This is a genomic window from Sulfurimonas sp. HSL-1716 (genome assembly GCF_039645975.1).
In the GTDB taxonomy this organism is placed as follows: domain Bacteria; phylum Campylobacterota; class Campylobacteria; order Campylobacterales; family Sulfurimonadaceae; genus Hydrocurvibacter; species Hydrocurvibacter sulfurireducens.
Genome location: NZ_CP147918.1, coordinates 1,728,587 through 1,786,257, shown reverse-complemented (window position 1 = coordinate 1,786,257; position 57,671 = coordinate 1,728,587). Strand labels below are relative to the sequence as shown.

The window sequence follows — 57,671 nt, the reverse complement described above, 5'->3', positions numbered from 1 at the left end:
TTTAAAAGTGAATAAAACGGGATTTTGCTTTTTGATATCTTTTACATGTAAGCATATCTTCGGCCACTCTTTTACTGCTTTTTTCAAAAAAGATTTTTTGAATTATGGATTCTTTTAGACACAGTAGCGTAATCCTGTTCTTTCGGTGCGGAAAACTTTTTTCAAACCTCTTATCATAGTTGAGTAAAACTTCATAGGAGTATTTTTGTAGTTTTGGCATCACGAAAGAAGAAAATATAAAATGCGGGATCGTAGATACGTCTATGATTATAGACGTTTTTTGTTTTTTTATAAATGAAAGGTTTTTAGAGATAAAACTGTTTACATCGTCAGTGGTGGATCTCTCCCAAGTGATGATCAAAATATTTTTATCGGCGACCGATATCTTTTTTTCAAATTGCGACTTAAAAAGTGACGGAGAGATCGTATCCCCGACCTTTAAACTGCCGGCAAGCAGTAAAGAGTGAATCAGAATAATAGATGCAACGAACCTCTTTGTCATTACAGCAGCTTTTTAAGGAAACGTTCTTCACGTTCAAGCTCTTTGTCTATATAAGCCGAGAGCTTTTTACCTTTTAGATGATTGTACAGATAGCTAAATATCAGTACGCCGAACAAAACAACGAGGCTGCTGCCTAGCGAATCGGGAGAGTTTTTAGCGGTATACGTTATGAGAGTGATAGCTGCACCGGTACAAAACAAAGCACCTGTCAGAGGGACAAAGCGATTTGATCCGGTTTGCTTATACAGTCTGAAATTTGCCAGATTGACAAGTCCGAAAACGATAAGAAATCCCATACTTCCCGCGACAGAAATGTTGTCCAGATTAAAAAGCGTTGTGAAAATGACAGCCAATATTCCTATGATAACCATCCCTTCATATCCGTGCTTTATCTTTGTTTCAAACTCCGCAGGGAGTTCGCCGAGCTTTGCGACTATGTAGCTTATCCTTCCGCTTCCATAGATGGTAGCGTTGATGGCAGACGCCGTCGAAAGCAGGGCAGCGATAGAGATAAAGACGAATCCTGCTTGACCGAAAAAGGGTTCGGCGGCTTTTGCCAGGACGTAATCCTGTGCGCTTTTGGCTTCTGCAAAGCTCAGATTTCCGACTGCCACGGCCGAGATGACTATGTAGAGCAAGATGACAAATATGACAGATGCATAGTATGCACGCGGAAGATTTATCTGCGGATCTCTGACATCCCTTGCGGTGTTTGCTATAAGCTCAAAACCCTCATATGCAAGAAAGATCATAAATCCGCCTGCTGCAACGGAGGGAAGAGGCATCCAGTTGTGCGGTGCCATATGCGTCCAATCGACACTTAAAAGGCCGGCACCGGCAAATACAAGAAGTATGATTATCTTAATAAAAACCATAACGTCTTCCGCCCTACCTGTCAAGAGTGCGCCGAGGATGTTTATAAACACAAAAAATAAAATAATGCCCGACGAGAGTACTTTATGCACCCATAGGGAACTATGACCGGACAAAACAGCTCCGTAGCTTCCAAAAGCGTAGGCATAAAGAGCCAGCATGATGACGTAACTTATAAGCAGAAGATTATTGATGATCGATGAGAAAAGTCTGTTTCCAAAAGCCTGAACGATAAACTCGATGGTTCCGCCTTCGCTTGGATAGCGAAGAGACAGCTTTACGTAGGAATAGGCGGTGACGAGTGCCAGTATTCCGGCAATTATAAATGCTACGGGAGCTCCTCCGCGCGAAAGGTCGATGGTAAGCCCCAAAACGGCGAAGATTCCTCCGCCTACCATCCCTCCGACACCTATGCTGAATGCTTCTAAAAAACCTATTTTCTTTTCGATGACCGATCCTTTTTATTCGCCTGCATCAGCAAGAGTAAGGCAAAATAAAATCTCTTTTCCTTTATCTCTAAGAGCGTTGCAGCCTTGAGTAAGCGTCAAGCCCGTCGTAATAATATCATCGACCAAGATAACATTTTTTTCTTTAAACTCTTTTAGTTCAAAATCTCTCGGATTGTTTAGTCTGTACTCTTTTGTTTTGCCGGAATAGGTTATATCGTTGTTCGAGCGAAGCTTTGCATACCTAGGCGTTATATATCTGCTTTTTAAAGCTTTATTCAAGACTGCAGTATGCGAATAGCCGTTTTTTACTCTGTCGTCGATGCATATACCTGCTGTATTTTCATCAAAGACAAACTCGGAGGAAAATTTTTTAAAAGTGAGTTTTGCAAGAGCGGAGTAGACGTAGTATCCCAAATCGGTATGTTTGGTATGGATCAGATCTTTTATATCATTGTATTTGTAAAAGGAGAAGACTTCGATGCCGTCAAGGATTTTTCGTTTAAAAAGAGAAGGCGTTAAGAATTTTTCTTCACAGGAGAAGCAGATATGTGTGAAGGAGAGCCTCTCACACAATATGCAGCGCATTTTAATCCATTTTAAGAACTGACATAAAAGCTTCTTGCGGAAGCTGAACTTTACCGATGGCTTTCATACGTTTTTTACCCGCCTTTTGTTTTTCTAAAAGTTTGCGTTTACGGGTAATGTCTCCTCCGTAACATTTGGCGGTAACGTTTTTGCCCATACTTTTCACGGTTTCGCGGGCAATGACACGGTTGCCGATCGATGCCTGGACGGCAACTTCAAAAAGCTGGCGCGGGATGATCTCTTTCATATTTTTGACCAAAACGCGCCCACGGGATTCCGCCGAACTTCTAGGAACGATAACGGAGAGTGCATCGACTACGTCACCTGCGACCCTTACATCGAGTTTGACAAGATCCCCCTCTTTAAAACCGCTTGGATCGTAATCGAAACTCGCATACCCTTTCGAGATCGATTTGAGCTTATCGTAAAAGTCCACGACTATTTCGTTCATCGGGATCGAATACTCCAATAGTACGCGATCTTCGTTGATGTAGCTCATCTTGTCTTGAATACCGCGCTTGGAGACCAGAAGTGTGATGATATTTCCAAGATAATCCGCAGGCGTGATGACAGTCGCTTTTACATACGGTTCTTCGATATGGTCTATATAGTTCGGTTCCGGGAGTTCCGAAGGATTTTGTACTTCTACCATTTCACCGTTGGTCATATAGACGTTATAGATAACAGAGGGAGCAGTAGCGATCAGTTCGATATCAAATTCACGCTCCAGTCTCTCTTTGACGACCTCCATATGAAGCATTCCCAAAAATCCGACACGGAAACCGAATCCCAGTGCCACAGACGTCTCCGGTTCATATGAGAGAGAACTGTCATTGAGACGCAATTTGTCAAGAGCTTCGCGCAGATCTTCGAACTTGTCCGTATCTATCGGGTAGAGTCCCGCAAATACAAACGGTTTTGCAGGTTCGTATTTTAAAGCAGGTTCCTTCGTCGGATTTTTGGCATCAGTGATGGTATCGCCGACGTTGATGACGCTTACATCTTTAAGTCCCAAGACGACGATACCTATCTCTCCGCTCTCGATAGATGAAGTCTTTTGGCGTTTTAGCGGATGCGGATACATCAGGTCTAATACATGATGCTCTTCGCCGTTGCTCATGAGTTTGACGAGCTGGCCTTTTTTTATAGAACCGTCAAACACGCGAACAAGTGCCAGAGCTCCTAAATAAGAATCGAACCAAGAGTCGTAGATGATCGCTTTTGTCGTGGCATCGGGATCGCCGACCGGTTCAGGGACACGGTCGACGATAGCATCAAGAAGTGCTCGGATACCGATACCGCTTTTTGCCGATACCAAAAGTGCGTCGGTCGCATCGATGCCTATCGTAGCTTCTATCTCTTCTGCAACGCGTTCGGGTTCTGCTGCGGGGAGGTCGATTTTGTTGATGACGGGAATGATCTCAAGGTTGTTCTCAAGCGCCATATAGACGTTGGCGATAGTCTGTGCTTCGACGCCTTGTGCCGCATCGACGATAAGCAGAGCTCCGTCGCTTGATGCAAGAGACTTGCTGACTTCATAGGAGAAGTCGACGTGGCCCGGAGTGTCGATGAGATTGAGTACATAATGCTGACCGTCTTTGACATAGTCGAGTCTGACAGACTGTGCTTTTATGGTTATGCCGCGTTCTTGTTCTATGTCCATCGTGTCCATCATCTGTTTTGTCAGTTCACGTTCGCTTACAGCTCCGCACTCTTGAATAATACGGTCCGCAAGCGTGCTTTTACCATGGTCGATATGTGCGATAATAGAAAAATTTCTAATGTTTTTCATAGTATATATATTCTTTAGTTTTAAGATGGGTTATATTTATATAAACAGTGAATTTACACTTTCATTGTGATATACGCGACGGATGACTTCGGCAAAAAGCGGAGCGACCGTGAGTACTTTTATCTTGTCGTTTGGTTTTGAAACAAGAGTATTCGAGACGATAAGCTCGTCCAGTTCTCCGCCGTCAAGGTTTTCGTAGGCTTTGCCGCTCAAGACCGCGTGAGTAGCACACGCCATTACCGAAGTAGCACCGTTTTTCTTGAGTGCTGCGGCAGCTTTGACCATCGTTCCCGCCGTATCGACCATATCATCTATCATGATCACGTCTTTGCCTTTGACGTCGCCGATGATGTTCATAACCTCTGCGACGTTTGCTTTTTCACGGCGTTTATCGACGATAACCATTTCAAGACCTATCTTTTGCGCAAAATATCTGGCTCTTGCAACACCTCCGATATCAGGCGAAGCGATAACGGGGTTTTTCAGGTGTTTTGATTTGATGTACTCTTTAAAGATGATAGAACCGTAAAGGTTGTCAACAGGAATATCGAAAAAGCCCTGGATCTGTCCGGCATGAAGATCGATCGTCACGACCCTGTCTATTCCCGCAGTCTCATACATGTTGGCAACCAGACGTGCCGTGATGGGAACACGGGGAGCTGCTTTTCTGTCTTGACGGGCATATCCGAAGTAGGGTACGACAGCCGTGATACTGCTCGCGCTTGAGCGGCGAAGAGCATCCGTCATGATCAAAAGCTCCATCAGATTGTCGTTCGAAGGTGAACCCGTTGACTGGATGATAAATACATCGCGTCCGCGAACACTCTCGGATATCTGAACCGATATCTCCCCATCACTAAAACGTTTGATTTCCGCTTTTGCCAACGGAACATCAAGTGTTTCGCATACCTCCTTGGCAAATTCGACGCTAGACGTGCCAGCAAATATCTTGTAACCGCGCATTTCATTCCTTGAAAATATAATTGCGGGATTATAACAGATTGGTTCTTTGAAACTATTAAAGAATATATGAAAATAGATCGGCTTTTTGTTATAATCCTCATAAAGGATGTAAGTGGAACTGTTAGTACTCTTTTTCGTTTTTTCTATCAGCGTTTCTTTCATATGTTCCGTTTTGGAATCGGTATTGTTATCGGTAAATATTCCCTACATCGCCGTACTTGAAAAACACAGACCGCGTTCGGGCGGCCTCTTGCGTATGCATAAAGAGCACATAAACAAATCGATTGCGGCGATATTGATAATAAACACGGTTGCCAATACTTTGGGTGCCGCGGCGGTCGGAGCACAGGCTTCAAAAGTGTTCGGGAGCGACGCGGTCGTGCTGATTTCTATCTTCTTGACCTTTGCTATCCTGTTTTTTTCCGAGATCATTCCAAAGACCATAGGCGCCGTATATTACAAGCAGCTTGCACCGGCTTCCGCACATATTATAAAGTTTTTTATATTCTTGACGTATCCCGTTATATTGCTGACGCTTTTTATCACGAACAAGATATCTAAAAACAGAAAAAATCTTAATGGACTGAGTAAAGAGGAACTGCTTCAAAGTACGCTTTTGAGTGAAAATCAGGGTGTTTTGGACGAACAGGAATCGGACGCGATCGAAAATATCCTGAAGCTCGACGAGATAAAAGTAAAAGAGATACTGACACCAAGAAGCGTCGTGTTCGCACTTGATGAAGATATGCTGTTAAAAGACGTGATCGCTGCTAAAAAAGAGATATTTCAGTTCTCCAGAATACCTATATATAAAGGCAGTTTTGAAAATGTGACGGGTATTGTATTGACCAAGAACATATTCAAGCAGGTGCTTGAAGACGATAATGTAAAGATAGGTTCTATAAAAAAAGATATCTTTTCTATCAATAAAAATCTGCCCGTATCCATAGCGCTGGATCTGTTCATCTCGAAAAAAGAGCATATGTTTTTGGTAAAGGATCAGTATGACCAAAATGACGGGATCGTCACATTGGAAGACTGTATAGAGACTATTCTCGGCGTCGAAATAGTAGATGAAAGCGACTTAAACGACGATATGAGAGAATTGGCAAAAATTAAGATGAGAATAAAAAGAAAAACGGTACAATGACCCCTATTCGAGTTTTTTAAAAAGTTTGACCTAGGTCAAATATTTGAGCCGAGCGCTAATGTAAAATACCGGCCACATACATCAAGAAAAAGGCGAAATATGCGTTATGACAAAGTTCTTACTCTAATAAAAAGTTCACTGCTCCCGATTTTCATTTTGATCTCTTTTAGCTCTTATTCTTTTGCAGATGAAATACCGACGCGACCCGGTGAATTTCCTAAAAAAGAGATGATGAAGCAAAGAGAACATGTGATCAAGATGGTAGTCGCGGAAGTCTCTAAAACTTTGCCGCAGACCGTAGATAAATATACACAATTGATAAAGATCGGTAGTAAAAACTCATCGCTGGTATATACATTCGAGATAAATACCGGTGCCAAAAATGATCAGGCTGTGATAAAAGACGACAAAGCAAGAATGCAAAAAAGTATCACAAAGGGGATATGCCAATCTTCGAAAACTTTCTTAGACGCAGGAATAAACGTCTCTTACATCTATACGAGCGCGAAAACAAAAAATACTCTCTTTGAGTTCGATATCACAAAAAAAGATTGTTTGAATCTTATAAATTAGGTTTTTTGTGTCTATATTAAAAGCTATAGAATCATTGGACTTTTTTGCTGCCCTTAGCAGTGAAGATATCCAAAAATTAGCTAGCTTTTCCACCCTGCATGATTACAATAAAGGTTATCTTCTTTATTATGAAAAGGAGCAAAGCAAAGAGCTTCTTTTCTTGACCAAAGGTCTGGCTAAAGCATATAAGATAGATAAGCATGAAAACGATATATTCCTATACTATATACATGAGAATTCGCTTATATCAAGAATCTCGGATATAAAAAGCGAAACGATCCTCTCTTTTTCCAATATAACTCTTTTGGAAGATTCACAGATACTCGGCGTAGACTATAAACGCTTCAAAGAGGAGTTTTTACATAACAACGTACTATGTTTTGAGTTTATAAATGAAATGATTTCCAGGTCGAAAAAACTGGAGTTTCTAATCGACAGAGAGTTTATTTTTGATTCCGTATCAAAGGTTGCCATGATGTTAAATACGGACCTTGATATGTTTAACAAATTAAAAAGGCATGAAGTTTCTCTTGTCCTGCATATTCAGCCCGCTACGCTTTCACGCATATTAAATAGATTAAAACGCAATAAGATAATCGATATTATCCATGGAAGGGTCATTGTATTGGATTCTTCAGGTTTAGAAGCGATATATAAGGAATGATCAGATGAAAAAAATAAAAATAGTCGGTATATTGATTTTTATGTTATCGATGGCATTGGCCCTTTTGTTCAACTATATTAATTATCAAAACAATATTCAAAGCAGCATCCTGACCTCTTTAAACCAACAGAAAGATTTTATTCAAGAGATATCGAAAAATATTTTTTATATATATAAGAATGAAAACTCCTCTACCAAAGAGCTGGATAACTCGATCAAAAAAAATCTGTTTCGTATAAATACCGAGATCAAGACTTTAGACGATAAAAAACTGCCTTTGGGGAAACAGCAAAAAGCAAACATAATCCATTTAAGAAATAAGTTTTATAACCTGGCGCAAACTTTTATGGGGCAGGTGAATACCACATCGGTCTACTCAACCATGCTTTTACAGGAACTTGTAAACGACATATATAATACGAATCTGCAGCTTGTCTTTGAAATAAATAAGCTCAATAAGATGCATCAGTTGTATTTTAGCAATAAAATAAACGCCTTTAAGGCAGTACAGGATATCTTGTTCATTCTTCTGGCCCTTTCGCTTATCTACCTGTTTACACAGCTCAAAAGCGTTATCGATTTTGTACAAAAATTTCTTCTTACTTCTAAGAATATCATTACCAATTCGACCATTCAAGGGCTTAAGCCGATCAAGATATACAATAATATCGAGGATGTAACCGAAGCCACGAATAATTTTAACTTCTTGGTCAATAAAATAAACAAATCGGTAAAAAATTCTACGGAATTACTGCAGCATACGTATGAATCTTTAGAGATTGTCGAGAACAATATAGAAGATATTCTCGAGCTTCTCGCACTTATGGAAAAAGATAAAGATATCGATCACGAGTTGACGAAAAAAGAGGACAGCGTGATCAACAGTCTGGAAGAGCTGACCAATTCAACCCTCAAACTAAAGAATCTAAAAATCGATTTAGACAACTTAATTTCTACTTATAATCTTAATAAATCAAAGTAATGTAAAAATTTGACCTGGGTCAAATTTTTACCCTGTAAAATGTAATATTATTTTGCTTAATTTGAGTATATGGTTGTTTTTTGCCTATGCTTAAAGAATTTTAAGGAGTGGAAAATGGACAAGTATTTAAGTAAGCTTTCCATGCTTGTTTTAGGTACTTCGCTTGCTGCGACGGTTGCGTCTGCAAACGGTGGGGAACTTGAAAAAGTAATGAAAGCTAGAGGCTTAACGGAAAACGATGTTATTCATGCTGCTAAAACCTACAATCCAACGGGGGGCAGAGATGAATTTATGGTATTTAGTTCTGGCGGGCAGTGTGGACAAGTCATAGTCTATGGCGTACCGTCAATGAGAATCTTAAAATACATCGCTGTATTTACACCGGAACCATGGCAGGGGTATGGTTATGATGACGACAGCTTGAAAATTTTAAGAGAGGGAAATATCAGAGGCAAAGAGATCAACTGGGGAGATACACACCACCCTGCGCTTTCTGAAACAGATGGTAAATACGACGGTAAATGGTTAGCGATCAATGATAAAGCAAACCCTAGGGTCGCAATCATCGATCTTAATGATTTCGAAACAAAACAAATCGTGGTCAACCCTGTATTTAAATCTGAGCACGGTGGAGCATTCTTTACTCCAAACAGTGAATATATCCTAGAAGCGTGTCAATATGCTGCGCCGTTTGATAATAACTATCACCCGATAGAAGATTATAAAGAAACATATCGCGGCGGTGTTACACTATGGAAGTTCGATCATAAAAAAGGAAGAATCATTCCAAAAGATTCTTTTACTCTTGAACTACCTCCATATATGCAAGATCTAAGTGATGCTGGTAAAGGCGTGTCTTACGGCTGGGGCTTTACAAACTCATTTAATACTGAAATGTATACAGGTGGGATCGAAGTAGGTATGCCGCCGAACGAAGCGGGTATGAGTAGAAATGATACCGACTTTATGCATGTTTATAACTGGAAAAAACTTGCACAACTTGTAAAAAACAAGAAAAACTATAAAATGATCAACGGAATGAGAGTTATTCCTATGAGCGTAGCTGTTGCGAACAATGCTCTTTTCTTGATCCCTGAACCAAAATCACCGCACGGTGTGGATGTGTCTCCGGACGGCGAATACATCGTAGTATGTGGGAAACTAGATACTCATGCATCTGTATTCCAATGGAGCAAAATCAAAAAACTTATCGACAATAAAGAATATGCAGGAAGAGATCCTTACGGTATTCCTATCCTAGATATGAAAAAATCTTTACATGGACAAGCTGAACTAGGTCTTGGGCCATTACATAACCAATATGGTAAAGATTGGAAAGACGGTGAGATCTATACTTCTTTATATGTTGACAGCCAAATCGTAAAATGGAACTATAAAACATTAAAAGTGGTAGATAAAGTAAACGTTCACTACAACGTTGGTCACCTTTGTGGTATGGAAGGCAAATCAGCTGATCCTCAAGGTAAATACATTATCTCATTGAACAAACTGGCTATCGACAGATTCGATCCGGTAGGTCCTTTACATCCGCAAAATCACCAGTTGATTGATATCAGCGGTAAGAAAATGGATCTTTTGGTAGATATGCCGTTACCTCTTGGAGAACCTCACCAAGCAGTTGCGATCAGATTGAGTAAACTTCATCCTGAAGTAAGATACCAAATGGGTATAGATCCTAAAACAGGAAAACAACACGTTGGTAAAACTTTGGCAGGTCAAGAAAAAATCGTAAGAAAAGGCAAACATGTCTATATCTACGGAACACTTGTCAGATCTCATATCAATCCTGAGAGAGTTACTGTTAACAAAGGCGATACTGTTACTTTCTACTTGACAAACCTAGAACGTGCTGAAGATGAAACTCACGGCTTTACAGTTGATGATTACAATATCCATGCATCTTTAGAGCCGGGTGAAACGGTAGCAATGACATTTAAAGCTGACTTGGAAGGTGTATTCCCGTACTACTGTACAGAGTTCTGTTCAGCACTACACTTAGAGATGATGGGTTACATGATGGTTAAAGATCCTAACAAAAAATATGTTAGTGCTCAAAAACTAAAAATGAAAACAATGACTAAAGCACAGCTAAAAGCTGAGTATGACAAAGCAGTTGCTGTAAACAGTGCTACTGACGCTGTTATTCAAAGTGTTGTTAAATTCTTAAAAGAAAACCACTTCGAAAAACATGCAACGGTTAAAAACCTTGTGACGGATGCTCTTGATCAATACGGAAAAATTCCTGCGCAAAAGAAACAATCTGATGCAGCAGTGAAAAAAGGCGATTATGAAAAAGCGGTTCTTTTTGAAAACATGATCTGGCAATATATGGTTAAAACAGCCGATGTTGGAATCAGAGCAAAAGACCTGCTTGTAAAAGAAGTTGCTACTAAACAATCTCCTGCTGCTGCAGAAGGGGAAAGAGCATTTGGCGAAGGCGGATGTGGCGGATGTCACGTAATCGGTAAAGTTTCATCCGGTCCGGACTTAACAGGTGTTCTACAAAGACATGAAAACGGTGAAAAATGGGTTAAGGATTTCGTTATGAATCCGGCGTCTAAATATACTGATCCGTATGTAAAAAGTATGATTGATTATTTCAACTTGAAAATGCCTAATCAACATATGAACGAAAAAGAAGTCAAAAATATTATTGAATACCTAAAATGGGTAGATCAAAATGCAAACCTATTCTAATAGGTAGTCTTCAACAAAAATCCGTATGCGGGAGGGCGAAAGCCCTCCCGCATCTTAAATAATGAAATTATGTTGGCAAAAAGTCAATATGATGGTTGCAGTGTTATCCTACAATACTTTATAATATTAAAGAATTAAAAATTGAGGGTATAGGTGACTTTGAGTTTTTAATTTATACAAAGGAAAAAAAATCATGAATCCAAGTCTAAAAAAAGCAAGAATATTTGCGACGTTAGCCTTAATTATTTTAACAATATCGTTTACTTTTCCAATGATCGCATTTCATGGAACATTAAATAAAGTCGATGCAGGAAAGGGTGATCAGGTGTCATCTCTTTCTATAGCCGTATGGAATCTATACAGCAAAGGCAGATATCAAAGCCAAGCGACACCTAAAGAAGCCGATAACGACTTAGTGAAGATGATCGAAACAGAATCAGAGATAGGCGTTCCCTCTTTACCTATCTGGGCAGTTTCTCTTGAAGCACCGAACTATCCTAAAGAAGCTTTCCCGGAAGGAATCCCGGTATATTTTCACTTTGACGGATACAGCGGAGAGGTTCATGAGATGAATACGATCAACCATTATGTCGGTATGGATCCGATGTGGGTCGGCGGACATATTGAAAGAGCGATCGGTATCTATGCACTGCTGCTTGTGAGTTTGGGAATGATCTATTTCATAGCATACAACAAAAAGATACTCAGCTATATCATGCTTATACCGACCATATTGCCGATCCTTTTTGTGGCCGATTACTCATACTGGCTGTATTGGTTCGGACATAACCTGCATGACTGGGGAGCGTTTAAGATCAAACCTTTTATGCCGACGGTTTTCGGAGACGGTAAGATAGCCCAGTTTACTACCCATTCATATCCTACGATAGGTTTTTACGCATTGCTTGTTGTCGGTATATTAAGCCTGCTTGCTTTCTTTGCAAAACAAAAAGCATTAAGAGAAGCAGAGCAGTAAATCATAACGTAAAGGCTGAAGTATGTTAAAAGCGATAATCATTGTTTTCTTTTTACTGTTAAACGTATTATATGCGAACGTACTTCAAGAAGCTATTGACAATGCGCCCGCAGGTTCTATAATCAAACTTCCTGCAGGAGTATATAAGGGAAAGATTACGATCGATAAGCCGCTTAGCATTATCGGTAAGGAAGCCGGCGTCGTTATCGACGGAGGAGAGAAAGGAACGGTCATAACCGTCAAAAGCTCTTTTGTAACGCTCAAAAACCTAAACATAGTGGGCAGCGGCGACAGACATGAAAAAGTGGATGCAGCCGTTTCCGTGGTTGGCGGCAAACAGTGCGAGATCAGTCATTGTAATATAAAAGATTGTCTTTTCGGAATAGATTTTCAAATGGTTAGCAATTCGATCATATCTGATAACAACATAACTTCAAAAAACTATGAACTCGGGTTAAGAGGTGATGGTTTGAGGCTATGGTACAGTAATGACAATATAATAAAGGGCAACCGTTTGAAAAAATCTCGTGACGTAGTCGTTTGGTATTCGCATGGAAACGAGATAGAAGACAATTACAGCGAATACTGCAGATATTCTCTGCATTTTATGTATGCGGGTAAGAATATTGTAAAAAACAATCATTACCAGTATAACTCGGTGGGTATATTTTTTATGTACTCACAAGATACTATTGCAGAAGGAAACGTGATCAAAAGTTCTTTGGGTGCCACGGGCATGGGAATAGGTCTAAAAGATGTTTCGAACTTTACTCTTAAAAATAATACCGTGATCTACTGTGCTCAGGGTATATATATCGACAGATCGCCTTTTGAACCAAACACCCACAACTGGATGATAGGCAACAAGATTCTCTATAATGCCGAAGCGATACATTTTCACTCACTGAGTGAAAACAATGTCATTAAAGACAATATTATCGCCGGCAATATCGAAGATGTCGTTAACGACAGCAGAGGAAGCAGATCGAACGAAAACGAGATAGCAGGCAACTATTGGGATAAATACGAAGGATTTGATAAAAACGGCGACAATATCGGAGATACTCCGCATAAGGTCTACCAGTATGCAGATCAGCTTTGGGTCTATAATCCCAGCGTAAAATTCTTTTATGGTTCACCGGTGATTTCATTATTGAATTTCTTGGCAAAACTGGCTCCGTTTACTAAACCGCTCTTTTTGCTTGAAGATAAAAAACCAATAGTTAGAGTAGGAGGATAAATTATGCAAAAAGTACAGACGGACAGAAGAGAATTTGTAAAATATTCCACACTTGGAGTATTAGGACTTGTTCTCGGCGGCGGAATCGTATTTAGTCCGTATGTTGCACGGGCCGAGAATAGGCTAAGACCGCCGGGTGCAGTAGCTGAAAACAAATTTCTGGCTTTATGTATAAAATGCGGTCAGTGTCTACAGGTCTGCCCGTATCATGCTATAAAATTATCAGATGCCGTACAAGGGCATGGAGTCGGTACGCCTTACATCGATGCGAACGTAAGGGCCTGTTTTGCTTGTGAAGCCGTTCCTTGTGTCTTGGCTTGTCCGAGCGGCGCATTGGATCATCATTGTGAAAAACCTGAAGATATAAAGATGGGGATCGCCGTACTGGAGTTTCCCGATACCTGTTTAGGTATAAAAAAGACACCTGTTCCTAAGGGGTATAATGACGAGATCAAAGCTTTTACGGATTCTGTGAGACACAAAAATCCGTTGGAAGTAAAACTGCTCGAAAGAATAGACGGATTTGAAGGTAAAAGCTGTACGCTGTGTGCCACCATATGTCCGATTCCAAATCCGCTGACGGCAATCGCCATGGTTCCCGATAGCGGCGGCGGACAGCGTCCGGAAATCTATGACGGATGTATAGGATGCGGGGCATGTCAAGAGATCTGCCCGACGACTATTCCTTCTATAGCGGTAAAACCGAGAATGACTTATGAAGAGTATTATAAAAAAGATAAAGTAAGGAGTTAACAGTGATGTTTAAAAATTTAAAGATTCAACCCTTGTTATATGCGTCTGGTTTTTTACTTTTTACGTTTTTGACAGGATGTAACGACAGACATGAAGATAAATCCGAAAAAACGCAAACTTCGGTACAAAGTATAAAAACGGCACCGAAGATCGAGATTGTAAAAAATGAAAATGCACAAGAGATAAAAGTGCAGGAAAAAGCGTATGACAAAAATCAAAGCAAGTCATACTATTACGACTATGATACAAAGAAAAAAGCGGAAGAAAACGACGAAGAAGCAAAACCGAGAACGAATCTTGATGCGAACATGCATGTGCGAAGCCCTTACGAAAAAGTACAGATATCGATGCTCGTCGGTAAGTTGAGCAAAGACTTCATCGTAAAATGTTCTGCCTGCCATAATGATTATGCAAACGGAATAATCGGTCCGTCGCTTTTGGGAAGAGATGCCGACTATATCTATAACAAGATACAGCAGTTTAAAAGCGGCGAAAAGAAAAATGCATTGATGCATGATCTGGTGAAGATGTTGAGCGACAAAGAGATCAAAAAACTCGCAAATGAGATATATACATTCAACCAAAAAATAAAACACATAAGGAAATAAAAAATGAAAAATATAATTGTAGGAATTTTAACGATCGTAATATTTGGACTGATGCTTTTTACTTACATAGGCGGCGGAGCATATAACGGCGGTAATCGCGGAAAAGTAATTGAAAACATTGCACAAATAACCGCTCAGCAAAAAGCATCTGCGGCATCTGAGGAGATGATGAATAAAAAAGAAGACAATAAAGAGCAGGACAAATTGACGGCGTTAAGAGAAAAAGCCGGTAACAGCGGAGCGTTTAAAGTGAGCCAGGCATATAAAAGCAAATGTTCTTCTTGTCATGGGGTGAACGGTTCAGGAGAACAAAACGGCAAAAAACTTATCGGTCCTAAACTATTTGGTCTGACCACGGAACAGGTTTATAAAAATCTGAGCGATTTTAAATCCGGAAGAAGAGAGAACCTTGTAATGAGAGGTCTGCTGCTTAAACTTACGGACGACGATCTTAAAAAGTTTGCTGAAGAGATAGGTGATTTCCCAAGAAGAGCCCAAGAGCTTAACAAGTAATCTAAATATACAATATAATAGCAGGATGTCGAAATGGATAAATATAATAGCAGAGAGACGATAAGAAGAACGACTTTTTGGTCGACATTTTTTAGTACGACTAAAGATGGAAAAAAAGTTTTTAGTTATAGAATGAAAAGATGGATAGTCGTTATCGCTATTCATCTGCTGTTCTTTCTATCGTTCGCTATTGATATTCAAACATTAGAGGGAACCTTGAACGGTTCTAGATTTCTGGGATTTCACCTTATAGATATCTTTACGACGCTTGAGATGTTTTTTGCAGAACATAATCTGCATATAAATATCATAATCGGAGTGAGTACGATCACCGTTTTTTATCTTTTGGTAGGAGGAAGAACTTACTGTGCGTGGGTTTGCCCTTACGGTCTTCTTAGCGAGATAGGAGAAAAGATCCATGATAACCTTGTGGCTAAAAAGATCATAAAAAACAGAACTTTCGATCATAGGATCAGACACTTTTTCTGGGCAATATTTTTAATCTTGTCATTTACCAGCGGCTATCTGGTATTTGAGACTTTCAACGTTGTCGGGATTCTCAGCAGGGCTATCGTATACGGCTGGTCTTTGGCTTTGATCTGGGTTGTCATCGTATTTGCGTTTGAAGTCTTTTTTTCACGCCGTGCCTGGTGTACCTATATCTGTCCGATCGGGACCACATACGGCTATATCGGAAAAGCGTCGGCGCTCAGAGTAGAGTGGAACGATAACTGCGACCACTGTATGGTATGCCATGACGTATGTTTTGAAAATCAGGTCTTAGAGATAACAAAAGCGAAATACGATAAGCAAAGAGAAGAAAAAGGGATCACCAGAGAGTATATTACGGGTGCAGACTGTACATTATGCGGAAGATGTATAGATATATGCCATGTCGATGCTCTTGAGTTCGGATTTAGATTGAAAAATTTGGTATAAGGCAGTAAAGTATGATAAAAATCTCTAATCTTACTAAAAAATTCGGTTCAAACGTATCGCTTGACAATGTCAGCTGTGAGTTTAATAAAAATGATTCAATAGCCTTGATGGGCGCTAACGGTGCAGGAAAGACCACGCTTATAAGATCGATCCTTGGATATTATCATCCCGATGCGGGTGAAGTTTTGATAAACGGGCTCAATCCCGTTAAACAAAGGGTCAAGGTACTGCATGACATAAGCTTCGTTCCGCAGCTTCCACCTCCGATAAAACTGAGCCTGGCCGAACTGGTGCAGTATATCAGTGTAAGTGCGGATATCGACAAAGAGCTGATAATGCATTACGCAAACGAGATGAAGCTTGATGTCAAATCGAATATGAATAAATCTTTTTTCAAACTGAGCGGCGGGATGAAACAAAAAATGCTCATAGCTATAAGTCTGGCAAAAAAAAGTGATATCATAATATACGACGAACCTACGGCAAATCTCGATCCTCATGCCAGAGACGATTTTTACAGACTTTTGAAACAAAATGAAGAGGAAAAAGTACTTTTGTTCGTTACGCACAGAATAGAAGAGGTAAAAGAGCTGGTCAACAGACAGATATATATGGATCTTGGAAAGATCTCTTCAGATGAAAGATTTTAAGGTTTTGTCTTTAGTATTGCCCAAAGTACACAGCAAAAGAACAGGAGAGTTGTTTTGAGAAATTTATTTTTAATTGCGCAGTTGGATTTGAAAGAATCCGTCAGAGCCAAATGGTTCGTGATCTATTCGATCGTATTTGGAGGACTTATTGCTCTGTTTTTCATCGCGGGAGTAACAGATTCGCAGGTGATGGGCTTTAGCGGTCTAAGCAGGCTTTTGCTTATGTATATACAGATAACCATCGTGATCCTTCCGATATTTATATTGATCACTACGGTAAGATCGATATCAGGAGACAGGGATAATCACATATTGGAATATATGCTCTCTTTTCCTATATCTCTTACGCAATACTACTGGGGAAAAATCATAGGAAGATTTATCACCGTCTATCTGCCTGTTTTCTTTGCTATGCTTATAGCCATTGTTTACGGAGCCATAAAAGGCGCAGCGATTCCATGGAGCATCTTTTTCTTGTATACGGGACTGCTTTTTGCGCTTTCAAGCGCTTTTTTGGGGATAGCGTTTTTTATATCCTCTTTTGTAAAATCTTCCGAGGTTGCGCTGGGGATAGCATTTTTTATATGGATATTCCTGCTTGCGTTCATTGATATCGCCTTGATCTCGCTGATGATGCAGCAAAGATTCAATGAAGAGTTGATAATATTCATAGCGATGATCAATCCGATGGAGATATTCAGAGTGGCGGCGATCTCGCTTTTTGATCCCGAGCTCACCGTTATGGGTCCGGTCGCATTTTATATACTCGATTCTATGAGTCAAGCGGTATTTGTCCTCGTGTCTATCGGATATCCGTTAGTCCTGGGACTGATTTTTGCTGTTTTAGGTTTTAAGATATTTCAAAAAAAAGATCTGGTGTAAGGAGTCACAATGAAAAAATTGGTTATGGGCATATTGATACTGTCGTCTTTCGTATTTGTACCGCTTTTGTCGGCAAATGATTTATATACATTAAAATTTGATAGGAACACTATCGGTTTCATTAGAAAGGTCAAAGTGTATAAAGCACCGGAATGGGTGGCTAAGATAAACTTGAGCAGCGGAAAAGAACTTTATTTCTGTAGTCCAAAGTCTATGTTCGAGTTTTATGACAGACCGGCGAAATGGCCTTATCTTAATGTGAAAAGCGAAAGTGATTTCAAAGCCATAGTCGTTACTGATTTTGCTACTTTAAAGCCTATCGATGCAAAAAAAGCTTTTTTTGTTTACGGAAGCAATGTGATCTCACCGGCAGGAGACGATCTGCCTGCGTTCGCTTCATACGAAGATGCCCAAAAGTTTGCGAAAAAACATCATGCGGCAAGAGTGTTTAAGTTCGACAAGGTGGCTCCTGGGCTAATAAGACTTCTTAACGGAGATATTTAAAGGAGATACTATGAAACCAACGCCTATAAATGAAGAGATACAGCTGGATCCAAAAAGATATATAGTCAGTGAAACGGATGAACTGGGAACAATAACCTTCTGCAATGATTACTTTGTAGAGATCTCCGGTTACAGCAAAGAGGAACTGATGGGGAAACCTCATAATATTATCCGTCATCCCGACATGCCAAAAGTCGTGTTCAAACTATTATGGGAGTTTATATCTCAAGGTAAAAATATCAATGTCGTTATAAAAAACTTGGCAAAAGACGGCAGATACTACTGGGTGTTTACCGAGTTTGAATCAAGAAGAGATACGGATACGGGAAAAATCATAGGATATACCGCTTCAAGAAAGACCGTTTCAAAACATGTGACCGAGATAATATCGGACCTATATGCGAAGCTGTTGGAGATAGAGAAAGAAGAGGGTATCGAGGCGAGTGAAGAGTATTTGAAATCCTTTTTAAAATCAAAAGGCGATAATGTCGAGTTTCAGAACCTTATGGAAGAGATCCATAAATTTTATTAAAACCAGAATTTATCGGCAGAGATAGCGAGTTATGAAATTATTATTGCTTTTTTTTATTTTGATCTCCATCTCTTACGCAAATATTCTGCAAGAAACGATCGACAAAGCTTCTCCCGGCTCCATTTTAAAACTTTCTTCAGGAGTATATCCGGGACAGATCGTCATCGACAAGCCTTTGACGATCATAGGCAAGAGTCATGATGTGGTCATAGAAGGCGGCGGTACGGGCAGGGTCATAACGATCAACAGTTCAGGCGTCGTCTTAAAAAATCTTACCGTAACTAATAGCGGCGGCAGAATGGAAAACCTTGATTCCGCGATCAAGATGGACAAAGTCAGTGATTGTGAGATAAGCAACTGCAAGATATTAAACAGCCTGTACGGCATAGATATGGTAATGGTGCAAAACTCGATCATCCAAAATAACTATATCACGTCCAAAAAGAACGATATAGAGCTCAGAGGTGATGCGCTGAAAATTTGGTACAGTAACGGCAATATCATAAGAAACAATAGGATAGATGCTTCGCGTGACATCACTTTGACCTATTCGAATAACAACATTATCGAAGGTAACACTATCACGAATAACAGATTCGGTCTGCATATCGGATTAAGCCGCAAAAACAGGATCACGGACAATATTTTTAAATACAACTCCGTAGCGATTATCGTAATGGGTGTTATGGATACGAATGTAACGAAAAATCAGATTAAAAGTTCCAAAGGAGCCGCTGGAATAGGGATAGTCATCAAAGGATCGTCCAATTTTCATTTAGAGGGCAATACTATCAGTTACAATGCGCAGGGGATATACATAGATTCGAAAAATACCGAAGAGGGTATGCAGAGATATATAAAAAATAACGAGATCTCATACAACAAAGAAGCTATGCATTTTCATGCCATTATCAAGAACAATACTATCAGGGATAACAAGATATTCGGTAATATCGATGATGTGGTAAGGGATTCTAGAGCCAATGTCACGATCGCAAACGATATAGGACATAATTACTGGGACAGATATGCGGGATTCGATAAAAACGGAGACAATATAGGAGACACGCCGCATAGAGTCTATCAGTACGCGGATCAGCTTTGGGAGTACAACAACAAGGTCAAGTTTTTTTATGCAAGTCCGGTCATGTCTTTGATGAACTTTCTGGCTTCTTTAGCCCCGTTCATCGATCCGGTGCTGCTGCTTGAAGATAAGACTCCGATCGTCAATATCGAGGATTGAACAAGGTTCGATCCCCGAATATTTGTTTTTTAACTATTTTTCTGTTTTTAAAATAGTTTCTACGGCTTCGTTAAAGGTAAAGACCTTTTTACCTGCTTTGATGCTCTCTTTTGTTTTATGTGCGCTAAATCCATAGCCCATAGGGGTCAGGTTCCCTGCATCATAAAACGCTTTTCTTGCATTGAGCCAAGCTCCCGTATCGACATCTTTGACCCAGATAACCGCTTTGTCTTTCCAAGAGATTTTTTCGTTTTCAAACCAGATAGCCATACAGCCAAGATCGTCAAACATATATGTCTTGCCGTTTTGTGCATTTCTGACCTGAACGGCATTTTTTCTGTCGCTTATAACCATGACGCATCTCGTACATGTGTCTCTGTCCCAGTGAACTTCCGCTACGCTCGTATTGGATTTATTGTCGCATCCTGCAAACGCCAGTACCAAAAATATGGATGAAAGTACAAGTTTATATAGATTCATTTTTACTCCATTTATATAGTTTAAATCATGTCTTGTTTTATGCATAAACAAAAAGCCGCGCTACCGTAAAATTATAACAATATTTTGTTTGATTATGTAATATATTAGAAATAATAAACATTAAACGCCATAGATATGCGAAGATCGGTAATGCGGGAGCGGATGGGACCACCGCATCATATTTTGTCTTTATCTATCTCGACGCCACTGTATTCCAGCGTGTAGATCAAATCCGTAGTATATATCTTGTCAAAATTCGCCAGCATCACTTTTTTCAGATACTCTTTTTCCGCCTGTTCGGCGCGCATAAGGCTCGAAGCGAAGATCCCTTTTTTTTCTAGGACCAAGGAGGTGATGTCGTTATCCATGTTTATATGGTTCATCAGCTCTCTGATGTCCGTTTCGAAAATAGAGCTGAGCATAGAGAACATACCCGCCAAATAAGCTTTTTCTTTGTTTCTCGGATCGGCTTCGGCTTCCATCCTTTCGGCTCTTTTTATCGCTAAATCCAGCAGGGTTTTTGAAGCGGGATTTTTAGAGACTTCCGAATACAGGTATACCAGCAGCCATCTCAGCAGCTTATCCCTGCCCATCAGGGTGATCACCTGTGTCAAAGATTCTACTTTGATGCTGAATCTTTTTGAGTTATTGAAAAACTGTATGAGCTTATATGAAAGGTCGGGTTGTTTTTTTATGAAATACTCCAATTTGTCATTATTGGTATTGTCCTCTTTTATGATCTTGATCAGCTGCAGTATGATAAATTGGGCAGGCTCTTTGGAACCTATGATCTCCATTACCTCGGGTTTGTCGAGATAGTACCCCTGAAAAAGGTCAAAGCCCATATCCAGATATTTTCTAAAATCCTCTTTTGTTTCGATGTTTTGGGCCAGAAGTTTTATCCTTGTGCCTTTGAACTTGTTCATAACCTTTTGCATATTCTGCGGTTCGGAGAGAACCGTATCCATCTTGATGATATCGATGTAGTTAAAAAGCCTGCTGAATTTGCTTATCATATCGGCACTGGAATCGAAATGTTCGATAGAGAGCCGAAATCCCCTTTTTCTGTACTGTATTATCTTGTTGATAACGTTTTCGGTCAGTTTTATATCTTCGAGTATATTTAAAATAAATCTGTTTTTATCCAAGACGTCAAGAATCCCTTTTGTAAGTGTTTTGTCGTCCACGTTCACAAAAGCAAGGGTATTTTTTCCCAGCAGGTTCTCCAGCTCCGGACTGGTTATGGATCTTATTATGAGCTGTGCGGTACCTTTGACGTTATCGGAAAAACCGGCCGGATGGTTTTCGCCATCTTTAAAAACAAGCTCATACGCATATACTTCGTTTTTATTGGTAAAGATTTTCTGTTTGGAAAGATTTATAACATTCATAGGGTAACCCTCCATTTTATATATTATAGCACTAAGTCGGGATTTATAATCTTTATAATTTAAATATGTTGATTTTTACGCATGATGACAAAGCGATGACAAATATGAATTAAAATTTTTTTATGAAAGAACTAAACTTTGATAAGAATGAGATAATCGTCTCCAAAACGGACACAAAAGGGAAGATAACCTATGGGAACGAGCTTTTTTTAAAGCTTGCGGGCTATAGTGAAAAAGAGCTTCTGGGCGCACCGCACAATATAATCCGCCATCCCGATATGCCGAAAATCGTCTTTAAACTGCTGTGGGACACCGTTCATAAAGGAAAAGAGGTTTATGCATATGTCGTCAATAAAGCAAAAAACGGCGATTATTACTGGGTCTTTGCGAATGTGACCCCTTCGTACGATGCAGCCGGAAAGATCATCGGATATCATTCCGTGCGAAGAAAACCCTCAAAAAAAGCCGTCGATATCGTAAAACCGCTTTATCGGCAGCTTCTTGACGCCGAAAAAACAGGAGGAATGAGTGCGTCTGAAAAAATGCTGAATGATCTGCTTGCAAAGAACGGAGGACGTTATGACAAATTTATCCTATCTCTTTAAACTGCAGGTTATGGGATATCTTTTTTTTGCCGCTTTTGTCATCGGATATCTCGTAAAGCTCTTTTTTGACGGTTTTAGTACCGTGGACACGCTGCTTTTGTTTTTGTATATCGGTTTTGGCGTGTTGTTTAACATCTATCTCTTTGGATTAAGGTCTTGTATGAATAGATCGATCGATGTCTTAAACAGTGCTATAAAAGGGGACCTTGAGGGCCGTATAAAAGATATCTCCGACAGTGGTACGGCAGGCACGATCTGCCGGCAGATCAACAATCTTTTAGATCAGATGGAAACGTTCATGCGCGAGATAGTGACCTCGATAGAATATACGGGGAACAACGAGTTCTTCAGAAAGTTCGATACAACGGGACTGAATCCTGCATTTAGTTTTGCGGGCGGCAAAATAAACGAGAGCATCGATGTCATGAACCTTAACCATATGACGCAGATGCGCGTACAGCTGAATACGGAACTAAACACTATCAATAAGAACAATGAACAGCTCCAGTCTCTTCGTGCAAGCTTTAAGAGAAATACCGACAAGCTGGAGAAGATATCCCAGAGTGTCCAAGATGCCACGCAGATGACGATCAAACGGGCAAAAGAATCGCAAAACGTCGGAGATAAACTGAGCGGATTGCTTGAACTTCTGGGCCGTAACACCGAATCTACCGATTCATTAAAAGAGCGTACACAGGAGATCACGACCGTTATAGATCTTATAAGCGACATCTCCGATCAGACGAATCTGCTGGCACTAAACGCGGCAATCGAGGCGGCGCGCGCAGGCGAGCATGGAAGAGGCTTCGCCGTCGTCGCTGATGAAGTCAGAAAATTGGCAGAACGTACCCAAAAAGCAACGGTAGAGATAAGAACGACCGTTCAGATTCTGCAGCAAGAAAGCATGGATATGTCAAGTAGTTCTGAATCCATGCGCGGGGTCGTACATGATTTCAGTGAGCTGATGAATATCTTTAGCAGCAGTATGGCGGAACTTCGCGATATGAACGAAACGGTAGAAAGTGACATACAGAGCATAAAGAACCGTATCTTTGTAAATCTCATTATGATAGATCATATTCTTTTTAAGGCCAATGCTTACGATTCGATGAGTCTCGGAAAAAAGATCGGAGAGTTTGGTACGCATCATGACTGCCGTTTTGGAAAATGGTTCTTCGGCGAAGGCAAAAAACAGTTCGGGCATACAAAAAGCTACCAAAACATAGACCTTCCGCATGCGACGGTACACAACAAAATAATAGATGTCGTCAAATGTATCGACAGTAAAGATGAGTGTATCATCAAAAAAGAGAAAGTCTTAAAAGAGTTTCAAGAGATGGAGCGTGCCAGTGCAGAGCTATTTTCTCTTGTCGAAAACATGATAGATGAGTGAAGGTATGTGATATGATAGTGACAGACGACAACAGCAAACTTGACATCTTGATCATAGACAATGAAGAGGTCGATATACACGCCGTTGTCGATCTGCTGCAGGATGAGTATAGTGTACGTGCCGCAGGCGACAGCTTGAGCGTTATGAAGATGATAAAACAAAAACGCCCCGATATCATACTCTTTGATACAAACATACCCTACACAGACGCTCATGACATAATCAAACGGATTCATGATGATGAATTGAACAAAGAGATACCTATCATTCTTCTGAGCGGGCACAGCATCGACCATATAACGAAATGGTCCGATCTTGGAGTGGCAGATTATATCAGCAAACCGATCGAACCGAAATCTTTCATGCTTAAGCTTTCTCTCTGGGCGAAACTTGTCAAAAAAACCATGGAGAACAAAGAGAAGCAGCAACTGCTTGAACAGTATAAAAACATAGTGGACAGAAGCGCTGTCGTCTCCAAAACCGATAAGCGCGGGATCATCACATACGCCAACGACAAATTCTGCGAGATATCCGGATATACGCAGGAAGAGCTTATCGGCAAACCGCATAACATAATACGTCATCCCGATATGCCTACAAGCGCTTTTGAAAATCTTTGGGGGACCATAAAAGCCGGCAGGCCCTGGGTGGGAAAAGTAAAAAATCTCAAAAAAAACGGAGGCTATTACTATGTGGACACTATAGTCAATCCCGTTCTTGACGATCATGGAAACGTCATAGAATATATCGCTTTAAGATACGATATAACCGAACTCGAACAGTACAAAGACCTGCTCAAAGACGAACTCAGCACTACAAGTCGAAACCTCGAAGAAAATATGAACTATATGCGGCAGTATGAAGAAGCTATCAGTTTTGTTACGGCTATACTGAAAACGGATACGAACAATATCATCACCTATGCGAATGCAAGATTCTGCGAGCTTATGGGATATCAGATTCAAGATCTCATTGGTCAGGACTGCAGCCAGCTTAGAGATGAAAAACACAGACTTATGCTTGATTGCGAGAATATAAAAGAGGAGGTCAAAAACAAAAAAACGGTTACAAAACTGCTGACAAACATCACAAAAGACGGCCGTAAACTCCATATGACAACATTTTTTTATCCTATTGTCGACAGGCATTCAAACGTTACGGAGTATTTGCAGATCATGCATGACGTCACCGAGATAGTGAATCTTAACGAGGAGATCATAGATACCCAAAAAGAGGTTATCTTGACTATGGGCACTATCGGAGAGACCCGCTCGAAAGAGACGGGACTCCATGTAAAAAGAGTTGCAGAATACTCCTATATCTTGGCAAAACTTGCAGGGCTGAGCGAAAAGCAGGCAAGTACTATAAAACAGGCTTCGCCGATGCATGATATAGGTAAGATCGGTATTCCAGAGAGCATACTCAACAAACCGGGAAAACTGACAAAAGAGGAGTTCGAGATCGTCAAGACCCATAGTACGATAGGGTATGAGATGTTAAAATATTCCAAGCGTAACATATTAAAGACCGCCGCTACCATAGCCTATTCACATCATGAAAGATATGACGGAAACGGTTACCCGAACAATTTGGCGGGTGAGGATATCCCTATAGAAGGGAGATTGACGGCGATTGCTGACGTATTTGATGCGCTTGGAACAGACAGAGTCTATAAAAAAGCATGGAAGCTTGAGAAGATAATCGATTTTTTAAAAGAGGAGAAAAGCAAGCATTTCGATCCGGTGCTCGTAGATATATTTTTAAACAACATCGAGAAGTTCCTGCTTATACGAGATACCTATCGAGATGTCGAACAGGAGAGTGCTCTCACATCAAAATGAAATTAAAGAATAACCTATATTTCTTACACTCTCTATTTGCAGATCAAACCTTTTTCTCAATTTGAAGATTATGTTACGCAGTGTTCCGTCGTTTATGTCGTCGGCATGTTCCCAGAGCATCTCAAAGAAAGTTTCGCGGGGAACGATGGAACGATAATTCTTTATCAATATGGCAAAAACAATTCTTTCATAGCCCGATAATGGGATGATCTCACCCTTGTGTAAGATCATCCCGTGGGCATCGACGGAGAAAGGAAGCGCTGTCGGAGGAGGTGTGCTTGCATGATTATTTTTGGCTATCGATAAGGCAGCGATGATCTCCTCCTCCGATGCCGGTTTGATGAGGTATGAAAGAGGTTTTAGCCCTGTGGCTTCTTTGATGGTATCTTTGTCTTTGTACGCGGTTAAAAACAAGAAGTTGATCTTTTTTTCGTTGAGCATATGAGCCACGTCGATACCATGTCTGGGACCTTTAAGGTTTATATCCACAATGGCGCAGTCGACATCATTATCAAATAGAAATTCTTTGGCTTTTTGATAGCTCTCGACGATAGCAGCGACTCGGCAATGCTGGCTTATGGCGACATCTGCGATAAAGTTGGCAACGATCCATTCGTCTTCAATAATGAGCAGCCGTATCATAACGTCTCGCTTGCGGCAAAGGATATCTTTATATGATCGGAATGGATTGCGATCGAAGCGTTCATCTGTTTGATAAACTTTTTGATCATAGACCAGCCGAATTTCGGAAGACCGAAGAGTATCTCTTCCGCCTGTGAAAAATAATGACTGTGATCGATACCGTCGTTGTAGGAAAGTACCACCTCTTGATCCGTTGTCTGAGTAGTCTGTAAAATAATTGCTCGTGCAGTATTAAGATCGGCATACTTGATATGGTTGGCGATCAATTCATTTACGATAAGTCCAAGAGATACGGCATGATCGGTTTCGATAAAGATGGGAATGTCTTCGTTGAAAATGATCGTAAGATCTGGGTAGAGCTGTTGAAGCGAGGAGACCACTCTGTGAATATAGTTGTTCATCTCGATCGCATTGATGTTTGACTGCGTACACAGGGCTTCATGCACTGAAGAGATCGCCTTTACCTGTGATTCCAATGTCCTTAGACTTGCATTCATATCTTCGTTGGCTTCTTTGCGCTGTATCCATAAAAACCCCAAAATAAGCTGCAGATTGTTTTTGACTCGGTGTGTGAGTTCACGCAGCAGCAGTTCGCGCTGTGAGACAAGATTACGCAGTTTGGATGTTCTGTCGGCTATGAGTTTTTCCAAGTTTCCGGTATGTGACTCGATGAGCCGGAATGCGTCGGCATACCGCAGCAGCAAGATGACGGCTTGAGCCAAGAGATAGACGGAAAAACCATACGGCATCAGATCGCTCGATGATCTGATGATGTTCTCAAACATCAAAAGGTCATGAATGACCGCGGCGCTAAATATCAAAAATGCGCCCAATGCCAAAGATGAGCCTTTCTCTTTGGAGCGGTAAGATTGAAACAGTATCCACACGGTGTAAAAGATAAACGTGATCACGAGGATCTCATAAGTTTGTAGCGTGGAGGTAAAAAATATAGTCGGAAAGAAAAGGGCAAAGCTTAAGAACAAAGCTCCCGTCGCCAGATAAACGCGCTCGGCACTCTTTGATGTTTGTTTGGGATAAAGAGAACCGATATACAGCACAAAGAGCGGAAGCGCTATATAGCCGCTGACATACTCCAGCCGAAGCAGTGTCTCCCAGGAGATATAGGGGAAGAACTGCAATAATACCTTTTCTCCGGTCACTGCGGCCCGCAATGCAAGCGAGAAGCTTAAAAGACCAAACCATAAAGGTGCTTTATCCTGCCTCCATGCCAAAAAAAGACCTATATGATATATGGCGAAGGAACAAAGTATCGCAGTGATGACAAGCTGTATGTATATCGCCAAAAGGCGTTGTTGTTCCAGCATCCCTTTTGGTGCAATGACGGGTACTTCATAAAATCCGATGTGCTGATGCTGCGCATTTGCCAGATAAAGCATCAGCGTCGTGGTCGTTGTTTTTGGCGTGAAGCTGACGATCGGGTAGTAGGCTTGTGCCTTGTAGATATTTTGTGCAGTATTGAATTTTCCCGAAGATCCTGCGAGCTTTCCGTCTACATACAGTTTCCAGATGCTAAAGGGCTGTCTCAAGTTTATCGACAAGGGTTTGTTTGGAGTAGTTTTGAGCTTTATGGCAAAAGTAAAAGCCCCTTTGGAGCTTTTGAGGATTGATTCGACAAATTTTGGGAGGAGCATCTGCTGCTTGTTGAGACGATTATCATCACTCTTGGCTACGATAGTCGGTGTATAAGCCCAAGGCCCGTAAAGTTCCTGAGGTTTGCTAAGATTTCTGACATCGGTGATGGGAAAGGCATAAATTTTGGCGGAAAGAGAAACAAAGAGTAACAAGAAAAAGAAAAAATCAAAAGACAAGCGTTTTAGAGACATTTCATTCCATTTTCAAGACAAATAATTTTTTTTAGTTATACTTTGTGATTTTATATAGTATCATGATTTTGGTAAATAAATTATTTTCTAAGAGAATAATTATCAATTAAGGAATTAATGAGGGGTATAGACGAAGATTTTTGCAGGGTTTGTTTCCCGTAGGACAAAAGAGTTTTGCCTGCGGGGTTTATAAAGAGGGGTCTGTTATATGATACGGTCGCTCCCGCCGTCTATGGCTACTTGTGCGCCCGTAGTCTTGCCAAAGACATCGCCAGCCATGGCGCAGACGAGTCTTGCAACGTCCGCAGATCTTATTTCCGTTTTGAGAACGTTGTTCGTTTTGTATTGCTCTACCGTCATGCCGTAAGCCTCGGCTCTTTTTTGAAGGACTTCGTCCGTCCAGATAGCCGTATCAAAAACTGCATGAGGATGAAGTGTATTGACGCGCACGCCGTAATCACCGAGTTCCAGTGCCGCGATACGCGCAAGCTGTGTCTGACCGGCTTTTGCGACGGAGTATGCAGCGGCGCCTTTTCCCGGAGCCGGAAAATTCTTGCTTGCGACCATGACGATGGCAGGGTCTATGCCGAGCTTTAAGAACGGTGCGGTGACTTTCAAAAGCTTTTGATGGGCGGTAAGATTGATGCTCATGCTTTTTTCCCAGTTGCTCTCACTTAGTACGTCCAGAGTCTCACTCGGCGTAAAGATACCGGCATTGCTTACTACGATATCCAGTCCGCCGAATTTTGCTACGGTGCTGCTCACGGCATTTTGAATGTCGGCTTCGTTCGTGAGGTCGCAGACGATACCTACAGCGTCTTTAGAGTTAAATGTTTTTGCCACGTCAGGGTTGATGTCTAAAGCGACGACGGCAGCTCCTTTACTTTGGAGCATCTTTGCGCATGCAGCGCCGATACCGCTCGCAGCTCCGGTGACGATAGCGATTTTTCCGCTAAACTCCGGAGCACCGCCTCCTTTTTTGAGTTTTGCCTGTTCGAGTTCCCAGTACTCCACTTCAAAGATCTTCGCGGCATCAAGCGCTTTGTAGCCGCCGAGTTTTTCCGCTTTTAAGATCGCTTTGAAGGTATGCTGGGAGATATCGTCAATGATATCTGCTTCTTGGATGTTCTTTCCGAACGACACGGCTCCTATATCTTTGTATATAGCAAAGTTCGGAGCAGGGTTGAGACAGATCTCGTCTTTTTTGTAAGATTCGTAGTAGTTTATGTAAGATGCTACGTAATCCGCCAATTCGTTTTTAAAATTCTCTTTTAAGATAGCGGGAATCCTCTTTGTGCGGATGACATGATCTGGTGTGAGCGGGCCTCTTTGCGCGATCTTTTCTACGTCTGTCTTTGCAAAGGTGACAGCCGCTGCGGAGGTGCTTAGTTTGACTATGGTCGCATGACCTTTGAGTGAGGATATCTCTTTTCTTAAAGTGGCGATCTTGAGCGGGTCAACGTCCGGTTTCGTTTCATCGAGTGTGAGCGTGGCACCTTTTTGCTGAAGATATTGTTCCGCTTTGTCTACGAGCTCGATACTTTTTTCGTAAGAGCTTTTTGCGTCATCGGCAAAAGTGAAGAGTCCATGGTTGAAAAGTACCATGCCCTCCAGCTCGTTCCAGTCTATATCTTTTGTCATGCGGTAGACAAGCTGCGCGAGAACGAATCCCGGCATGATGTAAGGGATGACCAAGACCTTTTTACCGTAGAGTTCTTTGATGCGTGCTTCGCCATCCGCGGTATTTGTAATAGTCACTACCGCATCGGCATGGGTATGGTCCACATATTTAAACGGGATGATGGCATGCAAGATAGCCTCCACCGAAGGGTTCGGCGCGGAAGGATCGATCATAGCGGCACGCTGATACTTTACCATGTCGCTGTCGCTGAGATAGTCGAGCTTTGCCATTTTTAAGAGCATATCCATCTTTACCGGTGCAAAACCTGCAGCTTCTATGGTAGCGAGATCCCAGCCGCTTCCTTTTACATAGAGGATATCTTCCGTTTCGCCGAACAGGTTCGTGACCGCAGATTTTACCGAGGTGTTTCCTCCGCCATGTAAAACAAGCGAAGGATCGCGTCCTAAAAGACGCGACGTGTAGACACGTAAGTCGAGGTCGCTTTTAAAACTCGCTGCTTCTGATTCGTTATATAGACTTTTCAATGTTTACTCTCCGTCACTGTTAAATTTTTCTTTGATGCTTTGATAGTCCGCTTTGCAGACACCTTTGTTCGTGATGAGACCCGTGACAAGACGGCTCGGCGTGACGTCAAAACCGTAGTTTAATGCCGGACTCTGCGCAGGGGTGATGAGCACTTCGTGAAGCACGCCCTTCTTATCGACTCCGCGCATGTACTTCACTTCGTCTGCGCTTCTAGTCTCGATAGGGATCTCCTTGACCCCGTCTCTGATCTCATGATCAAAAGTAGAAGCGGGGATGGCTACGTAAAAAGGTACTTGGTTGTCAAAAGCTGCTAAGGCTTTGAGATAGGTGCCGATCTTGTTGGCCACATCGCCGTTTGCGCTTATGCGGTCTGCTCCGGTGATGACCATATCGACCATACCGTGCTGCATCAAATGACCGCCCGTATTGTCTGCGATGATGGTGTGTTTAATACCGCTTTGGGTAAGTTCCCATGCGGTAAGGCTTGCACCTTGATTGCGGGGGCGGGTCTCATCAACCCATACATGTACGTCGATGCCTCTTTTGTGTGCTTCGTAGATAGGAGCAAGGGCGGTTCCTTCATCGATAACGGCAAGCCATCCCGCATTGCAGTGGGTGAGGATGTTGATCCGGGTCTTGTTTTTCTCTTTTAGGATATCTTCGATGATCTCGCAGCCGTATTTTGCTATCTTTTGACTCTCCTGCGCTTCTTCATCGTTTAAAAGGACCGCTTCCTCTCTGGCTTTTGCGATGAGGTCTTTGGCGTCTTTTAGGCGGAGCATCATCCTGTCTACCGCCCACATGAGGTTCACTGCCGTAGGGCGAGAATCTCTGATGAGAGAGGCTTTATGTAAAAGCGCTTCATAATCGCCTTTTACCTCTTTTGCCGCCATGTAGATGCCAAAAGCGGCGACGCTTCCGATGACGCCCGCTCCGCGGACGGTCATATCTTTGATGGCGTTTACTACTTCATCGGTGGTCACAAGCTCTTTTGTCTCGTAAGAAAAGGGAAGTTTTGTCTGGTCGATCACTTCGAGGTTGTCGTTGTCGTTAAGCCAAAGAGCTTTGTATTTAGCGTTCATCTGTTATGAGATCCCTTATGTCTTTTGTTGATCCGATGTTCTCGTGCTCCATGACGAATCTTTTTGCGATACTCAGCGCCATCGCTTCGGCTTGTGCACGTTTTTCTTTGTCTTCTATGCCCCGTATCTCCGCTACGCCTGCCACGCCGAAGACGCGTCTTGCCATTTTGCATCCTGCAAACCCTACAGTGTCACGCAGGATCTGGCGGATAAAATCATTTTTGAAAGAGCTGAGCGTCGCATCGTCTAAAAAACCCGGAGTGATGAGAGCGGAACTTTCTGTCTGGTCCCATAATCTTAAAAACTTTTGTAAAAAGCCTTCCAAGAGTGCATCGATGCTCTCAAGCAGCCAGCTTTGGTAATCGGTATCGGCAGTCACGACGGTATGGTGAATGTATGCATTTACGAAGTTTGCAAGCAGAGCGCCGATGTCAAATCCAAACGGTCCTACAAAGGCGAACTCAGGGTCTATCACATAAGTTTCGTCTTGATTGACCATCAATGAGCCCGTATGCAGGTCGCCGTGTAAAAGGGCATCGTTTTGAGTCATGAACTTGTACTTGAGGCATAAGACCTTCTCTTTAAAAGGCATATCGGCAAAAAGCTCCGCTGCCAACGGGTTGTCTTTGACATTCTTGTTGTCGTTGGTCTCATGCTCCATGTACGCCGTTGTAAAAACGAAATCTTCCGTAAGTTTGCACAGCTCGGTATTACTGTTGAAGCGGTCTATGAGCTCACGCTTTTTATCGCTTTGCAGATAAAGCGAAGAGGTGTAAAAAAGCGCATTGGCAAGATAGGTAGATACGTCATCGGCGAGCTTAGGGTATCTCAGACCCCGCATAAGCCCATGACGCAGGATGATATGTTTGCCCAGATACTGCATCACGACCAGACTCATCGACTCATCGGCATAATGTATTTTGGGGATGAACTCGGGAGAGCGTTCATAAAAAGTATTTAGAGCCCGTATTTCGTAGTTCATGCGTTCTCTGCTCAGCGGAAAAGTCTCTCCTACACAGCGTAAGTACGGTACCGCCTGCTTCACTATTAGAGCTTTGGCAGCGTCTTTTTTTGATTTCAAGATATAGACATAGTTAAGGTTTCCGTCACCGATCTCATCGACACTGATGTCGTCCGTACCGAAGAAGGATCTTAAAGAATCGATCGCCAAAATATAAGAGACAATATTTTGCGGCGTCAAAATATCATAAGCCATCAACACTCCTTTTTTATAGCGTCATTGTATAATACTAACTCTTTTAATACTCTTTATTTGCCGCTTCGAAAGTTTGAGGTGTTTACGGCTTTTTTCATCAATCAAAATTTTTTTTTAATTTAATAAACTGCTTAATATATTTTATGTTATAGTGCTTTTTACTTAAAAAAGCATTAGAAGATTTCCTCTATTTAATCACAAAGCTTCAACTGCTTTATTCTCATTATTTATCTTGAAAGGTCTCAAAATGAAACGTTTACTATATAGTTTTTTATTTGTTGTTTTTCCTACTTTTTCGTATGGTTGGACTCTTTCAGAGTTATGTAATCAAACTGGTGTAACTTGTACTCAAGTTGGAACTGCTGGTGATGTTCTTTATGATAGTTATGATTCATACTTTCAAATAACTGGCAATTGGTATTTTCTTATGTATCATGGCGCATATAATACTACTGTTTTTTGTAATGGTGCGGGTGATTGTGAATCGTATAGCACTAATGGTATTTATGACGCACATTGGGTTTCTGCTATATCTTTTCATTTATATCCAAATTTTTACGATGCTGTTCATGTTTCTGGTTGTCAATCTAATTATATTCCAAATCCTTCTACTGGTGTTTGTGAAGCTCCTTCTACCTGCCAAACCCCGGACACCAAATTTCCGACACCGGCAGGTAACGAGCGTGTTATATTACAGCCGTCATTAACAGACCTAACAGATCAATGTACCCAGCTTTCAGGAATGGTGCAAACTGCTACGAAGAACTGTCAGACTACATATAGATGTGTAGGTGCGATTCAAGACCCGACGCAACAGACATGTTCAGTAAGTAGAAATCAACCTGTCGGTTCATACGTTTCTCCTACAACGGGAGTATTTAACGAAAATATAGCCCTTACAGGTACAGATGTTTCCCTGCATTACAGAAGTGATCACCTAAAAGACCTTTCAATTGCTCCGGGATGGAGTTTTAACGTATCTGCTTCTTTAGAGGGAGATTACCTCTATTTAGGTGAGGGGCAACTTCTTAACGTTAAGTCTGCTATCTCTGTGGATAATAATATAACTACGGTAAGCATCGGAGGAAAAAGTTATGTATTCGATGCAGACAACCGTCATACGTTTACCAAAGACAGCTATACGCAAAAGACACTTTATTCATTTGCATATGATGCTAACGGTAAACTTACCTCCATTACCGATGCTTTTTCAAATGTGACAACCATCAACAGAGACGGCAACGGTAACGTGATCTCTGTCACAGCACCGCATGGACAAGTCAACACTTTGGATATAGATTCCAGCGGTGACTTGGCCGATGTAACATACGCAGACGGTTCTAAATATGTGTTTGTATATGCAAACCATTTGATGACGAACGAAACAGAACCAAACGGTAACGAGTTCATTCACGCATACGATGATAAAAACGAGGTCACGAAGGTTACCGATGCAGTACAGGGTGTATGGAAGTTTTCAAACGATGACAACGGTAGCTTTTATAAAACAGTCGTAACAAAAGCTGCAGGCGATACGGTCACTTACAAAGACTACTACTTAGACGGTGACACTCTGCTTAGTGAAAAAGTATTTCCTTACGGTGATGTTTTCAGCCACTCCTCAAAACTTGACGGTACCCAGAGCGTGTTCAAGTCTTGCGGTGTCACCACTACACTGGGATTCAGCAGTACAAATGACCCGATAACGAACGAAAGAAGCCCTGCAAGCAAAGTAACCCAAATGCCAAGCGGTCTTACACAGACTCTTGAGTTCACTAAAGACTACACCTACAACGGTACTGCTCTTGCCAAACAAGAAAGTACCATAGATGACAACGGAGCCGTTACGAAACTCTCAAGAGATTATGATCTTTCTACGGCGACTCTTACATCTCCTGAGGGACGTGTACGTCAGATAACCTACGATCCAAATACACTGTTGCCTACTCAAATGCAAATAGCAAATATTGCACCTGTTACATATGCATACGACAGTGAAGGCAGACTCACAGATGCCGCACAAGGACAAAGAGAGGTGCAGTATGTTTACGATGACAAAGGGAATCTGCAAAAAGAGTTAAATGTTGCAGACAACACGGCCACAACATACACGTACGATGTTAAAGACAGAGTAACAAGTATCACTTACCCTGACGGTCATACGACCTACTTTGCCTATGATTCAAACGGTAATATGCTCAAACTTACCACTCCGACACCGGCAGATTTTACATTTACATATAACGGAGTAAATAAGCAAACAGGAATGAGCTCTCCGCTGGGTTCACAGACACAGTACCTTTACGATATGCAGCGCCGTATTACAAAAATAGTCAAGCCATCGGGTAATAGTATCACTTACAACTATGTCAACGGTCTTATAGATTCCGTCGTTCGTCCTGAGGGAGAGGCCGATTACACATATGCCTGCGGCGGTAAAGTGGCATCTGTCACAGCAGGAAGTGAGAGCATAAACTATAGTTATGACGGTGATCTGCTTACTAATGTAACGTACAGCGGTGTACTCAATCAAAGTATCGATTACACTTATAACAACGACTTTTACGTACAAGGCATTACCTATGCAGCAGCAACGCAAACACTAGGTTACGATAAAGATGGACTGCTCATTCAAAGTGGTGACGCGAGCATAACCCGTGACAGTTCTAATGGACTAACCCTCTCAGTAAAAGATGGAAGATACGAACAGAAATACGGCTATAACGAGTATGCAGAGATAAACGACCTGACTACACAGATAGGAAGACACCATATCTTCTCATATAGTATAGATAAACGTAACTCCAAAGGACAGATACTTAGTAAAACAGAACGTCTTGGACATAAAAGAACCCGTTATAGTTATACATATGACAAAGTCGGACGTCTTATAGAAGTAAAAGAGAACCATAAAACAGTAGAGCGCTACGAGTACGATGCAAACGGTAACCGCATTCTAAAAGAGGGATATGTTTTAGAACATCCGGGCAGACACCTTGGATTTAACATAGAGAAAAACCGTGAACACTCAACAGAACATTGTAAGGCACTCCAGCACAGACGTGCAAGTATAAAAAGCAGCTACACGGTAGAAGACCAGCTTGAAAAAGTGGGAGATACACTCTATGCTTATAACCAAGACGGCTATCTTTCAAGCAAAGTAAGCCCTACAGGGACAACAAGCTACGACTACGGTTCTTTGGGTGAACTCAAAAGCGTAGTGCTCGAAGACGGTACGACAGTACAGTACCTCTATAATGCTCAAAACCAAAGAGTTGCTAAAGAGGTAAACGGCACTATTACTGAGAAATACCTCTGGGCAGATCTTACAACACTGCTGGCAGTGTATGACGGTAATGACAACCTGCTAAGAAGATACGACTACGCAGACTCAAGAATGCCGTATAAGATGGAGTCTAAAGGAAAAGCATATTACCTCGCATACGACCAAGCAGGAACGCTTAAAGCCGTTGCAGATGCAAGAGGAAAAGTCGTTAAAGCCATAACATACGACAGCTTTGGTAATATACTAGAGGACACAAACCCTAAACTACATATAGAGTTCGGGTTTGCGGGAGGATTACAAGACACTGATACAGGCTTAGTACACTTCGGCTACCGTGACTATGACCCGGTAACAGGAAAATGGACTGCAAAAGACCCTATAGGTTTTAACGGTGGTGATACTAACCTTTATGGGTATGTGTTGGGTGACCCGGTTAATCTGGTGGATCCGAAAGGATTGGCTACTTTAAAAATAAATGGTCAAAAAATTCAAGTACATAAAAATGATGTAGACCCTAGACCTAGTATTCCGCATGGACATGATTATGCTAATAATCAAGTAATTGATAAAGACGGAAATATCTATAAAAATAATAAACAAATCGGAAAACTACCAAAAAAACAACTTCGAATATGGCTAGATTTTCTAAAAAATATGAAAACACCGTTAATAAATTTGATGCCCTTTAATAATCTTGAAGAATTTCAAAAATGGCAGCAATGCGGTGAATGTGGATGTCAACTATGATGATACGTATTTTAATTAAACCTAATATGAAAAGAGAAAGGCTCGCTTTTCTTTGTAATAAGTATAAGAGAGCAAATAATGCATATATACAATTCTCACTAAAAGGAAATGAATATCAAATCGTTAAACAAGCTATTTTCTTTGCGAAAATAAAAAAAGATTTAGCAATAGCACTTTTAGATTTTTATGCAGAAAAAAATTATAAGTTTGAACAAAAAGATATAGTTTCACTTTATAAAATAAATGATATAGCATTGAATGAAATACTCCATATAAATTTAAAATATGCAAGTCCATATGTAAAAGTTTTAACAAAAAACAAACATTTTATTCATCAATAAAACAAAAAGGTCGTTAAAACCATAACTTATGACAGTTTCGGTAATATAGCACTAGACACAAACTGACTTTATACCCCAAGGGCACTTCCTTCGGGGCGCATGTAGAGTTCGGGTTTGCTGGAGGATTACAAGACAGAGATACAGGTCTAATACGCTAAATCACTCTTCATTAAGAGCTTTTATTTTCATCAGAATCGTCTGCATGCCATAAAACTCTACATGTAAAATAAAGTCCCTTTTGTTTGTAGGCGATGCATATACTCTGAAACTTTTTATTTTACCAAGATTATCGATATCAAACTCACTGTCTTGCGGCAATGGGTATGTCTTAAAAGGTTTGAGGGACTCTAATCTGTAAAGTTCATGTCCCTTTACTATATATGCAATATACGGGTTAAACCTTTGATGTACAGAGTTAGTAGTCTGTAAAAAAACAACATCATTGCTTTTATCTTGGTTCAATATTTGTACACTGTCAAATAAAGAGAGGGTAAAATCTGAAAAAAAGAGTTTTTTCTTTGTTTCAAAATTCTGTATCTGTTCCATCTTTTTTTCATACACCTCATTTGAACGGTTCAAAGAGCTGTAACTTCGATACAAAAAAAGCAGCATAATCGAGAGGATAACAATAGATATCATCATCTCTATGAGTGTAAATGCTTTTCTCATTTTATACTTCTTGTAGTAAGTCTGTAAAATGAAGCAGTTTCATCTTTACTCTTAACATCCATTTTTCCCATATACAAAACAATTCCGTTTAGAGAATTTGTTTGGTTATTGTCATCAGGAGTATCTAACTGTTCATAATCAATACTCAGCTTGTTTTGTTTTAGTTGTCTTCGAAAATCATCATCTAAAGAAAACTCGCTGACAAGTTCATATGCATCTACTTTTTCTTTATTAAACCCGTAATCCGCATTACCTACAAAAAAGGAGGACAGATCTTCTTTTGTTAACTTCTCTTCTATATTTGAGAAAAGATTCGTAGAATTAGCGTGCATCTGTAAAAGTGCCATAATGACAACAGATATAATCATAACTGCCACCATGACTTCTATGAGAGTAAAACCTTTGTGTTTACTCATGTCCTAAACCAATGCGTATTGCTTCATCTAAAGATGTTTCTCCATTTATGAGCATTTGACGCAGCTGTTTTGCAAGTGTCTTCAGTCCTTGTGCTTCAAGGAGAGTTTTTATAGTATGTTCATCGGTTGTGGTTTTTAAAATCTCTTTAACATCATCATTCATTACTAAAAGTTCTCCGATAGAACGCCGTTTGCTGTAACCGCTGTAATTACACTGAGGACACCCAACTGCTTTGAATATTTTTGTTTCTTTGGAGATATCGTAATCGCTTGAGAACTCTTCGGCTAAAGAGTCTTCTTCTTTACATGTAGGACATAAAATGCGAACCAATCTTTGCGCCAAGATCCCGAGTAAAGAAGAGGATATTAAGAAAGGTTCTATTTTCATATCTGCAAGACGAGAGATTGTTGCGGCAGCTGAGTTAGTATGTAAAGTAGAAAAAACCAAATGCCCTGTTAATGCAGCACGCACGGCTATGGATGCTGTTTCTTCATCACGAATCTCCCCTATCATGATGACATCAGGGTCTTGACGTAAAATGGAACGTAAGGCAGATGCAAAGGTCAAACCGACTTTTTCATTCACCTGAATCTGAGATATCTTTTCACTTTTGTACTCAACAGGATCTTCAACGGTAATGAGATTTTTTTCAGGAGACTCGACCGCTCGTAAAAAAGAGTGTAACGAGGTAGTTTTCCCGCTTCCAGTAGGTCCCGTTACTAAAATGATCCCATGAGAAAGACGCAGCAAACGTTTCACGTCATTTATAAGACTATCATCAAACCCAAGTTCATCTATTTGCGGGATCTGTGAACTTTGCATCAAAATCCGCATAACTACGCGTTCACCATAAAATGTCGGCAGTACGGAAACCCGTACATCCAATGTCTCACCCGATATCTTGATTTGTGTTCGACCGTCCTGAGGAATACGTTTTTCGGAGATATCCAGATTGGAGATGACTTTGATACGGCTGACAATAAGTCCAAGCACTTTTTTATCTATATCTGCATTCTTAACGAGCATCCCATCTATTCTAAAACGTATTTCACCTCTATTTTCATGGACTTCGATATGGATGTCCGAAGCACGTTTTTTGATCGCTTGATAAAAGAGTGCGTTAACAAACTTAATAATAGGAGCAGATTCTTGACTTGTAAGAATGTCCGAAGTAGTACGCAGGAAGTCCGTTAGAGAGATATCGGCTTCCTCTTGCATAGTATTGGAATCTTCCTGCATCGTTTCAATCGTTTTATCGGTTCGTAACTCCAAAAAACGGTTATAGAGCCTGTCATAGGAATCTTGATCTAAAAGCATTAAGGGGTAATACTGTTTTATCTTATCGTAAAAACCGCTTGCCTCTACAATATAACGTTCACTCGTAAAGGCTGTAATCTTTTTTTGGTATTTTGCAAAAAGCAGATAGTTTTTTACCGAAAGTTCAGTATTTATGTCTTTCGGTTCAAACGGTTCTAAATCAAAAGTATGCAGTACCTGTATATCTAGTTTCATCTGCCGTTCTTTTTCCCGAAGATCGTATCGGCAGGGTTAAGTTTAGTTTCATTGTCTTCTTGCTTATTTTCCTTCTTGTTTTTCTCAATTTTCTTGAAAATTTGATCATTATAACTTTTTTGTATCTGTGCCAAAATGCCCAGATCTTTTTGCAGTTTGGAAAGTTCTTCACTCTTATCAATAACATATGGGGTCAATAAAACGACTATATTATCATTCTCAGTAGAAGTCGAAGTTGAACGAAACAACGCTCCAAGTACAGGAATGTTTCCAAGTACAGGGATTTTTGTCTTACTTGATGTATTATAGTTTTTAACGAGTCCACCGATTATGATGCTTTCTCCATGACGCAGTATTGCTTCTGTTTTCACCTCTTGTTTAGAAGTAACAGGCTGTCCTGTAGCATTATTACTTCCGTCATCCAATACATTTTCCAAGACGGCTTTTACATCTAACGTTACTTTCTCTTTTGATGAAACTCGCGGTTTTATTTTTAGAGTCAACCCTACATCTTCTCGTTTATAGCTGTCGGTAACACCTGATGTCGTAGTCCCCGTAACACTCCCTGTTTTAATTGAAATTGTTTTTCCGACATAAATAGAGGATTCTTTATTGTTCACACAAAGAATAGAAGGATTTGAAAGTGATTTTGAGGCACCATGAGTCTTTAAAAAATCTAATGTCGCACCTAAAGCAAAGGTACTTTTAGCACCGCTTCCGATATCACCCAAATATGTAAGAACACTTGTAGATGCCTGGCTTGTAAGTGTAGCATCTCCAAAATTCGCACTCATAGCATAGAGTCCGCTTGAAGAGATATCTCCCGCTGCAAAACCATATTTTAATCCTAAATTCTCAGTATTTGTCTTATTGATCTGAATTATTTCCGCTTTTACATACACTTGGTACTTCTCTTTATCAAGTTCGCCGATAATCGATTTGATATCTGCAATAGTATTCGGTTGTCCTACGACAATAACAGCATTTATTTCCTGGCTGGTAGATATATACGGTTTAGCATCCGGATCAGTATAAACTTGTTTGGACATGATTGCGTTCAAGCTGTCTGCCACATTTTTAGCATCAGAGTTTTTGAGTTCAAATATTTTTGTTAATTTACTGCCGTTAGACTCTATATCCAACTCTGCAATTAGTTTTGTAAGCTTTTCTACATTTTGTGGACTTCCTACTAAAATAAGACTATTTGTGTCATTATCTAAAAGAATCTTCACCTGTTCGCTATTGATCTTTGTATTGAAAATGCTTGCAGCAATAGTCGTAAGGTTCGCCTGAAGTTTTTTTATCTCCGCATAATTTATATGTACGACTTTAACAATATTCTGGTGACTTACATTTATTTGATCTATAACTTCTTTAATCGTTTTGATATTTCCGGGGAAATCGGTCACCAAAAGGGTATTGCTTTCCTGCATTGTAATGAGTTTTGCGTTTTGTGAAAGTAAGTGCCGTACTTTGGAAGCTACGACATCAACATTTTCACCTTTGACATCAATAGCTTGAGTGACCATTAAACTACCATAAAGACCTTTTCCTTTCTGAACCACTTGTACATTGCTTTTCGATGCATCTGCTGAACGGACAAGTTCATATAAGGAACCGTTTTGCACTAGCGTATACCCTTTGGTATTTAACACAGAAACAAGTATCCCCATTAACTCGTCTTCATATATAGGTGCGCTACTGACAAAGTTTACCTTACCGGTCAACTTGTAATTAATTAAAATATTTTTATGGATTATTTTTGAGATAAGTTCAATAAAATCGTTGATCTCGACATTGGATAGATTGACATTTACCTTCTCTCTAGCATAAAGATTGACAACTAAAAACAAAATAAGAAAAGACACTTTAATGAATCGCATATATTACTCCATATTTTTATTATTTCACCGCACTACCAGCTTTAATGATTAGATTACCTTTTTTCAGCCTTATATGAACTTATATTGAAACTTGGAACTGTATGCGGCTGTTCTAAATTGACCGTATACTCTTGACCATTCCTCATAAATTTTGCACTTTTTAAGGCTATTGAACGCAACACATAACCATGAAAGTTTTCTCCAATGGCTACAATCTTTGTTTTATTTCTTTCTGATTTTAAAGAAACAATGACAAAGCCCGTTTTCTCATTTCCGTACAGACCTTTTAAAATAATATCTGAAATAGTCATACTCTGCAGGGTTTGCATTTCATCACTTTTTACCTGCTTTGCATCGGGAAACATATTTTGAAGGTTTGTTCGAATATAAGGAATTTCATAATGATCGTTTTGCATATTGTTTACTCCCTGTACAGGTAAGTAGTAAGCCAAAAATAATGAAAACAGATCAGCCAATAAAAAGAGATATAAAAGCTTTAAGAGTATGTTAAAGTCTAAAGTATTAGATATTTTTTTCATATACATACTCTCCTTTTTGATTTTTAACGAAGTTTCTTAGCAAATCACTTCGGTTTTGCAGCAGCAGTTTTGAAGGGGTTAACAACAAAAAAAGATGACGGTTTAAAAGGGAAAACTTTCCTTCTAATGTACCAAAACTGCCATGCGCTTCTAAATGCAAAGATAGAGGATTAAAAATACTCTGATACATCTCAAGCTTTTCTATTTTTTCGGCTGCAAAAGAGAACATCATCTTATCGGATGACACCTGTTTCAAATCGACTGCGTTATAAAAGAGATAAGGACGAATAACTACACTTTCAATAGATGCATTTGGTACTCTTCGGACAAATACATTTACTCCGTTTAATTGCAATGAAAAAGCATGCTCTTGAATACTCCTCTCATTGATTATAATCTGGTGTTTTTGCAATGCCTGCTCCGCAAAAAAGTATAGTCTCTCTTTTGGAACTGTTAAAAGCAGTGCGATTATGAAAAAAAGCAGATAGAGTATAAATATAAGTATTTTTTTTACCATTTTATCTCCACATACAGTTGAGCATGAATGTCGTCGACCCGCTTGATTTCAATCTTTTGTAAATTAAAAGAATCGTTAAAAAGCTTTGAAACGACATTGTTGAGCTTCATATAATTAATATTTTGTGATGTCAGAACTGTTATATCCCCTTTTTTCTTTACCTGCAACTCTTGATTTTGTGCAATTACACGTTGCAACTCGCTTTGAAGTCTTCTATTGTCTTTGTATTCCTTTTTTAAACTATTGAGTTTTTTAGCCATCTCTAAAGTTTGCGTGTAATTGCTTCTAAGATCATGAACATTTTCTTTTTCACTATGCAGCTTCCATATAGAAAAAATAGGCAACATCCCCAGAAGAACAAACATATAGACAAGATTGACACTTCTCATAAAGCAGCCTCTACATGTAACACATTTGATTGTTTTTGCACTTGCACATTTGTGATCTTGCTTAACAGGTTTTGAAGTGCATCTATACTTTTGACATCTTCTGCTGTAAATTCTGCACTAACTGTTTTGTCTTGTGCTTTTATGGCACTTAACTTGACTCCATTAGGCAGTTTTAAAGAGATAAGTTGTGCAAATATCTGGCGCAGTTTTATCTGTCTTTTATATACCGATTCATAGTGTTTCAAAACAGAACGGTTTTGCATCATTGTAGGTAAAAGGGAGTATTGTGTAAAGAGTCGAGAATATTTCTCTTGTATCTCTTGTACCTCATGATGCACGAAAAAATACTTACCAAACGTTATAAATGTAAAGATAAGTAGAACAACTGCGAACTTATAGAGTTTGTCGGTTTTAATGATATGTCCATACTCTTTGAGGTTTATTTTGTGCTTTGAAAGAATGAAATTTGTTAAGTCGATCTCTTTGGCATCTTTTACCCACTCTCGTGGTATTGTTATAACAGTACCATCTTTTACATGTAAGACTTTTGCATCATCTAGAATGATATCCTGATCACTATTAGAAAATTCACTTTGTGCAAAATAGACACCTTCGATCTGTGTTAAAAGCAGACCTTTTTTAGCCAGTTGATCTATGATGGCTTTGTCATCATATGCAAATGCATAAAAGAACTCTCCCTCTTTATAAACACTATAGCTGTATTCTCCTGGAGGAATAAAGCTCTCAAAGAGTGAGGGTAGTAGTTTTTTAATTTTGTGTACGCTTTTTACGGGTAAGGAAAGCTTTTTGAACCAATAAAAAGAGGGAGGCAATATTATGTTTGCTTTTACATTCACCTGTAAAGGTTCAACATTGTCACCGATAAGCCGCATCTCGGCTTTTTGTTTATATTTCGTAAACAAAGTTATACCCTTTTTTATTTTTTATGTCATATTCAAAACGTACATTTGCTTCTTTTTTCTCTTGTCGTATTTTTATCTTGACCAATAGATAAGGTTCAAAAAAACTAACATTGAAATTTTGAAGATGCTGTTGCTGCATCTTGGATATTCCAAGGTCATCAAAACTCGTTAAACTTCCCTCTTTATTCTGAAGTTTTTGCGCTGTTTGTCCATCCACTCCCAGTAACATCTGCCATACTTCGGCCGTAGCATAGTTTAGATCAATACTGTCATCTCGCTTCGAGCTAAACGAGAACAGCTCTTTTGCATCTATCTTTTCAACACTTGGATCATTATAGCGTTGTTCATAATACTGCATTATTTTGTTGTAATGCTGCAATGAGGCAATAAAATCTCGAAACAGTGTAGGATTATCATCAAAAATGCTACTATTATAGAGCATAGCCTCTTTAACTTTCCCCATATTATCCAGTAACATATCTACAAAATTACTATTTACATTATGTCTGCTCATATACTCTTTTAGAATTTCTACACGTTTTACATTTATAGTCGAATTAGCATCTGTAAGATCATTTATATTAAACTTCGATCTCGCACTCGTTACGGCAATATCTATCTCTAAATCGCTTATGTTCAAAGGAAGTGACTTACTTTGAGATAAAAAAGTATGAAGTTCTTCAACAGATTTATCGTGTACTATCTTGTCCAATATACTATTGTTTTTTAAAATCGTCAAAACATCGTCTACCACCATTCTGCTTTGAGTCATAAACTTGTCGTTAACTACGCTTGTTTGCGCATTTTTCATCTGCTTCAGTCCTATTCCGACAGATGCGGTCATAGCTATAATAAACAGCAAGGTCAAAAGAAGCGCTATACCATTTTTGCTCATCACGATATACTCATTGAAAAGATAGGCAGCAGCATCGCAGAGACTATGAAGCCGATAGTCCCGCCCACAAAGAGCATAAGTAGCGGCTCTAGCAGTGTAAGCATCATTGAGGTCTTATCGCGGTTCTCTTCAAAATAGAGTTCGGAAATGTTACTTAAGACATTTTGCAGCTGTGAAGTTTCTTCACCGAGTGCAACAGCTTGAACAAAAGCGTAGTCGACTTTAAACGAAGCATTGTTTAGTGCATTAGAAAGCAGTTTTCCTTCAACGACTTTAGTCGCAGCACTATTAAATACACCTTTTAAGACAGTGTTATTGAGAATGTTCGCACTAAGCTGCACAGTTTGAACAAAAGGTACCCCAGAACGGACTAAAAGCGAAGCAATATATGCAAAACGCGCCAACTCGCTTTTTTGGGTTATCTTTCCAAACAAAGGCAGCCGCAAAAGTAGTCTATGAAAAAAGTAGGCAAAAGATTGACTCTTTTTCATTAGGAATAAAAATAAAAAGATCACAACAAAAAAAAGAATGATCATATGCACCACGTTTGCTTCAAAGAACTCACCTGTCCATATGACGGCTTTTGTTGCACCGGGGAGTTCCTGATTTAAACTTTTAAATATCCCCGTAATCTGCGGTACTACGAAAGCAAGCATAAAAGAGATCATAAAAAATGAAACCGCTATCATGAAACCGGGGTACATAAATGCACTTTTTATCTCTTTATGCAGCTTCTCTTGTTCTTTTAAAAAACGTGAAAGCTCCATAAGTACTTCTTCAAGTATTCCCCCGTCTTCACTTACTTTAATAGACTCTTTGTAAAACTCGGGCAAGATCGCCACATTTTGTGTTTGCAATGCCGTATAAAAGTTTTTCCCCTCATCCAAATAGGTACTGACACTGTTTAGAAAAAGCTTCATTCGCTTGTCGTTTTCATAATGAGTTTTAACGATCTTAAGTGCAGAAACGATGCTGATCCCCGAACGAATATATGTAGCAAGCTCTCTGGAAAGCGACGAAAGCTCTTTTGGAGGAATTTTATATTTTCGAACGAATGAAAATCCCTCAAAAAGAGTTTTGTTATCTTCGGATACACTTTCATAAATGATGTTCTGCGCAGCAAGTTTACTTTTTGCTTCTGTAAGTGAGGATGCTTCTACTTTGGCTTTTACTTTATTGCCGTCAGCGTCTATACCTTTATATTTATAGATCATCTTTTTAACTCTTCTATTTTTTCTTCTTTGGCGCTTTGCAGTTCATTGATCGACTCATATACTTTCACAGTTTCTAGATAAGGTGTGAAATCATAAGCTTGGTTTTTATATACAGCAGCTATTTGATCCCCTACACCGTTTTTATACATCGTGTAAGAAAAACAGACATGATGCCGTTCCTGCTCTTTGTCATAATAACTTTCATCCAAAAGTACCATTCCCCTCAAAGGGTCGTATCTGTACATCTCAATACTTTTGTCTACAAAATGCTTTAAACGAGCCGTTTCATTACCGTCCACGATTACTTCGCATTCGTTACATTCATCAAGACACAACAGACGTACTTGGCTTTTAAAATGAAAATGCTGTAGATAACTTTTGAGTTTCTCTAAAGAAAGAGGTTTTTCATCACTCTCTTTTGTTTTAAAGTTTACTATGACAAGCGTATAGACAATACCGATAATAAGCACGACTATCATCAGCTCCACAAGAGTAAAAGCTCCTCTTTTCACTCCTTATTTACACTCACTCATTTTAATGTCGGCGTATTCATCTTTACCGCCCTCTTTTTTATCTGCCCCCAAGGACACTAGTTCCACTTTGCCCTCATTATTGAGGTAAATGAAATCATTCCCCCAAGAGTCTTTAGGAATCTTGCCATCTTTTAAATATCCTTTTTTAGAGTAGTTTGAGTATTTATTCTCATCGGGGTTTTTAGCCAAAGCAGCCAACCCCTCTTCTGTAGTAGGGTACACCCCGTTGTCTACTTTAAACATGTCTAAAGGACCATCATAAAGACTTTTCATATTCACACATACAATCTTTTGTTTGGCTTCTTCACCTTTACCTACAAGATTAGGTACAACCATTGCAGCTAGAAGTCCAAGAATTACGATGACTATCATCAATTCTATAAGGGTGAAAGCACCTCTAAACTTTGTTCGCATTTAACATTTCCTTACAATTTAAAAGTAGTATATTATAAAATTGCTATATTTACTTCATGCATTACATTTTTATTTTACACCAGTAACTGTTCCATATTGAATGATTTTATAACTGGTTGTCCATATCTCATAGCCTACACCTCCATTCTCTCTTACATCAGGCCCTTTATACTCCTTAATCCATTCTTCATCGAAAGAAGTATCAGGTGGAAAATATTCACCAACGTTATACAAAAATCCTAAAAAACAGTTTTGATACATTCCTCCACCTACTTGTATCCTACCTTGTACTCTTTCAAAAGTATTATTTCCTAAGAATACTATTTTATTCTCTAGTAGAAGATAGCTGCCAGCAGGATTTTGAGGTACAGTTTCACAAGATTCTGTAGCATTCGGTAAACCTAGCTCTCTCCTAAAATTAGGGTAGTATATCGTTTTAGTTGCTTCTACATTGGATGTTTTATCGTAAACAATATGTCCTCCATCATAATAATCATAACTATTAATATACCCGCCTTCATAATGATAATCATATCTTATGCCTGTTGCTTTGAACTCTACAGTACCGTTATAATCATATTTATAACTACTATAATCTTTACAGGTGTTTGTAACTAAATCAAAATATTGTGTATCAAGACATTTTGATGCTTTAATCTTTTCCTCTTCAGGATTATTAATAAGCCAGTATGTATCATTCTGCAGTGTTATACTTGTACCTCCACAACTTGCTTTTACATACGTAGGAGTACCGTTATAATTAACTGTATATAGCTTTTGACTAGTATTAAATGGAAAAACTTCTTCATCTATTACAGCATTAGGATCAAAACGATGTTTAACTGTAATTCTATAATTCATGGTGTCTTTATTGAATTCTTGATTTGTTTCCCATTGTGAAGGTAAAGTATCTAAAGCCGCTAGTAGTTGTTGTATCTTTTGAATTATTTTAGTTCTTGTGTCTTGACTAGCCAAATATGCTTCAACGAACTTATGCCCACCGGGTAAGTCTAAATCTGCATTATGTTGCATACTACCGGGTATGGTATTAATCACAGGATCAATATAACCTGTAACATAATCACCTAGTTTAGCTTTGACTTCACTAGCAGGTGATGCAACTTGTAGGTTTGCAAAATAATTTTGATAACCCGTAGGAGATATTGCAGCATAAACGCGATTTGCGAACATATTTCCCTGAGAATGAGAAACTAAAAGAACTCTATGACTGTATTGAAAACTTGTATTATAATACTTTACAAGCATGTTATTTACATCTTGTTCTTCAGCAGTTGTTATGGCACTAATAATTTGTTGTCTTAAATTCAATAAATTTTCATCTGATATAGCACTTACCTGTTTTCCCATTAGTTCATCAACTAAAATGAAAAAAGATTTTTCACTGATTTGACCAGCCTCTTTTAATTGGTAAAATGTTTCAAGTAAATCTATCATTTTGCCATAACTCCAGTTGTACTGAAGTTTTACTTCTCCATAGTTAGCTTTTAGTTTTGGATCGTCTTTTATTATTTCTTTGTTAATTAAATCATTTAATTCTCTAACACTGCATTCCGCTGCACTATCTTTGTCACAATCATCTCTTGAATATTGTTTATTCCATACACCGTTCCCAAAGTATATATCAGTCTTACATTCATTAATTTTTTGTGTTTGAGCAAGAAGTAAAGAACTAATCATTAATGATAAAATAAATAATAACTTCTTCAAAACTATTCTCCCAACTCATCAATATTTATTTGACAATTTTCTATAGTATCTTTTGGAAGTGAAAATATTTGTCCGCTACATGCTTCATTAAATTTAAAACGTTGAAGAGTGCGCTCTTTAGTATTAAAAATTTTATCCTCAAGCTCTACACCTAATTTTCCTATATGCTCTTTTCTCCATTTTCTTGATTCAACATAACCCTCAATATCTTTAGTTTTTTTAGCAAACCAATACCATTGACAAGAAGAAGCATTTTCCAAATATTTTCTAGCTTCTAACGTTGGAGAATCAATTATCTTTTGCCATGCCCAAGCGTATTGCATAGAAATTGCTATTTGTGTTTTAGGATACTCACTATTTTTCGATTCTTCTATGATTACAAGTCGCTCAACATCATCCCTAATCCCATTATTATTAAAGTCTATACCAAGCAGAGTTGAGTCGTTTAACTTTTTGTCCGGTTCCGGAGGCAATGCATAACCGTTTACAACTTCAGGAACATAAAAATGGTACTTTATTTCATGAATATGTCTTTGCTTATGTGTTTTGGCTGCTTTTAAACTTTTTATTTCAACTTCATAAAAACCTGGTTGAAGCAATTTACTGGGTGTATATGTAAGAAGATATTGATCTTTGTCATATGCGATATTGCCACGAATATGCTCATGATGATGTGAAGAAAGATCAACTAATTTAACATTATGTTTTTGAACAGACGATGGGTCTAAAGGTATTTTAAACTGAACCTTTATTACTGCATTTTGAGGAACATCCACTTGAGAAGGTACGGGATATAAACTTAAAATACTTTCTTGATCTATTCCCTTCGATTTAGCCATATGTTCATCCGAAGCATTTAAGCTAAATGGCAACAAACTTACAAATATAATTACTAAAACCCGAATCATCTATACCCCTTTAAAATTCAAGCAATACAACTGTTGCTATAAATTGTTTTTTTTGATTTGTTACACTATAACACAAAATATTTAAAATAAATAATTAAATCAAGAAAATATTATGTTTTATTTAATACATAAAGTAAAATTACTTATTGTCCCGTGTCTTGTATCCATGAATAAGTCGTTTTTTCCCATCTTTCTTCAGGGAATGTACAACTTATTACTTTTCTTTCTACAAGCTGATTGTTATGAATCAAAAAAGTTGCCTGATATAAAAAATCCGTTTGAGAGCCTATAAAAACTATTTTAAAACCTTTTGATACTTTTATAACCTTAACTCCCCAAAGTTCTGTTAAATCTATATATGCCGACACCGGAAAAACTATTTTATTTTTATTTTCTTCAACAATCACACTAGATATTACTTTCGTCGGTGTTGTGTTTTCTGTACCCCACCACTCTAAATTAGCACTATTGTCAAATATAGTTTTCATTGTTTTTAATTTAATCTTTATATTTTGCTCTTTAAAATACAGTTCTTTAGAATTGATTTTTTTAAATGTTGCAAGAGGATGGCATTCAGTTCCATACAACAATGTAATAGGCAAAATTAAAAATAAAATATATTTCAAAATTTTCATGGTACTACCTTTAAAATTTTATCTCCACTTTGATCAACTTGTTTACGTATAGCTCTATCAAAAATCATACAACTGTTAGAGGCACTATGATTTCTTTTCTGATTATCACCATGCATTAAAAAACTAAATCTTCCAAATGTATTAGTATTTCTCTCTGAAATCAATGGTAATGCAAAAGGTCCGACTTTTGTACTATTATATGAACTCCCTATTCTATAAGTACCTTGAGGGATTGGTCCTACATTGCTTATATTTTGCATCGATGGATTGTTCCATCCTTTTCCATGTCCAGAATAACCTTGTCCACCATATATAATTTCTTCAAAATCATTTACCTGAAATAAATATCCCGTTGATTAGCTGTATACCCAAACTAATCCCCACGGGTCCACCATATTAACCGGATCATAAAGGACATACCCATAAAGGTTAGTATCACCGCCGTTAAACCCTATAGGGTCTTTTGCGGTACCGGGTCATAGTCACGGTAGCCGAAGTGTACTAGACCTGTATCAGTGTCTTGTAATCCTCCAGCAAACCCGAAATCTACATGCGCCCCGAAGGAAGGCCCTTGGGGTATAGTTTAGGATTTGTGTCCTCTAGTATATTACCGAAACTATCATACGTTATCGTTTTAACTACTCTGCCTCTTGCATCTGCAACAGCTTTGAGTGTTCCTGCTTGATCACATATGCAAGGTAATATGCTTTTCCTTTAGACTCCATTTTATACGGCATTCTTGAATCTGCGTAAAAGGTTATCATTACCGTCATAGATTTGACTTATATCACTGTTAGTATATGTACAACATAGAGGAAATTTAATGTACAATAAATTATAAATACCTGTAGGTTTTGTATATATTTATATGCAATAGATTAAGCTTTAAACTCGCTAAAAGTTTGTATTTTAAGTAAGTTTTTGTTTTTAGGAATGTAAGATTTTTTTTGCAATGGTGGAGCTGTGGAGAATCGAACTCCAGTCCGAAACCAAGCTACTCACAACGTCTACATGCTTAGAGAAGTTGTTTGATTTAATCCTGCTTCACACAACTTGCAAAGCTACACAAGACGAGCCTCGAAGATTCGTCATAGGCTGAGACAAGCCTAAGATATATCTGCATAAAGGGTGATACTTCGAATCCTACTTATCCAGAGTCCATAGGTGAAGCAGCCCGCCTCGTTAGGAGGGGTTAAAACTTAAGCTACTGCTAAAGCTGGGCGATAATTTGTATTGTTTGCGTTTAAGCAATTTGAGCCGCGTAACGGAAGTGCTCAGTCCGACATGCAATCATGAGCTGCCTGATCCCGTCGAAACCGGGTCAGCCCCATACTGAAATACTATCTAAACTTACTTATAAATAAGTTTAGATGTACTTATTAAATAGAAAAATTTATCCTGCCATTTGCATTCTGATGATGAGGTCGTTTCCCTCTTCTTCGATATAAAAGTTGTGTTTGCCGCACCATTCGTCGTTCATATGGTTTTTGCGCTCGTTTGCGTGCATGAGCGCGTCGTCTTTGGTGTCAAAGCTTACTTCGGCGTCGTGACCGCTTTTTTTGAAACATCCGCACTGTTTTTCTATGATTACCTTATACATCGATCTTTATCCTTGTAAAATTTTCGGAAGTATAAAACATAAACATTAAACTAAAAAGAGCGGGTGGAAAAATGCGGCAGCATATAAGCATTTTCAAAGCTTATATGCCAAAAATTAATTAGGCGTTGATCTCGTTTTTGATGATAAAGGCAAGCCTTGCGCAGTCCTCTATCTTCTGCGTATAGCTTAGGTTCTCTTTTAAAAGGATGTGTATAAAAGCAGACCCGACAATGACGCCATCAGCTCCTCTTACTTTCTCTCTTGCCGTCTTTTCGTTCACGCCGAACCCTACATATGCGGGAGTATCGGTAAACTCTTTTATCGATTGTATAAAAGGAGTCAGGTCTTCTGCCTTACCAGAACCCGTGATGCCCGTATATGCGACCATATAGATGAACTTTTTGGCATCGGTCACTATCTGCTTGATGCGCTCTTTAGAGTCTGTAGGAGCGACAAAAGAGATGTTTGCTACAGAGTTGGCGTCAAATGCGTTTTTGTATGCAAGAGCCTCTTCGTACGGCAAATCCGGGATGATAAGTCCGCTTACGTTCAGCTCTTTGGCTTTTTTGAGAAGATCGTCCATACCGTACTGATAAAACGGGTTGAAATATCCCATCCACAGAGTGTCTATCTTGTCGGCGATCTCTTTGGAGATATCTAAAACATCATGAAATCTAAATCCGCTCTCCAGTGCTATGTGGTTTGCTCTTTCTATCACGGGGCCGTCCGCAACCGGGTCGGAGAACGGGATGCCCAGTTCAATGGAATCGACGCCGTTGTCCGCAAGAGCAAGAGCAAGATCGACGCTAAAAGATTTTTCAGGGTAACAGGAAGTTATATAAGCTACGAGTTGTTTCAATTTTTGTCCATATCAGGTAATTTCAATAGTGAGAACTCTATCTTGGAAAGTTCGTTGTCGAGCTTGAGGTCATCGTACCATTTTTCAAACATGTCGCTAATGCTGAGCAGCCATGTTATGACCTCTTCGTTCGCTGGACCTTCCTCTTCTCTAAGTGTTTCAAGTGCGCTTTCGACAAAGGTAGAGAGTCTTATGATCGGTTCGAGCTTTAAAAAAGATGAAGCCGATTTGAGATTGTGAAATATGCGAAAAAGTTCGCCTATGTCGTTTTTATAACTGCTTTTTTTCCCGAGGTTTATGATGAGAGGTTCCATCACGTCGACCATCATAGAAAAATGTTCTAAAAACTCATCGACTATTTCAAAATCAAAGTTTGCTTCCAGTTCACGTCTTACGCCCATAAGTACAGTTCTCCTATATTGCTTTGGATTATATCATTTTTTGGTTAAAATCTCTTTAGAGAAATTTATCCGAAAAGATTTACCGATGACAAAAAAAATGACCATTTCAAAAATATTAAACTCTAAAGGGGACAAACCTTTAGTCATGATCACGGCGTATGACGCGCTCTTTGCAAATCTGTTTGAAGAGAGCGCGGACATACTGCTAGTCGGTGACAGCCTCAATACGAGTTTCGCGGGTAAAGACGATACTCTCAGCGCTACATTAGAGCAAATGATATACCACACCGGTGCGGTATGCAGCGGATCGCCTGCGAGTTTTGTCATCTGCGATATGCCTTTTGGGACATATACGACAAAAAAAGAGGCTCTTAAAAACGCCGTAAAAGTGTTTCAAAGTACGCAGGCGGACGCCGTTAAGATAGAGGGCGGGGCAGATAAAGCCGATATTGTAAAACATCTTACCTCTAACGGTATTGCGGTGTGCGGACATATCGGGCTTCTGCCTCAGTCTGTTAGAAGCGAAGGCGGTTACAAAGTAAAAGGCAAGGACGAAGCAAGTGCGCTCTCACTCATAGAAGATGCCAAAGCCATAGAAGCCGCGGGTGCTTTTTGTATGGTTATCGAAGGGGTGAAAGCGGATGTGGCGGAGCGCGTGGCAAAGAGCGTTTCTATCCCTTTGGTGGGCATAGGCGCGGGTGCGGGCGTGGACGGGCAGGTACTTGTCTTTTCCGATATGCTCGGGCTTTTCGAGAAGTTTACGCCGAAGTTCGTCAAAAAGTATCTTGAGGGTGCTTCTGTGGTAAGGGAAGCGGTTGCCGAGTATGCAAAAGAGGTACGCTCAAGAGAGTTCCCAAGTGAAAAATACAGTTATTAAGAGAGCAAAATGGAGCGTTTAGTAGAGATCGAAAGATTCACTTCCGATGAGGCCGGCGAGACGACGCTGCGGCCGAGTGCCTGGAGTGAGTATATAGGTCAGGAGCAGATCAAAAAGAATCTTGCCGTGTTTATCGAAGCAAGCAAAAAAAGAGCCGAAGCGCTTGACCATACGCTTTTTTACGGACCTCCGGGGCTTGGTAAAACAACGCTCGCGCTTATCATCGCAAACGAGATGAACGCCAACATCAAGGTCACGGCTGCGCCCATGATAGAAAAAAGCGGCGATCTTGCGGCGATTCTTACGAATCTGGAGGAGGGCGATATCCTTTTTATCGATGAGATACACCGCCTCTCTCCTGCGGTCGAAGAGATACTCTACTCATCCATGGAAGATTTCCGCATAGACATCATCATAGGCAGCGGTCCAGCGGCTCAGACGGTCAAGATAGACCTGCCCCGTTTTACCCTCATCGGCGCAACGACGCGGGCAGGTATGCTCTCCAATCCTCTGCGAGACCGTTTTGGGATGAACTTCAGGATGAACTTCTACTCTGACGAGGAACTTTCGCACATTATCATGCAGGCGTCAAAGAAACTGGAAAAAGAGATAAAAAGAGAAGCCGCGATCGAGATAGCAAAAAGAAGCCGCGGGACTCCGCGTATTGCACTCAGGCTTCTGCGCCGTGTGCGGGATTTCGCCGAGGTCGCCAACGAAAGGCATATCGAACATCAACGAACGCAGTATGCGCTCAACGAGCTGGGTATCAATTCGCACGGTTTTGACGAAATGGACATACGCCTGCTCGAACTTTTGGTGGCTTCAAAAGGCAGGCCTATCGGTCTGAGCACCATTGCTGCGGCGCTCAGCGAGGATGAAGGAACGGTCGAAGACGTACTCGAACCCTACCTCATAGCAAACGGCTACCTTGAACGTACGGCAAAGGGAAGAATCGCGACACACAAAACCATTGACGTCATAAAATTTAAAAATCCGAAAGAGAGTCTGTTTTAATGAAATCACAACATCTGCTTATCGTACTTTTCGGCGCATCGCTTTACTGGATGTACCGTCTGTATGAACCTTTTTTACTTACGATGCTCATAGCTGCGCTTTTGGCGATATCGACGGCAAACATACAGTGTTATTTTACCGCCCTCACAAAATCAAGGTTCACGGGAAGCTTGCTGACGACCTTTTTACTGGCGATACTTTTCTTTGTCCCGCTGGGTTACTTCCTTGCGAACTTTACTATCAAACTAAATAACTTAGACCCAGATATTTTGGCTAAGATCGACTACTCTTTAAGAGAACTGATAGCCAATCCTCCTTCTTTTCTGCTTTTTTTGAAGCCGTATCTCGTAGGATTGATAAAAGACCTGCAGATAGGAGATCTGGCATCAAAAGCACTTTCATATGCGGGGACGATCGGTTCATACAGCGCCGGATATCTGAAAAATGCGCTTATGGTGATAGTCTTTTACTTTTTTGCCCAGTTTAACGGGGATGCGATCATCGGATTTGTGAAAAAAGTGGTAAAACTTCCAGAGGATGATAATCAGCTTTTGACGTACGAGCTCTCTTCTGTGATGAGCACGGTGTTTTACTCTATCCTCGCGACGGCAATGTTTGAAGGGGCGCTTTTTGGAGTAGCCGTCTCTTTTATGGGATACAACGGGATACTCTTTGGCATCATGTACGGATTTGCTTCTCTTATCCCGGTTGTGGGAGGTGCTTTGATGTGGCTTCCGTTTGCGGTCTATGAATATAGTCTTGGAAATACGGGAGCGGCTATTTTTATCGCCGTTTATTCGGTGGTGATGATATCGATCATCGCCGATACGTTCATAAAGCCGGTAATCATCAAAGAGATAAACGTCAGGTTTATCAAATCGAGCGTCAAACTCAATGAACTGGTAATATTTTTCGCCATCATCGCGGGACTTGCTACTTTCGGGTTCTGGGGTATGATACTGGGCCCTGCGATCACTTCGTTCTTCCTTGCACTTTTAAAACTCGTGGAAGCAAAATCGGTAACGGTGTAGTTTTAGGAACAGGAGCTATTTCTTGTATATGGCAGGGTAGTCGTTTTTCCAGCGGCGGTGCAGCCAGAACCACGGTTTTGGATTTTTAAGTATCTCGCGGCTCAGCCATGATGCCTGCATCTGCGTCGAGACAAGGATGTCGTTTTCCATGTCGTCCGTTTTTGGCGGAACAAGTTCGTCATACACTTTGATGGTATAGTTCTCGTCGTTTTCATCGGCGTGTATCAAAATCGGGATGAGCGCCGCGTCAAACTTTCTGGCCAGATAAGCCGTGGATTTTATCTGCAGGGTCGGATGGTTTAAAAACTCTGCTTCTATGCCGTCTTGTTTGTTTACGTTCGTGTCTATCAGGATCGCTATCGCTTTTTTTGCGCGCAGTCTTTTTACCAGCTCTTTGGCCGCACCATGTTTTTCCGCATAGTCCATATTCCATTTTGCACGCGATGAGAGAAGATACTTTTCAAAATATTTGTTGTTCATCCCTTTGTATACGACCATGATCGGTTCGACGCACGCACTGAGCATCTCTGCTCCCAGTTCCCAAGCTCCATAGTGGGCGGTGACGAAGATGATGGGACGCTTCTCCTCTTGTACTTTTTTTATGATCTCGAGATTTTCGAACTTCACTTTTTTAGCGATGTCGTCTATGGAGTAGTAGCGCCCTTCCAAGGTGTATAAAAAGTTTAAAAGAAGAGATTTGTACGAGTACTTTGTCACCTCTTCTATAAACTTTTCGTCAAGGCCGTTCCCATACACGAACTCCAGATTCTGTCTTACGACTTTGGTGTATCTTTTGCTCAGCATATATGCCAAAGATGCAAGTCCGATGAAAAAAGAGCGCCGTGTTCTTTTTGGAAGCAGCATCAAAAATTTTTCCAGCACTAAAAACAGATAAAAACCTATCATTTTAAAAGCTCCTTAGCTTTGTTTGCGATCGTTTTCGGGTCTATATCTTTTATGGAAAAATCATTTTTGTCGATATGCGATATATCGACCTTTGAATCCGAATGTATCGCGATGTTTATGTTTGTCGGATATATCATCCTCTCGTTTGTCGGACCGAACAGCGTGATGGAAGGTACGTTATAAGCCCATGCCATATGCGTGGGTCCCGTGTCGTTTCCTATGACCAAAGATGCGTGACCGATAAGTGCACACAGCTCTTTGAGATCGAGTCTTGGCGCAACTTCTGCGTAGTTCGAGTTTAAGGCTACAAACTCCGCATCGCTTTTTTCTTTTTCGCTTCCCCAGACTATATATGTCTTACGCTCAAGTGCGTTACAGACCTCTGCGACTTTCTCTTTTGGATAGATTTTGCTTTGCCATGAAGCACCGATGACAAAGACAGCATAGCTCTCCTGCGTAAAGGAAGTTTTTTCATAAACGGGCAGAGTGGGCTTTTTGGCATCTATCATCTCATCGTTTACATGCAAACCCAAAGCATCGTTTATAAGAGCGGTGTTTCTTTTGATAACACTGATCTCATAAGGGATGTCTGAAGTGGATGCGTAAAAAAGAGAAGAGAGCGATTCTCTTGCCGAATTTTTATCGTAACCGTGAATATTTTTGCCGATGATCCTTGAGACT

58 protein-coding genes and 1 other RNA gene (1 of these 59 cut by a window edge) are annotated in these 57,671 nt (G+C 39.9%); 24 read left to right on the top strand and 35 right to left on the bottom strand.

Translation table 11 applies throughout. The features are described 5' to 3' along the window. Position 1 precedes the first annotated feature (1 nt). From WCY03_RS09075 to WCY03_RS09055, 5 genes are read right to left on the bottom strand one after another with little or no spacing between them, the layout of a single operon-like run. A complete protein-coding gene (locus tag WCY03_RS09075; RefSeq protein WP_345992252.1) occupies positions 2-502 on the bottom strand; it encodes a hypothetical protein in 501 nt (166 codons plus the stop codon). Further along, positions 502-1,812 carry an APC family permease gene (locus WCY03_RS09070; protein WP_345994077.1) on the bottom strand — a complete coding sequence of 437 codons (1,311 nt, stop codon included), beginning with the start codon at positions 1,810-1,812 and terminating at the stop codon, positions 502-504. The genes WCY03_RS09075 and WCY03_RS09070 overlap by 1 nt, the downstream gene beginning before the upstream one ends. Before the next feature lie 24 nt (positions 1,813-1,836). Further along, complete coding sequence (locus tag WCY03_RS09065) at positions 1,837-2,409, bottom strand: phosphoribosyltransferase family protein (protein ID WP_345992249.1); 573 nt, start codon at positions 2,407-2,409, stop codon at positions 1,837-1,839. Position 2,410: 1 nt separating this feature from the next. Continuing rightward, a complete protein-coding gene (gene lepA / locus WCY03_RS09060; protein ID WP_345992247.1) occupies positions 2,411-4,201 on the bottom strand; it encodes a translation elongation factor 4 in 1,791 nt (596 codons plus the stop codon). Between the two features lie 36 nt (positions 4,202-4,237). After that, positions 4,238-5,164 carry a ribose-phosphate pyrophosphokinase gene (locus WCY03_RS09055; RefSeq protein ID WP_345992245.1) on the bottom strand — a complete coding sequence of 309 codons (927 nt, stop codon included), beginning with the start codon at positions 5,162-5,164 and terminating at the stop codon, positions 4,238-4,240. A 112-nt stretch (positions 5,165-5,276) separates the two neighbouring features. On the opposite strand from WCY03_RS09055, the gene WCY03_RS09050 reads away from it, so the two are divergent. The 16 genes from WCY03_RS09050 to nosD all read left to right on the top strand — a co-directional run bounded on the left by WCY03_RS09050 (position 5,277) and on the right by nosD (position 20,091). Next, complete coding sequence (locus WCY03_RS09050) at positions 5,277-6,314, top strand: CNNM domain-containing protein (protein ID WP_345992242.1); 1,038 nt, start codon at positions 5,277-5,279, stop codon at positions 6,312-6,314. A gap of 99 nt (positions 6,315-6,413) precedes the next feature. Then, positions 6,414-6,887 (top strand): hypothetical protein, encoded by a 474-nt coding sequence (locus tag WCY03_RS09045; protein ID WP_345992240.1) that lies wholly within the window; start codon positions 6,414-6,416, stop codon positions 6,885-6,887. A 7-nt stretch (positions 6,888-6,894) separates the two neighbouring features. Continuing rightward, positions 6,895-7,551 (top strand): Crp/Fnr family transcriptional regulator, encoded by a 657-nt coding sequence (locus WCY03_RS09040; RefSeq protein ID WP_345992237.1) that lies wholly within the window; start codon positions 6,895-6,897, stop codon positions 7,549-7,551. A gap of 4 nt (positions 7,552-7,555) precedes the next feature. Further along, positions 7,556-8,533, top strand: coding sequence for a hypothetical protein (locus WCY03_RS09035; protein WP_345992235.1), 978 nt, complete (start codon positions 7,556-7,558; stop codon positions 8,531-8,533). A 114-nt stretch (positions 8,534-8,647) separates the two neighbouring features. Next, positions 8,648-11,251 (top strand): Sec-dependent nitrous-oxide reductase, encoded by a 2,604-nt coding sequence (nosZ, locus tag WCY03_RS09030; protein ID WP_345992233.1) that lies wholly within the window; start codon positions 8,648-8,650, stop codon positions 11,249-11,251. A gap of 193 nt (positions 11,252-11,444) precedes the next feature. Next, positions 11,445-12,227 (top strand): cytochrome C, encoded by a 783-nt coding sequence (locus WCY03_RS09025; RefSeq protein ID WP_345992231.1) that lies wholly within the window; start codon positions 11,445-11,447, stop codon positions 12,225-12,227. A gap of 22 nt (positions 12,228-12,249) precedes the next feature. Beyond that, complete coding sequence (locus tag WCY03_RS09020) at positions 12,250-13,467, top strand: nitrous oxide reductase family maturation protein NosD (RefSeq protein ID WP_345992229.1); 1,218 nt, start codon at positions 12,250-12,252, stop codon at positions 13,465-13,467. Positions 13,468-13,470: 3 nt separating this feature from the next. Continuing rightward, positions 13,471-14,220: a 4Fe-4S dicluster domain-containing protein gene (locus tag WCY03_RS09015; RefSeq protein WP_345992227.1), complete on the top strand. Its 750-nt coding sequence runs from the start codon at positions 13,471-13,473 to the stop codon at positions 14,218-14,220. Positions 14,221-14,225: 5 nt separating this feature from the next. Beyond that, positions 14,226-14,828, top strand: coding sequence for a hypothetical protein (locus tag WCY03_RS09010; protein WP_345992225.1), 603 nt, complete (start codon positions 14,226-14,228; stop codon positions 14,826-14,828). Positions 14,829-14,831: 3 nt separating this feature from the next. Next, on the top strand, positions 14,832-15,341 hold the full coding sequence (locus WCY03_RS09005) for a c-type cytochrome (RefSeq protein ID WP_345992223.1): 510 nt from the start codon (positions 14,832-14,834) through the stop codon (positions 15,339-15,341). A gap of 33 nt (positions 15,342-15,374) precedes the next feature. After that, positions 15,375-16,280 carry a NapH/MauN family ferredoxin-type protein gene (locus WCY03_RS09000; RefSeq protein ID WP_345992221.1) on the top strand — a complete coding sequence of 302 codons (906 nt, stop codon included), beginning with the start codon at positions 15,375-15,377 and terminating at the stop codon, positions 16,278-16,280. 11 nt (positions 16,281-16,291) lie between these two features. Further along, positions 16,292-16,930, top strand: coding sequence for an ABC transporter ATP-binding protein (locus WCY03_RS08995; RefSeq protein WP_345992219.1), 639 nt, complete (start codon positions 16,292-16,294; stop codon positions 16,928-16,930). A gap of 54 nt (positions 16,931-16,984) precedes the next feature. Next, positions 16,985-17,812: an ABC transporter permease subunit gene (locus WCY03_RS08990; RefSeq protein ID WP_345992217.1), complete on the top strand. Its 828-nt coding sequence runs from the start codon at positions 16,985-16,987 to the stop codon at positions 17,810-17,812. A 9-nt stretch (positions 17,813-17,821) separates the two neighbouring features. After that, entirely contained in the window at positions 17,822-18,316 is a 495-nt protein-coding gene (locus tag WCY03_RS08985) for a nitrous oxide reductase accessory protein NosL (protein ID WP_345992215.1), read from the top strand. Between the two features lie 10 nt (positions 18,317-18,326). Next, entirely contained in the window at positions 18,327-18,848 is a 522-nt protein-coding gene (locus tag WCY03_RS08980) for a PAS domain-containing protein (RefSeq protein ID WP_345992213.1), read from the top strand. A 31-nt stretch (positions 18,849-18,879) separates the two neighbouring features. Beyond that, the gene (gene nosD, locus WCY03_RS08975; protein WP_345992211.1) at positions 18,880-20,091 is read left to right on the top strand and encodes a nitrous oxide reductase family maturation protein NosD; all 1,212 of its coding nucleotides are present in this window, start codon (positions 18,880-18,882) and stop codon (positions 20,089-20,091) included. Between the two features lie 33 nt (positions 20,092-20,124). Here the strand turns inward: nosD and WCY03_RS08970 are convergent, their stop codons facing one another. Beyond that, positions 20,125-20,571 (bottom strand): hypothetical protein, encoded by a 447-nt coding sequence (locus WCY03_RS08970; protein ID WP_345992209.1) that lies wholly within the window; start codon positions 20,569-20,571, stop codon positions 20,125-20,127. Positions 20,572-20,747: 176 nt separating this feature from the next. After that, on the bottom strand, positions 20,748-21,962 hold the full coding sequence (locus WCY03_RS08965; RefSeq protein ID WP_345992207.1) for an EAL domain-containing protein: 1,215 nt from the start codon (positions 21,960-21,962) through the stop codon (positions 20,748-20,750). Between the two features lie 122 nt (positions 21,963-22,084). Between WCY03_RS08965 and WCY03_RS08960 the strand changes: the two genes are divergently transcribed. From WCY03_RS08960 to WCY03_RS08950, 3 genes are read left to right on the top strand one after another with little or no spacing between them, the layout of a single operon-like run. Beyond that, positions 22,085-22,567 carry a PAS domain-containing protein gene (locus WCY03_RS08960; RefSeq protein ID WP_345992205.1) on the top strand — a complete coding sequence of 161 codons (483 nt, stop codon included), beginning with the start codon at positions 22,085-22,087 and terminating at the stop codon, positions 22,565-22,567. Further along, entirely contained in the window at positions 22,542-23,960 is a 1,419-nt protein-coding gene (locus tag WCY03_RS08955; RefSeq protein WP_345992203.1) for a methyl-accepting chemotaxis protein, read from the top strand. Before WCY03_RS08960 ends, WCY03_RS08955 begins: the two co-directional genes overlap by 26 nt. An 11-nt stretch (positions 23,961-23,971) precedes the next feature. Next, complete coding sequence (locus WCY03_RS08950; RefSeq protein WP_345992201.1) at positions 23,972-25,801, top strand: PAS domain S-box protein; 1,830 nt, start codon at positions 23,972-23,974, stop codon at positions 25,799-25,801. Here WCY03_RS08950 and WCY03_RS08945 read toward each other — a convergent pair. From WCY03_RS08945 to mtnK, 5 genes are all read right to left on the bottom strand, one after another. Then, on the bottom strand, positions 25,793-26,443 hold the full coding sequence (locus WCY03_RS08945) for a response regulator (RefSeq protein ID WP_345992199.1): 651 nt from the start codon (positions 26,441-26,443) through the stop codon (positions 25,793-25,795). The genes WCY03_RS08950 and WCY03_RS08945 overlap by 9 nt on opposite strands. Then, on the bottom strand, positions 26,440-28,287 hold the full coding sequence (locus tag WCY03_RS08940) for a 7TM diverse intracellular signaling domain-containing protein (RefSeq protein WP_345992198.1): 1,848 nt from the start codon (positions 28,285-28,287) through the stop codon (positions 26,440-26,442). Before WCY03_RS08940 ends, WCY03_RS08945 begins: the two co-directional genes overlap by 4 nt. 204 nt (positions 28,288-28,491) lie before the next feature. Beyond that, positions 28,492-30,453, bottom strand: a complete 1,962-nt coding sequence (locus WCY03_RS08935) for a bifunctional aldolase/short-chain dehydrogenase (RefSeq protein ID WP_345992196.1) — start codon at positions 30,451-30,453, stop codon at positions 28,492-28,494. Between the two features lie 3 nt (positions 30,454-30,456). Next, the gene (gene mtnA, locus WCY03_RS08930; protein WP_345992195.1) at positions 30,457-31,536 is read right to left on the bottom strand and encodes an S-methyl-5-thioribose-1-phosphate isomerase; all 1,080 of its coding nucleotides are present in this window, start codon (positions 31,534-31,536) and stop codon (positions 30,457-30,459) included. Next, positions 31,526-32,752 (bottom strand): S-methyl-5-thioribose kinase, encoded by a 1,227-nt coding sequence (gene mtnK / locus WCY03_RS08925; protein WP_345992193.1) that lies wholly within the window; start codon positions 32,750-32,752, stop codon positions 31,526-31,528. The genes mtnA and mtnK overlap by 11 nt, the downstream gene beginning before the upstream one ends. A 742-nt stretch (positions 32,753-33,494) precedes the next feature. Between mtnK and WCY03_RS08920 the strand changes: the two genes are divergently transcribed. Both WCY03_RS08920 and WCY03_RS08915 read left to right on the top strand, forming a co-directional pair. Further along, positions 33,495-36,785: an RHS repeat-associated core domain-containing protein gene (locus WCY03_RS08920; protein ID WP_345992191.1), complete on the top strand. Its 3,291-nt coding sequence runs from the start codon at positions 33,495-33,497 to the stop codon at positions 36,783-36,785. Continuing rightward, positions 36,782-37,126, top strand: coding sequence for a hypothetical protein (locus WCY03_RS08915; RefSeq protein ID WP_345992189.1), 345 nt, complete (start codon positions 36,782-36,784; stop codon positions 37,124-37,126). The genes WCY03_RS08920 and WCY03_RS08915 overlap by 4 nt, the downstream gene beginning before the upstream one ends. 159 nt (positions 37,127-37,285) lie before the next feature. Here WCY03_RS08915 and WCY03_RS08910 read toward each other — a convergent pair whose 3' ends face one another. The 21 genes from WCY03_RS08910 to WCY03_RS08810 all read right to left on the bottom strand — a co-directional run bounded on the left by WCY03_RS08910 (position 37,286) and on the right by WCY03_RS08810 (position 53,162). Then, positions 37,286-37,795, bottom strand: coding sequence for a prepilin-type N-terminal cleavage/methylation domain-containing protein (locus WCY03_RS08910; RefSeq protein ID WP_345992188.1), 510 nt, complete (start codon positions 37,793-37,795; stop codon positions 37,286-37,288). Then, on the bottom strand, positions 37,792-38,211 hold the full coding sequence (locus tag WCY03_RS08905) for a prepilin-type N-terminal cleavage/methylation domain-containing protein (protein ID WP_345992186.1): 420 nt from the start codon (positions 38,209-38,211) through the stop codon (positions 37,792-37,794). The genes WCY03_RS08910 and WCY03_RS08905 overlap by 4 nt, the downstream gene beginning before the upstream one ends. Continuing rightward, positions 38,204-39,724 (bottom strand): GspE/PulE family protein, encoded by a 1,521-nt coding sequence (locus WCY03_RS08900; RefSeq protein ID WP_345992184.1) that lies wholly within the window; start codon positions 39,722-39,724, stop codon positions 38,204-38,206. Before WCY03_RS08900 ends, WCY03_RS08905 begins: the two co-directional genes overlap by 8 nt. Continuing rightward, a complete protein-coding gene (locus WCY03_RS08895; protein ID WP_345992182.1) occupies positions 39,721-41,607 on the bottom strand; it encodes a secretin N-terminal domain-containing protein in 1,887 nt (628 codons plus the stop codon). Before WCY03_RS08895 ends, WCY03_RS08900 begins: the two co-directional genes overlap by 4 nt. Before the next feature lie 53 nt (positions 41,608-41,660). Further along, a complete protein-coding gene (locus WCY03_RS08890) occupies positions 41,661-42,146 on the bottom strand; it encodes a hypothetical protein (protein WP_345992181.1) in 486 nt (161 codons plus the stop codon). Beyond that, a complete protein-coding gene (locus WCY03_RS08885; RefSeq protein WP_345992179.1) occupies positions 42,130-42,558 on the bottom strand; it encodes a hypothetical protein in 429 nt (142 codons plus the stop codon). The genes WCY03_RS08890 and WCY03_RS08885 overlap by 17 nt, the downstream gene beginning before the upstream one ends. 98 nt (positions 42,559-42,656) lie before the next feature. Next, positions 42,657-43,052: a hypothetical protein gene (locus tag WCY03_RS08880; protein WP_345992177.1), complete on the bottom strand. Its 396-nt coding sequence runs from the start codon at positions 43,050-43,052 to the stop codon at positions 42,657-42,659. Then, entirely contained in the window at positions 43,049-43,975 is a 927-nt protein-coding gene (locus WCY03_RS08875; protein ID WP_345992175.1) for a hypothetical protein, read from the bottom strand. Before WCY03_RS08875 ends, WCY03_RS08880 begins: the two co-directional genes overlap by 4 nt. Beyond that, positions 43,959-44,870, bottom strand: coding sequence for a hypothetical protein (locus tag WCY03_RS08870; protein ID WP_345992173.1), 912 nt, complete (start codon positions 44,868-44,870; stop codon positions 43,959-43,961). The genes WCY03_RS08875 and WCY03_RS08870 overlap by 17 nt, the downstream gene beginning before the upstream one ends. Then, on the bottom strand, positions 44,870-46,084 hold the full coding sequence (locus WCY03_RS08865; RefSeq protein WP_345992172.1) for a type II secretion system F family protein: 1,215 nt from the start codon (positions 46,082-46,084) through the stop codon (positions 44,870-44,872). Before WCY03_RS08865 ends, WCY03_RS08870 begins: the two co-directional genes overlap by 1 nt. Continuing rightward, a complete protein-coding gene (locus WCY03_RS08860; protein ID WP_345992169.1) occupies positions 46,081-46,596 on the bottom strand; it encodes a type II secretion system protein in 516 nt (171 codons plus the stop codon). Before WCY03_RS08860 ends, WCY03_RS08865 begins: the two co-directional genes overlap by 4 nt. Positions 46,597-46,599: 3 nt before the next feature. Further along, a complete protein-coding gene (gene gspG / locus WCY03_RS08855; RefSeq protein ID WP_345992166.1) occupies positions 46,600-47,031 on the bottom strand; it encodes a type II secretion system major pseudopilin GspG in 432 nt (143 codons plus the stop codon). A 69-nt stretch (positions 47,032-47,100) separates the two neighbouring features. Further along, positions 47,101-48,759 carry a hypothetical protein gene (locus WCY03_RS08850; RefSeq protein WP_345992164.1) on the bottom strand — a complete coding sequence of 553 codons (1,659 nt, stop codon included), beginning with the start codon at positions 48,757-48,759 and terminating at the stop codon, positions 47,101-47,103. A gap of 2 nt (positions 48,760-48,761) precedes the next feature. Then, the gene (locus WCY03_RS08845; RefSeq protein WP_345992162.1) at positions 48,762-49,667 is read right to left on the bottom strand and encodes a hypothetical protein; all 906 of its coding nucleotides are present in this window, start codon (positions 49,665-49,667) and stop codon (positions 48,762-48,764) included. A 143-nt stretch (positions 49,668-49,810) separates the two neighbouring features. Continuing rightward, positions 49,811-50,302, bottom strand: coding sequence for a hypothetical protein (locus tag WCY03_RS08840; RefSeq protein WP_345992161.1), 492 nt, complete (start codon positions 50,300-50,302; stop codon positions 49,811-49,813). Beyond that, entirely contained in the window at positions 50,299-50,616 is a 318-nt protein-coding gene (locus WCY03_RS08835) for a tlde1 domain-containing protein (RefSeq protein ID WP_345994076.1), read from the bottom strand. Before WCY03_RS08835 ends, WCY03_RS08840 begins: the two co-directional genes overlap by 4 nt. A gap of 324 nt (positions 50,617-50,940) precedes the next feature. Further along, entirely contained in the window at positions 50,941-51,075 is a 135-nt protein-coding gene (locus tag WCY03_RS08830; RefSeq protein ID WP_345992160.1) for a hypothetical protein, read from the bottom strand. A gap of 180 nt (positions 51,076-51,255) precedes the next feature. Continuing rightward, positions 51,256-51,631, bottom strand: a transfer-messenger RNA (tmRNA) gene (gene ssrA, locus WCY03_RS08825). Positions 51,632-51,695: 64 nt separating this feature from the next. Then, a complete protein-coding gene (locus tag WCY03_RS08820) occupies positions 51,696-51,902 on the bottom strand; it encodes a hypothetical protein (protein WP_345992159.1) in 207 nt (68 codons plus the stop codon). Between the two features lie 118 nt (positions 51,903-52,020). After that, a complete protein-coding gene (trpA, locus tag WCY03_RS08815) occupies positions 52,021-52,761 on the bottom strand; it encodes a tryptophan synthase subunit alpha (RefSeq protein ID WP_345992157.1) in 741 nt (246 codons plus the stop codon). Further along, entirely contained in the window at positions 52,758-53,162 is a 405-nt protein-coding gene (locus WCY03_RS08810) for an Hpt domain-containing protein (RefSeq protein WP_345992155.1), read from the bottom strand. Before WCY03_RS08810 ends, trpA begins: the two co-directional genes overlap by 4 nt. An 85-nt stretch (positions 53,163-53,247) precedes the next feature. Here WCY03_RS08810 and panB point away from each other — a divergent pair, with 85 nt between their 5' ends. The 3 genes from panB to WCY03_RS08795 are packed head-to-tail and all read left to right on the top strand — an operon-like array spanning position 53,248 to position 56,084. Further along, on the top strand, positions 53,248-54,039 hold the full coding sequence (panB, locus tag WCY03_RS08805; protein WP_345992153.1) for a 3-methyl-2-oxobutanoate hydroxymethyltransferase: 792 nt from the start codon (positions 53,248-53,250) through the stop codon (positions 54,037-54,039). A 9-nt stretch (positions 54,040-54,048) separates the two neighbouring features. Continuing rightward, positions 54,049-55,053 carry a Holliday junction branch migration DNA helicase RuvB gene (ruvB, locus tag WCY03_RS08800; protein ID WP_345992151.1) on the top strand — a complete coding sequence of 335 codons (1,005 nt, stop codon included), beginning with the start codon at positions 54,049-54,051 and terminating at the stop codon, positions 55,051-55,053. Further along, on the top strand, positions 55,053-56,084 hold the full coding sequence (locus WCY03_RS08795) for an AI-2E family transporter (protein ID WP_345992149.1): 1,032 nt from the start codon (positions 55,053-55,055) through the stop codon (positions 56,082-56,084). The genes ruvB and WCY03_RS08795 overlap by 1 nt, the downstream gene beginning before the upstream one ends. 15 nt (positions 56,085-56,099) lie before the next feature. On the opposite strand, the gene WCY03_RS08790 is transcribed toward WCY03_RS08795, so the two are convergent. Both WCY03_RS08790 and waaC read right to left on the bottom strand, forming a co-directional pair. After that, on the bottom strand, positions 56,100-56,990 hold the full coding sequence (locus WCY03_RS08790; protein WP_345992147.1) for a lipid A biosynthesis lauroyl acyltransferase: 891 nt from the start codon (positions 56,988-56,990) through the stop codon (positions 56,100-56,102). Then, on the bottom strand, positions 56,987-57,671 hold the 3' portion of the coding sequence (gene waaC / locus WCY03_RS08785) for a lipopolysaccharide heptosyltransferase I (RefSeq protein ID WP_345992145.1). Its footprint extends 302 nt past the window's final position; 685 of the gene's 987 nt are visible here — the last part of the coding sequence; the start codon falls outside the window, past its right edge; the stop codon is at positions 56,987-56,989. The genes WCY03_RS08790 and waaC overlap by 4 nt, the downstream gene beginning before the upstream one ends.

Bases quoted from the DNA above. Each gene is read 5' to 3' on its own strand.
- WCY03_RS09005 (WP_345992223.1), top strand. From the start codon at position 14,832: ATGAAAAATATAATTGTAGGAATTTTAACGATCGTAATATTTGGACTG.
- WCY03_RS09000 (WP_345992221.1), top strand. From the start codon at position 15,375: ATGGATAAATATAATAGCAGAGAGACGATAAGAAGAACGACTTTTTGG.
- WCY03_RS08995 (WP_345992219.1), top strand. From the start codon at position 16,292: ATGATAAAAATCTCTAATCTTACTAAAAAATTCGGTTCAAACGTATCG.
- WCY03_RS08950 (WP_345992201.1), top strand. From the start codon at position 23,972: ATGATAGTGACAGACGACAACAGCAAACTTGACATCTTGATCATAGAC.
- WCY03_RS08905 (WP_345992186.1), bottom strand. From the start codon at position 38,211: ATGAGTAAACACAAAGGTTTTACTCTCATAGAAGTCATGGTGGCAGTT.
- WCY03_RS09065 (WP_345992249.1), bottom strand. From the start codon at position 2,409: ATGCGCTGCATATTGTGTGAGAGGCTCTCCTTCACACATATCTGCTTC.
- WCY03_RS08810 (WP_345992155.1), bottom strand. From the start codon at position 53,162: ATGGGCGTAAGACGTGAACTGGAAGCAAACTTTGATTTTGAAATAGTC.
- WCY03_RS09035 (WP_345992235.1), top strand. From the start codon at position 7,556: ATGAAAAAAATAAAAATAGTCGGTATATTGATTTTTATGTTATCGATG.
- lepA (WP_345992247.1), bottom strand. From the start codon at position 4,201: ATGAAAAACATTAGAAATTTTTCTATTATCGCACATATCGACCATGGT.
- WCY03_RS09015 (WP_345992227.1), top strand. From the start codon at position 13,471: ATGCAAAAAGTACAGACGGACAGAAGAGAATTTGTAAAATATTCCACA.
- nosD (WP_345992211.1), top strand. From the start codon at position 18,880: ATGAAATTATTATTGCTTTTTTTTATTTTGATCTCCATCTCTTACGCA.
- WCY03_RS08900 (WP_345992184.1), bottom strand. From the start codon at position 39,724: ATGAAACTAGATATACAGGTACTGCATACTTTTGATTTAGAACCGTTT.
- WCY03_RS08870 (WP_345992173.1), bottom strand. From the start codon at position 44,870: ATGAGCAAAAATGGTATAGCGCTTCTTTTGACCTTGCTGTTTATTATA.
- WCY03_RS08980 (WP_345992213.1), top strand. From the start codon at position 18,327: ATGAAACCAACGCCTATAAATGAAGAGATACAGCTGGATCCAAAAAGA.
- WCY03_RS08970 (WP_345992209.1), bottom strand. From the start codon at position 20,571: ATGAATCTATATAAACTTGTACTTTCATCCATATTTTTGGTACTGGCG.
- WCY03_RS09045 (WP_345992240.1), top strand. From the start codon at position 6,414: ATGCGTTATGACAAAGTTCTTACTCTAATAAAAAGTTCACTGCTCCCG.
- gspG (WP_345992166.1), bottom strand. From the start codon at position 47,031: ATGCGAACAAAGTTTAGAGGTGCTTTCACCCTTATAGAATTGATGATA.
- WCY03_RS09025 (WP_345992231.1), top strand. From the start codon at position 11,445: ATGAATCCAAGTCTAAAAAAAGCAAGAATATTTGCGACGTTAGCCTTA.
- WCY03_RS08945 (WP_345992199.1), bottom strand. From the start codon at position 26,443: ATGATACGGCTGCTCATTATTGAAGACGAATGGATCGTTGCCAACTTT.
- WCY03_RS09055 (WP_345992245.1), bottom strand. From the start codon at position 5,164: ATGCGCGGTTACAAGATATTTGCTGGCACGTCTAGCGTCGAATTTGCC.
- WCY03_RS08915 (WP_345992189.1), top strand. From the start codon at position 36,782: ATGATGATACGTATTTTAATTAAACCTAATATGAAAAGAGAAAGGCTC.
- WCY03_RS08795 (WP_345992149.1), top strand. From the start codon at position 55,053: ATGAAATCACAACATCTGCTTATCGTACTTTTCGGCGCATCGCTTTAC.
- WCY03_RS08880 (WP_345992177.1), bottom strand. From the start codon at position 43,052: ATGAGAAGTGTCAATCTTGTCTATATGTTTGTTCTTCTGGGGATGTTG.
- WCY03_RS09010 (WP_345992225.1), top strand. From the start codon at position 14,226: ATGTTTAAAAATTTAAAGATTCAACCCTTGTTATATGCGTCTGGTTTT.
- mtnA (WP_345992195.1), bottom strand. From the start codon at position 31,536: ATGAACGCTAAATACAAAGCTCTTTGGCTTAACGACAACGACAACCTC.
- ruvB (WP_345992151.1), top strand. From the start codon at position 54,049: ATGGAGCGTTTAGTAGAGATCGAAAGATTCACTTCCGATGAGGCCGGC.
- WCY03_RS08790 (WP_345992147.1), bottom strand. From the start codon at position 56,990: ATGATAGGTTTTTATCTGTTTTTAGTGCTGGAAAAATTTTTGATGCTG.
- WCY03_RS08820 (WP_345992159.1), bottom strand. From the start codon at position 51,902: ATGTATAAGGTAATCATAGAAAAACAGTGCGGATGTTTCAAAAAAAGC.
- WCY03_RS08840 (WP_345992161.1), bottom strand. From the start codon at position 50,302: ATGAAAATTTTGAAATATATTTTATTTTTAATTTTGCCTATTACATTG.
- WCY03_RS08895 (WP_345992182.1), bottom strand. From the start codon at position 41,607: ATGCGATTCATTAAAGTGTCTTTTCTTATTTTGTTTTTAGTTGTCAAT.
- panB (WP_345992153.1), top strand. From the start codon at position 53,248: ATGACAAAAAAAATGACCATTTCAAAAATATTAAACTCTAAAGGGGAC.
- WCY03_RS08965 (WP_345992207.1), bottom strand. From the start codon at position 21,962: ATGAATGTTATAAATCTTTCCAAACAGAAAATCTTTACCAATAAAAAC.
- WCY03_RS08920 (WP_345992191.1), top strand. From the start codon at position 33,495: ATGGTGCAAACTGCTACGAAGAACTGTCAGACTACATATAGATGTGTA.
- WCY03_RS08910 (WP_345992188.1), bottom strand. From the start codon at position 37,795: ATGAGAAAAGCATTTACACTCATAGAGATGATGATATCTATTGTTATC.
- WCY03_RS08890 (WP_345992181.1), bottom strand. From the start codon at position 42,146: ATGAAAAAAATATCTAATACTTTAGACTTTAACATACTCTTAAAGCTT.
- nosZ (WP_345992233.1), top strand. From the start codon at position 8,648: ATGGACAAGTATTTAAGTAAGCTTTCCATGCTTGTTTTAGGTACTTCG.
- WCY03_RS08955 (WP_345992203.1), top strand. From the start codon at position 22,542: ATGACAAATTTATCCTATCTCTTTAAACTGCAGGTTATGGGATATCTT.
- WCY03_RS09075 (WP_345992252.1), bottom strand. From the start codon at position 502: ATGACAAAGAGGTTCGTTGCATCTATTATTCTGATTCACTCTTTACTG.
- WCY03_RS08960 (WP_345992205.1), top strand. From the start codon at position 22,085: ATGAAAGAACTAAACTTTGATAAGAATGAGATAATCGTCTCCAAAACG.
- WCY03_RS08985 (WP_345992215.1), top strand. From the start codon at position 17,822: ATGAAAAAATTGGTTATGGGCATATTGATACTGTCGTCTTTCGTATTT.
- WCY03_RS09020 (WP_345992229.1), top strand. From the start codon at position 12,250: ATGTTAAAAGCGATAATCATTGTTTTCTTTTTACTGTTAAACGTATTA.
- WCY03_RS08830 (WP_345992160.1), bottom strand. From the start codon at position 51,075: ATGACGGTAATGATAACCTTTTACGCAGATTCAAGAATGCCGTATAAA.
- WCY03_RS08865 (WP_345992172.1), bottom strand. From the start codon at position 46,084: ATGATCTATAAATATAAAGGTATAGACGCTGACGGCAATAAAGTAAAA.
- mtnK (WP_345992193.1), bottom strand. From the start codon at position 32,752: ATGGCTTATGATATTTTGACGCCGCAAAATATTGTCTCTTATATTTTG.
- WCY03_RS08845 (WP_345992162.1), bottom strand. From the start codon at position 49,667: ATGATTCGGGTTTTAGTAATTATATTTGTAAGTTTGTTGCCATTTAGC.
- WCY03_RS08940 (WP_345992198.1), bottom strand. From the start codon at position 28,287: ATGTCTCTAAAACGCTTGTCTTTTGATTTTTTCTTTTTCTTGTTACTC.